Source organism: Erythrobacter sp. EC-HK427 (genome assembly GCF_902498745.1).
Classification (GTDB): domain Bacteria; phylum Pseudomonadota; class Alphaproteobacteria; order Sphingomonadales; family Sphingomonadaceae; genus Alteraurantiacibacter.
The window spans coordinates 1,789,798-1,845,413 of sequence record NZ_LR701479.1 but is presented as its reverse complement, the minus strand read 5'-3'; the positions used below and the strand labels follow the sequence as shown (position 1 = coordinate 1,845,413).

Here is a 55,616-nt window from a genome sequence, read left to right as displayed (position 1 = left end):
GCATTCGCGTGTCGTTGTTTATCGAAGCGAGCGAGCGGCAATTGGATGCGGCGCTGCGATTGGGCGTGCCTGTGGTGGAATTCCACACCGGCGAATATGCCCATGCCGCGCTGGATGCCGATGGCGAGAAAGTGGCGCGCGAGCTGAAGCGCATCGCCGATATGGCCGCGCTCGCCACGAAAAACGGGATCGAGCCCCACGCGGGCCACGGGCTCACCTATGACAATGTCCAGCCCATCGCCGCCATCCCGCAGCTCGCCGAGCTGAATATCGGGCACTACCTGATCGGCGAGGCGATTTTCGACGGGCTGGAGCCTGCGGTACTGAAAATGCGCGAACTGATGGATCTGGCGCGGTGACGGTTCGCCCAACCCCGTCATCCCGGCCCCCGAGCCGGGAACCCGCTTTCTTTTGCCCTAGCCAAGAAGGCAGCGGGACCCCGGATCAAGTCCGGGGCGACGATCTGGGGGGATCGTCGTGATCATCGGCCTCGGCTCCGACCTCTGCAATATCGAGCGCATCCAGAATTCGCTCGATCGCTGGGGCGAGCGATTTACCGCGCGCGTCTTTACCGATGTCGAGAACGCCAAGGCTGCCAAACGAACGCACACGCAGGCGGGCACCTATGCCAAGCGTTTCGCCGCCAAGGAAGCTTTCAGCAAGGCGGTGGGCACCGGGTTCAAGCGCGGCGTGTTCATGAAAGATATCGGCGTCGTGAATGCCCCTTCCGGCGCGCCCACGCTTGCGCTAACGGGCGGCGCGAAGGAACGGCTCGATGCGCTCACCCCGCCGGGGCACCGCGTCACCGTTCATCTGACTCTCACCGACGATCACCCATGGGCACAGGCCTTCGTCATTCTTGAAGCGCTGCCCGAATAGAAACGCCCCTCGCCCATGAGCGATGCCAAAAAACAGGATGAAGCCATCAACTGGTGGGCCGAATTGCGTGGCCTCGCCCTGATGCTGCTCGCCGTGCTGGTGTTCCACACCTTCATCGCCAAGCCGTTCTACATCCCCAGCGCCAGCATGGTGCCCAATCTGCTGGTGGGCGACCGGCTGATCGTGTCCAAATATCCCTATGGCTGGAGCTGGGTTTCGGCGACCTTCCGCGTCTTCCCGCGCGATGATTGGCGCATCGCCCCCGCCGCGCCCGAATATGGCGATGTGGTGATCCTCGTCCCGCCCGATAGCGAGCAGGACTATATCAAGCGCGTCGTCGCGCTGCCGGGCGATACCATCGCGCTGGTGGACGGGCGGATCATCCTCAATGGCGAAATGGTGCCGCGCGAAGTCGAAGTGCCCGTGCGGCTCAGCACCGGAAACGACAATCTGTGCGATGGCACGCCGTGCCTGTCCGCGTTCGAGCCCTATCGCGTCACGCTGGAAGACGGCAGCCAGGTCTACGAGCCGCCGACCTACCGCGAGACGCTGCCCAATGGCGCGAGCTATCTGGTGATCGACCATACCGAGCAGTATCTCGACAATATGGCGCCGGTGGCCGTGCCCGATGGCCATGTCTTCCTGATGGGCGACAACCGAGACCATTCGGCAGACAGCCGCGCGCCCGCAGGCTTCGGCCAATTGGGGCTTGGCGGGCCGGTGCCGCTGGCCGATGTCGGCGGGCGGGCGGAATTTATCACCTTCTCGCTCGACGGCTCCTCGACCTATAATCCGCTCACCTGGTGGGATGCCTTGCGCGGCGAGCGCGCTTGGCGCACTCTGCGTCCTGAATTGCGCGGACAGCCAGGCGAAGGAAGCACCGAGTGAGCGGCAAACCGTCCAAGGCCGACAAGGACACCGACGCCCCGATGGGGGCCAGCCCCGCGCGCATCAGCAATCCCGAACTCAGGATGGAGTTCGCCAAGGCGCTGATCTGGATGGGCGTGATCGGGCTGTCGCTGCTCGCGGTCTATATCTCGCAAAGCCTGCTGGTGATTTTCGGCGCGATGGTGTTCGCCGCGATGATCGATGGCGGCGCGCGCCTGCTCGGCCGCGTGCTGCCCGTGGGGCGCGGTGTGCGGATCGCCATTGTGCTGTTGTCGCTGGTCGGCTTCCTTGTGTGGCTGAGCCTTTTTGCGGGCACGCAAATATCGCGGCAAGCGGCGCAATTTCCCGCCATTGTCAGCGAACAGTTCGACCTGTTTCTCGGTTGGCTCAGCGAGCAGGGCTTTGCCGTCAATCAGGACAATGCGGAAACGATCATCAATCAGGTCATGTCCGGCGCGGGACTGATTACCAGTGCGATTGGCGGCGTGTTCGGCGCGCTCACCACACTGGTGATTGTCGCCATTATCGGCATCTATGTCGCCGCCGAACCGCGGCTTTACGAGCGCGGCGTTGCGTGGATTCTGCCCAAAACCCAGCGCGCCGATTTCCACGTCACGGTGGAGCGGATGGGCTACACCATGCGGCGGCTGATGTTCGGACGGCTGGTGGGCATGGTGTTCGAAGGCGTGTTCACTTACGCGATGCTGGTGGGCTACGGCCTTGTCACCGGCGACGAGATCCCGATGGCCGCGCTGCTCGCCATCCTGACCGGCCTGCTGGCCTTCGTTCCCAATATCGGCGCGCTGGTATCGGGTGCCCTGATGGTGCTGGTGGGCTTTAGCGGCGGGATGGAGATGGGACTCTACACGATTGTCGTCTATTTGCTGGTGCAGAATATCGACGGCTATTTCGTCATCCCGCTGATTGCCCGCAAAACGGTCGACCTCGCCCCTGCTCTGGTGCTCGGCTTCCAGCTTATCATGGGCATATTGTTCGGCATTCTCGGCCTGTTCCTGGCCGATCCGCTCCTCGCGATGATCAAGGTCGCGCTGGAACAAAGAGCCGCGGCAAACGATGCACAGGATGAAGCCCGGCGGCAAAGCCGGATACCCTATATGGAGAATAACCCTGCGTAAGTTTCTCTACACGATCGTGACCCTGACCGTGCTCGCCATCGCGGCGATGTTCGGCCTCAGGGTATTCGGAGACGAGTTGACCGAAGTGGCGCTGGTGCCCGATGCGGAATTTGTCGAGCAGGCCCCGCTCGAAGTGAACGCCTATCAGGATCCCGCCATGTGGTTCAGCCGCCCCGGCATGGGCGCAGGCAATGATCCGGCACGCTGGCAGCCCGCGTTCCGTGTGGAAGAGGATGCGGTCTCCGATGCACCCGCAGAAAGCGCATCGCCTCCGCGGGCAGAGCCGACTCCGGATATCGCTGCGCCGCGTTTCGCGGTCTTCTTCGTCCACCCCACCAGCTTCTTCGACGCGCGGCAGTGGAACGCCCCGCTCGATCACGAGGATTCGCAAAACCGCGCGCGGCTGATGGTGCGCGGGCTGGCGAGTGCGTTCAACCAGGCGAGCGAAATCTGGGTGCCGCGCTACCGGCAGGCGACCTTTGGCGCGTTCATCACCGATATGCCCGAATCGACGCAAGCGCTCGACGCCGCCTATCAGGACGTGTCAGACGCGTTTGATTTCTTCCTCGAATCGGTGCCCGCCGATATGCCGATCGTGCTCGCGGGGCACAGCCAGGGCGGCTATCACGTGACACGGCTGCTGGCCGAGCGGGTTGCGGGAACCGAGCTGCAGGGCCGCATCGCCATGGCCTATCCCATCGGCTGGCCGATCAGTGTCGAGCATGATTTGCCCGGCCTTGGCCTGCCCGCCTGCGCTACACCCGGACAGGCCGCCTGCGTGTTCGGCTATGCCAGCTTTGCTGAACCTGCCGAGCCCGGCCTGTTCCTGCGCCGCTATTCGCAAGTGCCCGGCATTGATGGCGAGCCGCGTGGCGAAAGCCCGATCCTTTGCGTCAACCCGCTCACCGGAACACTGAACGACAGCGCCGGGGTCGAGCGCAATATGGGCACACTGGTGCCCAATGACGATCTGTCTGCCGGAGAGCTTGTCGCCCGCGCCGTACCCGCAAGCTGCGCCGAAAACGGCCTGCTGCTGATCGGCGACCCGCCGGAACTTGGGCAATATGTGCTGCCGGGCAACAATTATCACGCTTACGATATCCCGCTGTTCTGGAAGAATTTGCAAAGCGACATCGTCAACCGGGTGGGCGCATGGCAGAGCCCGAACCGCTAACCCCGCTGCTGACCGAGAACGCCGCCGAATTCGCCGGGGCGCTGCCCGATGGCGGCGTGCTGCTGGGGCTTGATCTGGGCACCAAGACCATCGGCACGGCCTTGTGCGATGCAAGCTGGAGTTTTGCCACGGCGGGCAAGACATTGCCCAAAGGCAAGTTTGGCCGCGACAAGGCGGCGTTGGAAGAAATCGTGCGGGCACGCAGCGTAGCGGGTATCGTCATCGGCTTGCCGCTCAACATGGATGGCAGTTCCGGCCCGCGCGCGCAGGCGAGCCGCAGCTTTGCGCGCAACCTGCTGGTGCTGGGCCTGCCCGTGCTGCTGTGGGACGAACGCTGGTCAACCGCGAGTGCAGAGCGTGACCTGATCGCGCAGGATTTCAGCCGCGCCAAACGCGCCGAACGGATCGACAGCCACGCCGCCGCAATCATCCTGCAAGGCGCGATTGACCGGCTGGCGGGGGGGATTCTCTAAGCGGCCGCGAGCGCCCGCCGCCGCCGTGCGGCCTCGCCCGCCACCAGCCTGCTGCCCGATGCCTCGGCCCGCCGCCAAAGCGCATCGCGTTCCTCCGCATCCAGCACGCCGGCCTGCGCATCCAGCGCCACCAGCCGCATCCGGTCGCTGGGGTGCGACCCGGCGAAGTGGTGCGCCAGATCGCGCGCCTCTCCGCCCCCCAGCCCGACAGCCACGCGCAGAAACGTCTCGCTCCCGCCCGCGCTGATAACGCCCGCAATCGCGTCCCGCTCGACATCGAAGCGATACTGGTCGAGCCAGCCCTGCGCGCCGCCTGCGTGCATGATGTTGAGCGAGACCGAGAGGCTTTGCGGCGGCAATTGCGAATGCACATCGCGGTGCGCGCGATAATGCATCAGCTTGCCGGGCGTCAGCGTGGATCGCTCGACAAAACGCAAGCCCGCTTTCTCGCCGACAATCCCGGCGACGCTCTCGTAATCATACTCGTAATAATCGCTCGAATAGCCGGGGCCGAAATAGCCGACCGTCAGGAAGTCGAAATTGTGATCGTGCGGCAAGTGATAGCTGAAGGCCGAGTGCCCGCTGGCGCGGAACATATGTTCGTCCTCGCCCGGCCAGAAATTGGCGCGCATATAAAACTCGCTGCCGAGTGTGGAGAGCATCACCACTTGCGGGCCGTAATCGCTCGCATCCTCCGCCGCCTTGATCCCGCGTTTGAGCTCGTCAACCAACATATCGCCGAGGAAGTCGCGGTTATTTCCCAGCTTCCGCAGCCAGCCCGCCGCGCCCAGCAGGCTTTCCTCCTCCCACGGGTGGAAGCCTTGGGCATAAAGCGCGTCGATGCATTCACCCAGCTCGCAACTGGTGGTGTCGGGACAGTCGATTACGCGGGGCATTGGCGCGCCTCCCATTGGGCGAGTTGGGGATGGGTTTCGAGCAATTGCGCGCGCAAGGCACCGGCATGGGCGGCGAGCGGATCGTCGCTGCGTCTTGCGAGAGCGAGCAGCGCGGTGAAGCCCGCCTTCGTGTCGAGCGCAAGGCATTCGCGCAGTGCCTGCCAGCGCAGCGAAAGGTCTCCTTCGCCGAGTGCCGTTCGGGCGATGGCGGGAGCGGCATCCGTGCGCCCCATGCGGCCGAGCAGCGCGATGATCGCCTCTTGCCGGCTGGTGGCGATGGTGGCGGCGCTTTGCAGCAGCAGCTCGCCCGTAGCGGCTGCATACTCGCGGCTCGGCGCGGGGGCAGCATTGGCGCGCAACAGGCGCAGCATGACGATGCGGCGGGTGACGCTGTCCGTCACCAAAGCCTCGCTCGAACAATCGAAGGCGAAGCGTCCGCCGGCAGCGAGGGGCACAGCTTCTTCGGTGAAGTCCATCCTCTCGCCCTCACCAGCAGCGGGCCGAGCGCGCACGATCCGCGCTTCGCCCGCGCCTGCCAGCACCGCATCGAAGCGGGTGGCGTCGGTGTATTTGTAGCTCGCCTGCCGGAAGTCCCCCGGCTCGCGGCTCTGGAGCATGATCTGCGCGCGGCCCGAACGGGCGAGCAGGATCGTCCCCGCGCTGCCGTTGAAGCCGTGGCGGAACGGCGGGTGGCCGATGGGATTGGCGGCAAGCGCCGCGCAATAATGGCGGCTGAGCAGCGCCATCAGCCGCTCGGCCTCGCCCTGCCCGGTGAACACCGCTTCCAGCTGCGGGCAATCGGTGAGCGACGCGCCGTTCCCGTACCGCTCCAGCTCGGCCATCATCTGCGCCGCGCCGGGCTCTGCCCGCCACGCGGTGCGCGCGGCTTCCATCGCGCTCTGGGCCTGGCGCTGCGGAGCCCGGTCGCTCCGCAGCGCCGCGATGAACGGATGCACATCCATCGGGAGCCGCCCGCCTTCTAGAACAGGCCGCCGCTGGGCGGGGCGCTGTCATACACCAGCGTTGCCAGCACCACGATGGTATCGTCGGGGCCGGGCAGGCCGGGGCCGGGATCGGTCGGCGACGTGGGATCGGCGATGGAGCCGAACATTCCGGTCAGCGTTCCAAGGTCCGGCAGGCTGGACAGGTCAATCTTGGGAAATTTCATCCTGTATTCCTCTTCACACAAGCGGCCCGACAGGAGTGTCGAACCGCGCAAAGGAGTGCCGCAGCGGCGGCGAAGGATGAAATTAAACTCTTGTAATCGCTGGAATTATTGACCCACATCAAACCGGAGGATGACGGTAAGCCCTTGAGAATCAGCCCTTGCCTCATCCGGCAAAAGCCGCTGCGCATCGGCGCGGGCGCGTTGCAGGATGGCGGCGGGCATGCCCGCATCGGCAATCACCACATCCGCGCTACCGAGCAGCCGCGCTTGCCGCAGGGTCAGGTCGTCGGGGTCGGCGCTGGTGAGGGTGAAGGCGTGCACTTCGCCCGGCTGCACGTCCGCAGCTTGCTCCAGCCAGTCCGCAATCCGCTCCGCGCTCCCCGCGCGCAAGGGATCGAGCGCCCCGCCCTCGCCCAAGGCCGCGTCGAGCGCGCGGCGGCGCTCGGCCATCACGGGAAAGCGCGCCTTGATCGCCTCGCGCATTGCAAACAGCCGGTCGGCTAGCGTGCCGAGATCGGCGGGCAGCAGCTTTTCGAGCCGCAACCGCAATTGCTTGGCCAGCCCGGCAGAAGCACCGCCCGTCCCCACCGCCAGCAGAACCGGATCGCGGTCGAGAATGCTCGGCGTTGTAAAGTCGCACAGGTCGGGCCGGTCAACCACGTTGACCAGCATTCCCGCACAGCGCAGGCGGATCGCATCGGCCTCGCACATCGCGGCATCATCGTGCGCGACAAAGGCCAGCCGCGCGCCTTCGTCGATGGCCTGCTGCATATCGGAAACGATGCGCCCGCCCGCCCGAGCCACCAGCCGCGCCTTGGGCTCTGCCATCTCGCCTTCGCCCAGCACCAGCACCGGCTGTCCGGCAATCGAGTGGAAGAGCGGCAATTGCTGCATCAGGTGAGGAAGTCCGGCACGCGCTCGGCATCGGCGATGCTGCCGGGGAGGATGCGGTCTGCGACGACCGCATAATCGCTGCCATCCACCATCACCTCGGCCACAAAGCCGCGCGAGTTGTAGCTCGACGCCATGGTCGCGCCGTAAGCCCCGGCGGTGCGGAAAATCGCGAGGTCGCCGGAAACCAGCGCGTCGGTTTCGCGGTCGGTGGCAAAGGTATCGCCCGTCTCGCAGATCGGGCCGACGATATTGGCGGTCATCCGCTCACCCGTGGGCCGCACGGCGGTAAATCCGTGATAGGCGCCGTAGAGCGCAGGGCGCGCCAGATCGTTCATCGCTGCATCGACGATCACGAAGGGATTGTTGAGCCCGCGCTTCACGCGGATCACGCGGGTCAGCAGCACGCCTGCATTGCCCGCAATCACCCGCCCTGGCTCAAACATCAGCGTGACGCCCCAGCCCTTGGTGACGCGCGCGACCATCGCGCCATATTCCGCCGGAGACGGGGTGCGCTCGCCCGGCCTGTAGGGCACGCCGATGCCGCCGCCCAGATCCATATGGGTGATGCTGTGCCCCTCGCTCCGCAGCCGCACGAGCATTTCGCCCAATTTGCCAAAGGCGGTTTCGAGCGGGGTGAGGTCGGACAATTGGCTGCCGATATGCACTGCCAGCCCGCGCAGTTCGATGCCGGGAAGCGCCGAGAGTTCGGCGAACAGTTCGGGCGCATGGCCGATGGGCACGCCGAATTTGTTGTCCGCCTTGCCGGTGGAAATCTTGTCATGCGTGCCCGCATCGACATCGGGGTTCACCCGCAGCGCGCAGCGCGCCACTTGCCCGCGCGAGGCAGCAATAGCGGCAAGCTCGCGCCCTTCTTCGCCCGATTCGATGTTGAACTGGCCGATCCCGGCATCCAGCCCCTGCACCAGCTCGGCACCGGTTTTGCCGACGCCGGAAAAGACGATGTCCTCCGCAGGCATTCCGGCGAGCAGCGCGCGCGCCAGCTCTCCGCCCGAGACCACATCCGCGCCGTAGCCTTCATTGGCGAGCAGGCGCAGCACCGCGAGATTGGGATTGGCTTTCACCGCAAAAGCAAGGTGGGGCGGCTTCTCCAGCCCGTCCAGCCCTGCGCGAAAAACCCGCGCATGGCGTTCAAACGTGGCGCGCGAATAGACATAGACGGGCGTGCCCACGTCCTCCGCTATGCGCGACAGCGGCACGTCTTCGGCGTGAAGTTCGCCGTCTCTGATTGCGAAATGATCCATCGCGGCCCCTCATGGCGACGCAGCGGCGTGTAGTCGAGACAGTTATTCGGGCGGGGTGCGATAGCTGCGCTTTCCCGCGCCGCCGCCGAAAATCACTCAGGCGGCAGATCGAACGGATCGTCCTCGCGCTCCTCGCTTTCGCGGCGCAGTTCGACATTGCGATCGGGCGCGGCTTGCGGTTCGGTTTCGAGCAGCTCTTCCGCGGTCAGCGGCTCGTCTGCGCCATAGGGCGCGGGTGGCAAGCTCTCCCCCGCCAAGGGCTGCAACGCCGCGCGCTGGCCGCAGGCGGCGAGCGCCAGCGCAATCAGACAAGTGGCAAAAGCCCGTTTCATCACTCGATCTCCAACCGCGCCTTGGCCTCGGCAATGCGGGCGCGCACCTGATCGGGTGCAGTACCGCCGTAGGAATGGCGCGCTGCCACCGATGCCTCCACCGATAATGCCGCATACACCCGATCATCGATGCGCGCATCAATTGCCTGCAAGTCCTCCAGCGAAAGCGCATCGAGCGCGATGCCCTTGCTCTCGGCCAGCTTCACTGCCGCGCCGGTGATGTGGTGCGCCTCGCGGAAAGGGATGTCCGCGGCGCGCACCAGCCAGTCGGCTAGATCGGTGGCGGTGGCATAGCCCAGTTCTGCCGCCTGCCGCATCCGCTCCGTCCGGAAGTCCGCGCCTTCCACCATGCCCGTCATCGCCGCGATGCACAAAGCCAGCAAGTCGGCAGCTTCGAACACCGGCGGCTTGTCGTCCTGCATATCCTTTGAATAGGCGAGCGGCAGGCCCTTCATCGTCATCATCAGCGCCATCTGGCAGCCGACAATCCGCCCCGTATGCCCGCGCACCAGTTCGGCAGCGTCGGGGTTTTTCTTCTGCGGCATGATCGACGAGCCGGTGCTGAGCGTATCGGGCATCCGCACAAAGCCGAAGGGCTGGCTGGCCCAGATCACGAATTCCTCCGCCAAACGCGACAGATGCAGCGCGCACTGGCTGGCCGCGGCGAGGAAATCCAAGGCGAAATCGCGGTCGCTTACCGCATCAAGGCTGTTCGCGGTCGGCGCGGCAAAGCCCAGCGCCTGCGCGGTCATATCGCGGTCGATGGGAAACCCCGTTCCCGCCAAGGCCGCGCTGCCGAGCGGGCACTGGTTGAGCCGCGCCCGCGCTTCGGCAAAGCGCGCCACATCGCGACTTACCATCTCGTAATAAGCCATCAAATGATGGCCCAGCGTCACCGGCTGCGCGGTTTGCAGATGGGTGAAGCCCGGCATGATGCTGCCCGCGTGCTCCTCCGCCCGCGCCACCAGCGCGCGCTGCAATCCGGCGAGGCCTTGCAGCAGCGCATCCATCGTATCGCGCACCCACAGGCGGAAATCGGTCGCCACCTGGTCGTTGCGGCTGCGCGCCGTGTGCAGACGACCCGCTGCCGGGCCGATCAGTTCGGCGAGCCGCGCTTCGGTGGTCATGTGGATGTCTTCCAGATCCCAGTTTTCGGGAACCCCGTCACGCGCGTATTCGTCCGCAATCTTCTCCAGCCCGGCGATGATCGCCTGCGCATCGGCGTCGCTCACGATATCGCAGGCCGCCAGCATGGCGACATGGGCGCAGCTTGCCGCTATATCCTGTTTCCACAAGCGTTTATCGAAGGGGATCGATGCGTTAATCTCCCGCATGATAGCGGAGGGGCCGGCAGCAAACCTGCCGCCCCACATGGCATTGCCCGCCGGGGTTTTGGAGGAAGTATCCGTGGCCAAATCGCGCCTTTCCTGTCTAGCCTGTGCTGCGCTTTTCGCAGGACTGCTGAGCGCGTGCGATAGTGGCGCGAGACAAGCAGCGCAAGGCGATGACGCGGCGGCGGGCGCGGTGGTGCTCGACGGATTGCTCGACCGCAGCTTTACCGGCGAGCCTAGACCGGCTGTTACGGTCACCGATCTGGAGGGGCAGACGCTCGATCTGGCGAGCCTGCAAGAACCGGTGCTGGTCAATCTCTGGGCGACATGGTGCGCGCCGTGCATCGCCGAAATGCCGCTGCTCGATGATCTCGCTGCCGATCTGGACGGGCAGGTGCGCGTGCTTACGGTGAGCATGGATTTGCGCGGGGCGGAAGTCGTCGGGCCGTTCTTTGCTGAGCGGCAATTCACCCATTTGCCGGGCTGGATGGACCAGCCCAACGATCTCGCCATGGCCTATGGCGGTGGCGCGGTGCTGCCGCTGACTATCCTCTACGATGCCAACGGCAATGAAGTGTGGCGGGTGATCGGCGCCTATGACTGGAGCACGGCGGAAGCGCGCGAGGAGGTGCTGGAGGCGCTCAGCCCCGTCACCCCGTCGCCGCGCGTCGAGCCTTCGGGTGATGTCGGGCCGATAATCCGCGAGAATTCGGGCACTTTCACCCCGAGGGAAGCGAGCCCGGCACCCGCCAGCCCCGCCACCAGATAGGCCTTCAGCCGCGGCCCCGGCGCGATGCGCGAGGCAGGGGCCATAAAGTGGTCGCGGAAGATCGCCGGCCACACCGATGCCGACTGGAAGGGCGGCGTAAAGCCCCAGGTCAGCCATTGGTAGAGCATGACGTGCGTCTTGCGCAGCGCGAGATAGGCCTGCTGCGCTGCCTCCAGCGTGTCGGAGCGCTCGACAGCCCGCGCCAGCCCGACCGCATCGAGCAGCGCCATGTTCGCCCCCTGCCCCAGCTGCGGGCTCGCCGCGTGCCAGCTATCGCCGATATGCACGATGCCCGGCGCGGTGGCGCGTTTGGTGGTGCGGTGGGCGTAACGGGCGAAAGTCAGCTGTTCGGGGTCGGTGAGTTGCGCGGTCACGGGCGCCAGCTGCGGCCAGAGTGCGAGCACCTCAGCCCGAAACGCAGCCATACCGCGCGCTTGCCACGCGGCATATTCGTCCCCGCGCAAAGACCAGAAGAAAGCCGCCTTGCCCTCGCCCAGCGGCAGCAGACCGACCATCCGGTTGGCGCGTTCGTAGCGTTGTTCGAGGAGGCGTTGGTTGAACCCTGCATCCTCCGGCCAGTCGACCGATGCCCACAGCGCGCCGAAAGGCAGTTCGGCCTTGAGCGGCGGGACGAGGGTGGAGCGCACGCCGAGCGAATCGACGAGCAGATCGTGCGGCGGCGAGGGTTCGCCTTGCGCAAAAGTGAGGCGCGACTGCACTCCGCGCAATTGCAGGCCGGTGACTTCGCACCCCGTTTGCACCGTAATCCCGCTCGCCAGCACCGCCTCATACAACACCCCGAACAGGCTGGCGCGGTGAATGCCGAGGCCGACCATGCCCGGCACGCCCAAATCGGCATAGGCGGCTTCGAGCACCGGCTCACCTTCGGTGTTGAGGCCGAGCAGGCCATCGACCGGCGCACCGCGCCGCGCCACCTCTTCCGCCAATCCCAAGGCATCGAGCACCGCCATGCCGGTCGGCTGGATCATCAGCCCGCTGCCCAGCGGCTGTGGCGCTGCGAACCGTTCATACAGCGTGACGCTGTGCCCCTGCCGGTGCAGCAGCAGCGCCGCCGCCAGACCCGAGATGCCGCAACCGGCGATACCGATATCGATTGTTTGCACTTTCGCCCCTTCCCTGTCCGTCAACCTTCCGCTAAGGCGCGCCCGCTATAGACAATAGCACACCCGCTTTTGGGGGCGATTAGCTCAGTTGGTAGAGCATCTCGTTTACACCGAGAGGGTCGGCAGTTCGAGCCTGTCATCGCCCACCAGCGTTTCGACCGAAGATGTCCGGGGGACATCTTCGGTCGAAACGCTCCCGAGCAAAGCGAAGGGTGCGCTGCGCCTTCGGGAAGGACTAAACCAACCCTTATGCAAAGCTCCTCCCCCTCCATCCTCGTCCTCGCCACCGGCGGCACGATTGCGGGGCAGGCAGGCTCTGCTACCCGCGCCGATTACCGCCCGGGACAGATCGACATTGCCGACTTCCTCGCCGCTTTCCGCGATCTGGGGGTCGAGGCGCAACTTGTCGGACAGCAGGTGGCGGCAATCGATTCGGCGGACATAAGTTTCGCCATCTGGCGCGAATTGCATTCGGCCTGCATGGCGGCGATGGACGATCCGGACTGCGCGGGTGTTATCATCACCCACGGCACCGATACGGCGGAGGAAACCGCCTTCCTGCTCGATCTGACCTTGCCCACGGCCAAGCCCGTCGTGCTCGTGGGCGCGATGCGGCCTGCGGATGCGGTGGGGAGCGATGGGCTGAGGAACTTTGCCAATGCGGTTCAAGTCGCCGCGCATCCCGAAGCGGCGGGGCGCGGCGTGCTGCTTGTCATGGGCGACACGGTGCTGAGCGCGCGCGATGCCCGCAAGGCGCGCACTGGCGGGACGAATGCCTTTGCCGGATTTCCGCGCGGGCCGGTGGCGCTCGCGACGCCCTCCGCGCTCGACTGGCTCTCGCCGCCGTGGCGGGTGGAGGAAGCCGCGCGCTTCCCCTTCCCCGCCGCGTTGCCGCTGGTGCCGATCCTGCACGCCTTTGCCGGAATGGACGCTGGCAGCGTCGCATCGGCGCTGGCCAGCGGCGCGCAAGGCATCGTGCTGGCGGGCTTTGGCGCGGGAAATATGCCGCAAGTCGTGCGCGAGGCGCTGGCGGAAGCGGTGGCGAGCGGCATTCCCGTGGTGCGCGCCACCCGCGTCGATGAAGGCTTGGTTGATCCCGAACCCGGTGATGCAACACACGGTTTCATCGCCACCCGCGCGCTCGGACCCGCCAAGGCGCGGATTTTGCTGCAAGTGCTGATCGCCAGCGGCGTGACCGGTCAGGCGGAGGCGCAGGCCGCGTTTGACCGGCGTTAGGCGGCGAGCAGCGCGTTCTCTCCCACATCGGCGAAATAGCGCGCCATCGCGTCCACCGCGCGATCTGACAGGTCGATAAAGGCGCGGCGGCGGTCGGTCTCGTCTTCTACGCGGATGAACAGGCCCGCATCGACCATTTGCCCGATCCAGCGCAGCGCGGTTGTCGGCGGAACCGCCGAGGCAATGCAGAGCGAGGTCACGCTCACCCGCTTGCGCTCCACCCGCGCCGCCGTAAGGTCGAGCAGCATATCCCATGCCGGATCGGCAAACAGCTCGGCATCGAAGAATTTCGTCCGCGCCTGCCGCTTGGCAATCACTTGCCGCACCAGCCGCGCATCGGGCAAAGGCGGGCGCGGCTTGCGGATCAGTTCGCGCTCATTGTCTCTGGCTGGCGGGCGCCACGCATCGCCGGGGCTTTCGAAACGGAACGCGCCGCCGCCATCGCGCTTGCCCCAGCCTTGTGCGCTATCCAGCCGGTCGAGCCGTTCGGCAATCTGCCCTACCTGTTCGGTCAAGCGCAGCAGGGTTAGCCGGTCATCTTCGGAGAGTTCGCGCAATCGCATATTGGGGATACTGGCTAAAACCCTGCCAAGCGCAATTACGCGTTCACACCTAATAGGGTTAACGAGAATTTGCGGCGAAGACTGCGCGCAGCAGCCGAACACCGTGTCGAGCGCGTCCATACTCGTCGAAATCACCAGCCGCGCGCCCGAATGCGCCGCCCGGCTATCAAGCCGTGCCAGCGTCGCCATGTCGGCCGCATCGGGCTGCGGGCAATCGACGAGCACCACTTCGCCCAAGGCCTGCGCGTCTCCGGCGAACAATTGCGCCAGCGTGCCCGTTTCGCGCACCTTCAGTCCGGCCGTGGCAACGTCATCCTCCATCTGCCCGCGCAGCAGATCGCAATCGGCAAAGATCGAGACCGCCAGCGGCAAACCGGCAGCATCTGCCGCCATCGCGTAGGTGAAATCGGACTGCGACATCGCACGGCTCCTCGAATCGATACGAGGAACATGATGCGAACAAAAAGGGATCGTGTCAAGAATGTGGGCGACTATACGCCCTTCTGGCCGACCAGCGTCCCCTTCCCGCCCGAAAGCAGGTGGAAGGCAAAACCCGGCCAATCCCGCCGCCAGCGGCGGGCCACCAGCCGCTCTCCCGGACGCGCTGCATCATCCAGCAGCACGATCCCGCCGGGCGTAATCCGGTCAAACAGCACTTCGGCGCGGCCGCGCACCAGCGGGTTGATCGACCATGGCGGGCCGTCAATCAGCAGCAGGTCGATCTCTGGCGGCACCACCGGCAGGCTATACCATTGCGAAGCCCATGGGGTGGGATCGGGCACAATCGGAGCCGGGTGCAATTGCGCCTCCACCCCGTGATCCTTCAGCCAGCGCGCGGTGTGTTCGACAAATTCGGCGTTCTGGTCAAAACTGTAGAGCTTGCCGCCACCGTGCATTTGCAGGGCGCGGGCAATCACCAGCGAGGTGGCGCCGCAGCCGAGTTCCACCACGACTTGCGGGCGCGCGGTTTCGATCACATCGACAATCCGGTGCAGCAGATAGGTATCCGCCTTCCAGCTCCCCAGATTGGGCAGCGCGTCAGCCGCCAGATCGAGCCGCGCGAGCAGCTCGCGCTTGGAACGCTTGGTGCCGCCCCACAGGCTCTTGGCCAGCCACGGCCACTGGATCGCGCCGAACGCAATGGTGAACACCTGCTCACGAAGCGGGCGTTCAGGTGAGGTGTCGGCGAGCGAGAGCAGGCCGGTTTTTTCGCGCGTAGTCATGCGCGGCGGCGCTTACGCCAGTGTTAGCAAGCGCACGATAGGCGGGAGGCAGTGCGGGGGAATTATGCGCCAGTGCGAGGGTTTCTGACGAACCATCCGCCTATTTCCATCCACCCGTTGAACCTTTCCGCCGCTTGCAGCGACTATCCAACCGAAGCAATCATGCAGGGGATGGCAACGGTGGCGCAAACAGGGCGGGTTTATGACGAATTGCTCGTCACGCTCTATGTCGGTGGAGACCGGCGCGCGGGCGAGCGGCTGGCGCAGCGCTGGCACCCGCGCCTGCTGCGCACGGCACGCCGGATGCTCGGCAGCGATGATCTGGCGCAGGTCGCCGCGCAGCAATGCTGGGTGGCGGTGCTGGGCGGGATCGGCTCGCTGGCAGACCCGGCGCGCTTTGCGCCGTGGGCCTTCACGATCCTGCACCGCAAATGCGCCGACGCCATCCGCGCCGAGCAGCAGGGGCGACGCCGCGCGGGAGGCGATGTGCCGGAGGATTTGCCCGCGCCCGAAGAGCCTGCGGACGAGGCGCTCGCCATCCGCCAGGCCATCGCCGCTTTGCCCGCCAACCAGCGGCTCGCCGCGCATCTGCACTATATTGAGGGCTTCACCCTCGCCGAAATTGCCGAAGTCCAGGCGGTGCCCGTCGGCACTGCCAAAACACGCCTGTTCCACGCCCGCCGCCAGTTGAAAGCGGCTCTTACGGGAGATTGACGATGACCGAAATTGACGACCGCATCCGCGACGTATTGGATGCCGATGACCAGCAATTCCTCAGCGAGCTGGAAAGCGACCGCAGCCTCTGGCGGCAGATCGGCGACAGCATGGCCGGCCCGATGGGCAATTGGACGAAGCTGGTTTTCGCGCTCAGCCTGGTGTTCGGCGGCCTGATTGTCTTCTGCTTCTACAAGGTCTTCACCACGCAGCACCAATTCGAACACCTGATGTGGGCGATTGCCGCGCTGATGGTGCTGACGATGCAGGGCTTCGTGAAGCAATGGCTGTTCAGCCGCATGAATATGCTCAGCATATTGCGCGAAGTGAAGCGGTTGCAGGTGCAGGTGGCGCTGCTGAAGGAAAAGGGCGGAGAGTGAGGCATCCCTCCTCTTTAGGTGAGGGATAACGAGACTTGGCGGCTTGCCGCCTAGTCGCAGTAGGGTGGGGGCTTGCAGCCCCAGCGAGCCTGACGGCTCGCCCCCACCCCTTGATCCCCTCCCCTGAAGGGAAGGGGAAAACGGCATCAATCCGCGAACGGATCGCGCACCAGGATCGTGTCTTCACGCTCGGGGCTCGTGGAAACGCTCGCTACCGGGCAATCGATCAGTTCTTCAATCCGGCGGATATATTTGATCGCCTGTGCGGGCAAATCAGCCCAGCTGCGCGCGCCGACCGTGGTGCCTTCCCAGCCTTCGAATTCCTCGTAGATCGGTTCGATGGCCGCCTGATCGGCAGCATGGCTCGGCAAGTAGTCAAGCACCTGGTCGCCCAGCCTGTAGCCGGTGCAGATGCGGATCGTCTCGAACCCGTCGAGCACGTCGATCTTGGTGAGCGCAATGCCGGTGACGCCGCTAAGCGCGCAGGTCTGGCGTACCAGCACCGCGTCGAACCAGCCGCAGCGGCGCTTCCTTGCGGTGACTGTGCCGAATTCGTGCCCGCGCTCGCCCAGTTTCTGGCCCACTTCGTCTTCAAGCTCGGTCGGGAACGGGCCGCTGCCCACGCGGGTGGTGTAGGCCTTGACGATGCCGAGCACAAAGCCTGCACTGCCGGGGCCAAGCCCGCTGCCGCTCGCCACCGTGCCGCTCACCGTGTTGGAGCTGGTGACGAAGGGATAGGTGCCGTGATCGACATCCAGCAGCACGCCCTGCGCGCCTTCGAACAGGATCTTCGCGCCCGCCTTCTTCACTTCGTTGAGGCGCTTCCACACCGGCTGCGCAAACTGGTTCACGAAGGGCGCGATTTCGCGCAGTTCGGCGAGCAGCGCCTCGCGGTCCACCGGCGCCTGTCCGAAACCGGCGCGCAGCGCGTCGTGATGCGCGCACAGCCGGTCAAGCTGCGGGGTCAGATCATCGAGATGCGCCAGATCGCACACGCGGATAGCGCGGCGGCCCACCTTGTCTTCATAGGCCGGGCCAATGCCGCGCCCCGTCGTACCGATCTTGCCCGCGCCCGCCGCCGCTTCGCGCAAGCCGTCGAGGTCGCGGTGCAGGGGCAGGATCAGCGGGCAATTGTCGGCAATCCCGAAATTGGTGGGCGTAATGGCAACGCCCTGCGATTCCAGCTTGGCGATTTCGCTCTGCAAAGCCCACGGATCGAGCACCACGCCATTGCCGATCAGGCTCAGCGTGCCGGTAACGATGCCGCTGGGCAGCAGGCTGAGCTTGTAGGTCTGGTCACCCACCACCAGCGTGTGCCCGGCATTGTGCCCGCCCTGGAAGCGCACCACGACGTCGGCGCGGGCGGCGAGCCAGTCGACAATCTTGCCCTTGCCCTCATCGCCCCATTGGGCGCCGATTACGGTGACGTTTGCCATGCGGTGAATCCTGCCATTTTGTAGCCAGAGCGCGCCCTAGGCGCTCGCGCATGGCGGAGCAATGGGTTACGCCCTGTTAACCCTGTTCGGAAAGGCGGATTTCACCACCTTACAGGAGAACGGCCTGTCCGTGGCCGTCACGGCAGCACAAAGGGCAAGCTATGCTGGACGATACCGCCGAAACCCCTCCCGCCACCGGCGCCAGCGCCGAACCCGTTACAAGCACACCGGTGGCCAGCCATGCCGAGGCATTGGGCCGCGCCGCAGCTATCGTCGGGCTCGCTACCGCAACAGCGGCCTGCGGCGGCGGGGATTCGGGAAGTGGCGGCGGCGGCCCGATCAGCGGCGGCAGCAGCGGAGGCACCGCGCCGCCCACCGTGCTGCGGCCGCAAACCGATCAGGAAGCCGCGCGCTTCATCCTCCACGCCTCGCTTTCCGCCTCCACCAACGCCATCGCCGATATCCGCCAACAGGGTTACGAGCCGTGGCTGGATGCGCAGATGCGCCTCGCCAACGACCAGACAGCAGAGCAGTTTTTCATTGCCGAGGGCTATGACGCCATCGACAGCAACGGCTATTTCTTCAATTCCGGCATCGCCGACGATATGCTGTGGAAACAGCTGATGTTGGGCAATAGCGGCGTGCGCAAACGCGCCGCGCTGGCGCTGTCGGAATTCTTCGTCGTCTCGCTCAACTCGCTAGAAATCCTCTGGCGCAGCCAGGCCATGGGGCATTACTGGGACACGCTCAACCGCCTCGCCTTCGGCAATTTCCGCGAACTGCTGGAAGAAGTCACGCTGAACCCGGCGATGGGCGAATTCCTCAACACGCTGGGCAATCGCAAGGCAGACCCGGCAACGGGCCGCGTGCCGGACGAGAATTTCGGGCGCGAAGTGATGCAGCTGTTCTCGATCGGCTTGTACGAACTCAATCCCGACGGCACGCTGAAGGCCGGCCCCGACGGGGGGCCGATCGAAACCTATGACAATGATGACGTCTCCGGCATCGCCAAGGCCTTCACCGGTTATGATTATGACCACACCGGCGTCACCGAAACGCCCGAGCCGGGCGGTGGCGGCTGGACGATTTCGAGCCCTCTCAAAGTGCGCCAGCGGATGACCGCAGACCCTGCAAGATGGCGCTGGCCCCGCAAGGATAGCTATCACGAAACCGAAGCCAAGAGCTTCCTTGGCACCACCATCCCCGCGGGCACCAATGCGACCGAGACGCTGCGCATCACGCTCGATACCCTGTTCAACCATCCCAATGTCGGCCCGTTCTTCGGCAAGCAGATGATCCAGCGGCTGGTGACGAGCAATCCCAGCCCCGATTATGTCCGCCGCGTCGCCGCCGTGTTCGACAATAACGGATCGGGCAGGCGCGGCGATCTGGGGGCAGTGTTCAAAGCCATCCTGCTCGACGAAGAGGCGCTGTCGCCTACCACGCTCAGCAGCCAGCAGTTCGGCAAGCTGCGCGAACCGATGGTCAAGCTGGCGCAATGGGGACGCACTTTCGGTGCCCGCTCGGCAAGCGGCAAATGGGAAATCGGCGATCTGGCCGATCCCAATGGCCGCCTTGGCCAGGCCCCGCTGCGTTCGCCTTCGGTCTTCAACTTCTTCCGCCCCGGCTATGTCCCGCTCGGCTCGCAAACCGCCGCTGCCGGGCTGGTCGCGCCCGAAATGCAGCTCGTCAACGAAACCTCGGTCGCCAGCTATGTCAATTTCATGGAACGGATGATCGAAGGCGCCGGATATTGGGCGCGCGATGTCAAGGCGCGCTATTCGCTGGAACTGCCCATCGCGCATGACACGGCAGCCCTGCTCGACCGGATCGACCTGCTGCTGACCGCAGGCCAGCTTTCCAGCGACACCAAGGCAACCATCCGCAGCGCGCTGGACGCAACGCCGGTGCTGCAAACCGATACCGACGAGACGAAACTGCGCCGCATCCATGCCGCCGTTTTTATGGTGATGGTGTCCAACGATTACTCGGTTCAGCGGTAGGAGCAGCGGCCATGTTTATCGGCAAAGATATCGAGATTTCGCGCCGCGCCTTCTTGCGCCGTTCGGGACAGCTCGCCATCCTCGGTGGCGCATCATCCTACGCGCTGGGCCTTGCGGGAATGGCGGAAGCCGCAGCCTTCAGCTCGGCGGGCGGATACAAGGCGCTGGTGTGCGTGTTCCTGTATGGCGGGAACGACCATGCGAACACGCTGATCCCGTTCGATGACACTAATTACGGCCGCTATCTCAACATTCGCGGGCGCGCGGCGGATGGCGGGATCGCGCTGGCGCAATCGAGCCTGGCCAATACCCTGCTCCCCACCCCGCAGGGCCAGACGCTGACCGACGACATGACGCTGGCGCTCGCGCCCACCATGCCGCGCCTTGCCCAGCGGTATCGCGAAGGCACGATGGCGCCGCTGCTCAATGTCGGGCCGCTGGTGGTGCCGCTGACCAAGGCGCAATATGAAAGTGACAACAATTCGCGCTATCCGCGCCCGGCCAAGCTGTTCAGCCATAATGACCAGCAATCGACCTGGCAAAGTTCGCAGCCCGAAGGCTCGATCACCGGCTGGGGCGGGCGCATGGGCGATCTCGCCCTGTCGGGCAACACCAACGCCATGTTCACCGCGATCAACGCATCGGGCAATGCGGTTTTCCTCGCGGGCGAAGATGCCGTGCCGTACCAGATTTCCAATGGCGGCGCGGTGACCATTCGCGGGCTGAACCAGCGGGTCTACAATTCCGCCGCTGTGCGCGATGCGCTGAACAGCCTGCTGACCGTCCACCACGGCCATATGTTGCAGGCCGATCACGCGCAAACGCTGGCGCGATCGATCACCTATGGCGATTTCGTCAACAGCGCGCTGGCAGGCGCAACGATCAGCACCGATTTCGGCTCGGGCAACGGGCTCGCTGGCCAGCTGCGCACGGTGGCGCAGATGATCAGCGCGCGCAGTGCCCTGCAAGTGAACCGGCAGGTCTTCTTCGTGAGCATCGGCGGCTTTGACCACCATGACGGGCTGATCGGATCGCACGAGGCGCTGCTGGGCCAGGTCGATTTCGCGATGGACGCTTTCTACCGCGAAATGGTGGCGCAAGGTGTCAGTGACCAGGTGACGACCTTCACCGCTTCCGATTTCGGGCGCACGCTGGCATCGAATGGAGATGGCTCGGATCATGGCTGGGGCAGCCACCATTTCATCCTTGGCGGCGCGGTGAATGGCGGGCGCTTCTATGGCCGGGCACCGGTGATCGCGGTGGACGGGCCGGACGATGTCGGCCAAGGCCGCTTGCTGCCGACCACCTCGGTCGATGAATATTCGGCGACTTTGGCGAAGTGGTTCGGTGTCTCCTCCAGCGAGTTGCCGAGCATCTCGCCCAATATCGGCCAGTTCGCCGCGCCCGATCTGGGGTTCATGCAGGCGGCGGTGTAGCCGCGACACTTTCCGACATTTTGCGACTGGCCTTTGCCCCTGCCCGACGCGAAAATGGGCGGTGAAAGGAACTGTGCCATGCTGACCTACGCGCTCCTCTTCGCGCTCGCCCATCCGCTTGCTGCTCTGCCACAAGCGGAGATCGAGACCCGCCTCGCCCTGCCCGACGCGCAGACGATCGCCTATGGCGATGAACGCTTGCAGCAAATGATGTTCTGGCCGGGCGCATCGCGCAATGCGCCGGTGATCGTGTTCGTCCATGGCGGCGGCTGGTCGCGCGGCGATATGCGGATGATGGTGGATTCGGACAAGCTGCGGCACTGGCAGGCGCAGGGCTATGCCGTGGCTTCGGTCAATTACCGGCTGGTGCCCGATGCAACGGTGGAGCAGCAGGCCAGCGATGTGGCGAGCGCGGTGGCGCATTTACGTTCAAACGCGGCAGAGCTCGGGCTGGATGCCGGACGGATTGTGCTGACCGGCCATTCGGCTGGCGCGCATCTCGTCGCGCTGGTGGGAACCGATCCGCAATATCTGCGCGGTGTGGGCATGAGCGATAGCGACCTGCGCGGCGTGTTGCCGCTGGACGGCGCGGCCTATGATGTCCCCCGCCAGATCGAAGACGGCAACCGTATCATGCAAGACACCTATGCCGCAGCCTTCGGGAGCGATCCTGCCCGCCAGCGCGCGCTTTCGCCGACATTCCATGCCGAAGGCCCGAATGCGCCGAACTTCCTTATCCTTCACGTGCAACGGCGCGATGGCGCGCAGCAGAGCGAGGCGCTTGCCGCGGCGCTGCAAGCCGCTGGCACACCCGCACGCGTGCAAGGTTTTGCCGGGCGCGGCCTGCGTGGCCATCGGGAGATCAATGTGCGATTGGGTGATCCGGACTATCCAGCGACCGCCGTGGTCGATGCCTGGCTCGCCGAAATCCTGCGCTAAACCGCTTTCGCTTTGCCGCCATCAAGCACGTGCGTGCAGCCGAGCAGCGCGGCGTCATCGCCATCCGCCAGCGCAGCGACCGTGCGCCAGCCTTCGGCGCGCAGCCGGGCCGCCGCGTCGCGGTCATGGCCCAACGGCAGGAACAGCTTGCGGCCGAGATCCTCGGCAGCCTTGACAGCTTCCACCAGCGCATCGGGGAAGAGCGAAAAGCCCGTCGCCACTTCCTCGCTGCCGCCGATGCGATAGGTGCCGCCGCGCCCCAGCGCGCCGCGCACCCCTTCGGCATAGAGCGTGAAGCCGAACCAGCTTTGGTATTCAAAACCGTGTCGCTCGCTCGGATCGAGCGTCACACGGGCGCGGCCTTGCACCCGCTCGGCAATCGCGCGCAGTCCTTCGATGCGCGAGGCGAGCGCATCGGTCGCATCGAGCGCGGCGAGCTTCTCCGCCGCTGCGGGAAATGGCCCCGTCGCGTGGATCAGCGGCAGATAGGCAGCGCCCCCCGCCTCCACGAGTGCACCTGCATCCTTCGCATCGAGCTCGCGTCGCACCGTCACGCGCTGCTGCGGGGTCAGCGGGAGCGGCCCGTCGGCCAGCGTATCGACCAGGTCGGGCAGCGTGAAATCGACCGAAATGCCGTGCGCCCCCGCCGCTTCCAGCGCTAGGATCGCCAACTCCACCACTTCGCTTGCCGCCGCCACGCTATCGCTGCCGATCAGCTCGGCCCCGACCTGCTGGTATTCGCGGCGCGGGTCGAGCATATCGCCCTGGATGCGCGCCACTTGTCCCGCATAAGCGAGCCGCAACGGGCGCGGTGCATTGGCGAGACCAGTGGCGGCGATACGCCCGACCTGCACCGTCATGTCGCTGCGCAAAGCGAGCGAGCGCAGGCTTTTGGGATCGACAAAGCGGAACAGCCGGCGCGTTTGCACCCCGTCCATCCGCTTGGCCATGCTCTGTTCGAATTCGATCAGCGGCGGGCGGACGCGGTCATAGCCATGGCTGCGCATCACATCGAGCATCGCCCGCTGGATACGCGCCGCCGCCGCCGCGCTTTGCGGCAAGCGGTCTTCGAGGCCTTCGGGCAGGAGGTCTTGCGTGGGGATGGTCATGGGGTTCCTCTAGCGACCACCTTCCGGCTTGTCGAAACCTTGTTCCCCGCCCGCTTGCGGGAGGGGTTAGGGGAGGGAATGTCACTGGCGCGGGGCGGGTTACAGGCCCTCCCCCGGCCCCTCCCGCAAGCGGGAGGGGAGATTAGAAACTCAGCGCCTTCACCTTCTTCACGCCATCAAGCGCGCACACGGCATCCTGCACCTCCTTGCCCGGTTGCTGGTCAACCGAGAGCAGCAGCACAGCGTCCCCGCCGCGATGCTTGTCGGGCAGGCGGCGGCCCAAGTGGAAGTTGCCGATATTGACGTCCGCCTCGCCCAGCACCGAACCCAAGCGGCCGATAAAGCCGGGGCGGTCTTCGTTGACGATATACATCATATGGCCTTCCAGATCGGTTTCGATCCGGGTTCCGGCGATTTCCACCAGCCGCATTTCGGATTCGCCGAACAGGCTGCCTGCAACCTCGCGGCGGCGGTCGGGCGTGATGGCGACAATGCGTAGCAGCGTGTGGTAATCGCCTTCGTCATTGTGCCGCACTTCGGCGACATCGAGCCCGCGTTCCTTCGCCAGGATCGGCGCGTTGACCATGTTGATCGTGTCCGACCAGGCGCGCATCATGCCCGCGAGCACCGCCGCGGTGATCGGCTTCAGGTTCAGTTCCGCCGCCGCGCCGGAGACTTCGACGCTTATCGCGGTCACATCCGGCCCTTCCAACTGCCCGACCAGCGAGCCGAGTTTTTCCGCCAGCGCGATATAGGGCTTCAGGCGCGGTGCTTCCTCGGCGCTGAGGCTCGGCACGTTCAATGCGTTGGTCACGCCGCCATTGACGAGATAATCCGCCATCTGTTCGGCCACCTGCAAGGCGACATTGACCTGCGCTTCGGTGGTCGAGGCACCCAGATGCGGGGTGCAGATGAAATTGGGCGTGCCGAACAGCGGGTGATCCTTCGCGGGCGGCTCGACCGCGAACACATCGAGCGCGGCCCCGGCGATATGCCCGCTGTCGAGCATATCCTTCAGCGCCGCTTCGTCCACCAGACCGCCGCGCGCGCAGTTGACAATCCGCACGCCTTTCTTGGTCTGCTCCAGCCGTTCGCGGCTGAGGATATTGCGAGTCTCGTCGGTCAGCGGGCTGTGCAGGCTGATGAAATCGGCCCGCGCCACCAGCGCGCCCAGATCGACCTTTTCGATACCCAGTTCCACCGCGCGCTCGGCGGTCAGGAACGGATCATAGGCGATCACTTTCATCCGCAAGCCTTGCGCGCGGCTCGCGACGATGGAGCCGATATTGCCCGCGCCGATCAGGCCGAGCGTCTTGCCGGTGACTTCGACGCCCATGAACGCGCTCTTGGGCCATTCGCCCGCCTGCGTCTGCGCATTGGCCGCCGGGATTTGCCGGGCGAGCGCCATGATCAGCGCGATGGCGTGTTCCGCCGTGGTGATCGAATTGCCGAACGGCGTGTTCATCACCACCACACCCTTGGACGAGGCGTAGGGAATATCGACATTGTCGACCCCGATCCCGGCACGGCCGATGACCTTCAGATTGGTCGCCGCATCGAGGATTTCGCGCGTCACCTTTGTCGACGAACGGATGGCGAGGCCGTCATAGTCGCCGATCCGGGCGATCAGCTGTTCGGGCGTTTCGCCGGTGATGACATCGACATCGCAGCCACGATCTTCAAAAATGCGCGCGGCGTTGGGGTCCATCTTGTCGGAAATGAGAACTTTGGGTTTGGTCATGTGACTATACCTTAAAACAACCGCTCACCCTGAGCTTGTCGAAGGGTTGCCCTTCACTTCAGGCGCGGCGGAAAAAGAAAAAGCGATCCTTCGACAAGCTCAGGATGAGCGGGGAAGGAAGCGTGGCGATTGGCCTACAGCCGTCCGGCTTTCAGCTCTTCGTAAGCCCATTCGATCCACGGCAGCAGGCGGCGCACGTCCTCGGCTTCCACCGAGCCGCCGCACCAGATGCGCAGGCCCGGAGGGGCATCGCGGTAGCCGTTGAAATCGTAACCGACATCGAGCGCTTCCAGCTTGGCGGCGATTTTCGTGGGCACACCCGCCTTGTCCTCTTCGGACAGGCTGTCATACCATTCGCCCTGGAACACCATGCACACGCCGGTATTGGTCTGCTGCGCGGGATCGCTCGCCATATTGCGCAGCCACGGGGTCGCTTCGATCCAGTCCTTGACGATCTGCGCGTTGGAGTTCGCCCGCTCGATCAGCGCGGCACGCCCACCGATCGACTTCGCCCATTCAAGGCACCAGATATAATCTTCCACCGCCAGCATGGAGGGGGTGTTAATCGTCGCGCCTTCGAAGATCGCGCGGTCCACTTTGCCCGCCTTCTTTACGCGGAACAGCTTGGGCAGCGGCCAGTCGGGATCGTAGCTTTCGATCCGCTCCACCGCCTTGGGGCTGAGGACCAGCATCCCGTGCGCGGCTTCCGAACCCATCACCTTCTGCCAGCTGAAGGTTGTCGCATCGAGCTTCGCCCAGTCCATTTCCATGGCGAAAATGGCGCTGGTCGCATCGTTGATGGTCACGCCCTTGCGGCCCGGCTCCAGCCAGTCGGTATTGGCGATTTTCGCTCCGCTCGTGGTGCCGTTCCAGGTGAAGACCACATCGTGATCCTGTGGAATGCTCGCGAGGTCGGGGATTTCGCCATAATCGGCGGTGAGCGTGGTGAGGTCTTTCAGCTTCAGCTGCTTGACCGCGTCCTGGATCCACACATTGCCGAAGCTTTCCCACGCGGCGACCGTGGCCGGGCCTGCGCCCAGCATCGTCCACATCGCACATTCGAGCGCGCCGGTATCCGAGCCCGGCATAATGCCGACAAGGTAATCATCGGGCACGCCCAAAAGCTCGCGCGTCAGGTCAATCGCGTATTTGAGACGCGCCTTGCCCAGCTTGGAACGGTGCGAGCGTCCAAGGCTGTCGGTCGAAAGGTTGGCTGCATTCCATCCGGGCGGCTTGGCCGTGGGGCCGGACGAAAAGAAAGGGCGCTCTGGCTTGAGCGTCGGCATATCAGTCATGTATTCTCTCCTTACAGAGAGCTCGCGCGGCGTTGGGACCGCGTGGCCCGTCGGCGGCACTAGGGATATGGCCGGCGGAGTCAATTGCTATTGCGGTTACCTGTGAAACGTTTTGCGGTTTCACGCATGGTTAAGACGGCGGTTACCATGGCTACGTAGCGGGGGTTAACCAGTGTCTGACTAGGTAAATCGCCATGACACGCAAAAACGCTCATGCGCTCGTTAGCCTTGGTTTGGCTGCCCTGATGGTTTCCGGCTGCTCGGTTGTGCCGCAGTCCAGCTATGGCGGCGGCAACGCCTATTATGCCAACCAGACCAGCGCGCCGGTTACAACCTCCGCCCCCGTCGCAGCGGCTCCGCGCATGGCGGCGGCCGCCGTGCCGGTAGTGCGCAGCGGGGCAGAGGCGCAGTGCCTGTCCGATCTGGGTGCCAGCGGCGTTCGTTTCGATCCGCTGCCCGACCAGTATCGCGGCGAAGGGTGCAGCACGCTGAACACCGTGCAGATGCACGCCTTGCGCAGCGATAGCGGGCAATTGGATGTGAGCAATCTCGGCCCCGTCACCTGCCCCGTCAGCAATGCTTTTGCCGCCTGGGCGCGATTCGGCGTTGACCGTGCGGCGCAGGAGGTGTTCGGCACGCGGCTCGCCAGCATCCAGACGATGGGCAGCTATGCCTGCCGCAATGTCGCGGGCTCCTCGCGCCGCTCGGCCCATGCCACCGCCGATGCCATCGATATCAGCGGCTTCGTGCTGGCAGACGGGCGGGTTATCACACTGAGTGACGGGTGGGACGGCAGCGCGCAAGAACGCGAATTCCTGCGCATCGTGCAGCGCAGCGCCTGCCGCCGCTTCGGAACCGTGCTCGGCCCCGATTACAACGCCGCGCATGAAGACCATTTCCACGTCGAAGGCGTGATCGAAGGCAGTTCCTTCTGCCGTTGAGGCACTGTTTCCGGACAGCAAAAAAGGCGCGGACCGTCCCCAAGAGGCCAGACGATCCGCGCCTTTTCTGTGCAACCGCGAGGGGGGCTTATCGCGGTGGCGGGGGTATCATCATTTCGGGCAGCATCATCGTTTGGGCGGCGCGATCAGCCGGCCTTGCGTTTCCCAATTCTGCCGCAGCGCGCTTTTTCTCCGCAAGGCCCGCCTCCAGCCGCATCCGCACCGCTTCGGCGGCGTGGCTCGCGCCGAGTTTCTCCATCATATTGGCGCGGTGGATTTCGACCGTGCGCGGGCTGATGTCGAGCTCTCGCGCGATAGCCTTGTTGCTGCACCCTTCGGACAGCCAATCAAGCACTTCGCGTTCGCGCTTGGATAGCACGCCTATGCGGCGGCGGGCATCGATCAGGCGGCGGCGCGCTTCGGCATGGCGGCCCGCATCCGAATGGTAATGCGCGACCATGCGGCGCAATTCGCCTTCGGTGAGTGGCAGCGCGACGAAGTCGAGCGCACCCGCCTGGATTGCCTGCACCACTTCATCGACGCCGGGATCTTCGCTCGCGGCGACCAGCGGGATCCAGATGCCGTGATCGGCCAGCTCCTCCAGCAGCGCCGCAATCCCGTCCTCGACCACATCGTCGGAGGCGATGACGAGGCCATCCTGCGGCGGCCTGTCGAGCAGTTCGACCAAGTCGGAATAGACCTCCGCATGGTGCCCCATTGAAAGGACAAGGCGCGACTGGGCGGCGCGGGAGCGGCTGTCGCCGCCGACGATATGTATGGTGATACGCTTTTCCATGCCGCTGATAGTGCAGGGAAAATGCGGATTTTACATTCCGTAGTTATACGGTATCGCACCTATTGCCTGTGCACAAATTGCCCAATCGCTTGGAACTTGGGGGAAAATTTTACTCGGGTTCCGATGCATTCGGAAATTTTGCGGCCCGAACTGCGCAGCAAAATGTCGCCAGGATACAATTTCCGCCCGAAATCCGGGTAGTTCTACCTACCCGCCCAGCGTGTAATCGGGCAGTGAATGGAAGGCGGCGCGCAGGGCTTCACCCCATTTGTCCGAAATCGCGGAGAAATAGGGGTCGTTATGCTCGATCCGCCGCTCGTGCAGCGGGACAAAGGCATCGCGTTCGATCACCATCAGGTCGAGCGGCATTCCGACCGAAAGGTTGGCCTTCAGGGTCGAGTCAAAACTCACCATCAGCAATTTCACCGCGTCCTCGAAACTCATGCTCCGCTCATATCCGCGAATCAGGATCGGGCGGCCATATTTGGTCTCCCCGATCTGGAAGAACGGCGTGTCGAAGCTCGCTTCGATGAAATTGCCTTCGGGGTAGATCATGAACAGGCGCGGCTCCATGCCCCTGATCTGGCCTGCCAAAATGATCGAAGCGGTAAAACGGCCCTGCCCACGTTCGCCATTGTCGGACTGCGTTTCGGTGACAATCTCGCGCAGCAGCCTGCCGATTTCCACCGCCACCTGAAACATGGTGGGCAGTTCGAGCAGGCTGTTCTGCCGCTCCTCGGGCGCTTTGGAGCGTTCTTCCAACCGGCTGATGACCGCTTGCGTGGTCGCCAGATTGCCCGCCGTCATCACCGAGATGATCCGTTCGCCCGGCACCTGCCAGGTGAACATCTTGCGGAACACGCTGATATTGTCGACGCCCGAATTGGTGCGCGTGTCGCTCATCAGGACTAGGCCCGCATCGAGCACCATGCCAACACAATAGGTCATCTGTTCTCCGGCGTGCGAGGGAAAGCCGCTCTACTGCTCAATGCTCTGCTGTTCAATGGCGAGTTCGACCGAGAGCGCCCCGGCCGACTGGCCGAAGCTGAGGCTGACAAGCGGCGCGGCGTCGCGGTAATCACGGCCTGTCGCCACGCGGACATAGCGGGCATCGGGGCTGATGCGGTTGGAAATGTCGAAGCCGATCCAGCCGATCCCCTGCACGTGCGCCTCCGCCCAGGCGTGGGTGGCTTCCTGCTCCACGCGGTCATCCATCATCAGATAGCCGCTCACATAGCGCGCCGGAATTTCGAGGCTGCGCGCCGCCGCGATGAAGATATGCGCGTGATCCTGGCACACCCCCGCCCCGCTCGCCGCCGCTTCTTCCGCGCTGGTGGTGACCTGCGTTGCCCCCGTGCGGTATTCCACCGCATCGCGGATCGTGCGCGAGAGATTGTGCAGCATCGCCACCTGGTCGCCACCCGCCTTGTCGGTCTGCGCCACCAGCCTGCGGACGGCCGCGCCGGTTTTGGTCAGCGGCGTCTGGCCGAGAAAGGCCCAGAGCGGCAAATGCCCCGAATGCCGCCCGATCACGCCCGCCTTGTCCTCGGTATCCACCGTGCCGCGACAGGTGACCACCACTTCGGACGCGCCTTCCTCCACCGATAGCAAGGTGACGTGGTTGAAGTTCTGGTCATCGTAAGACAGCTCTTCGCGCGCGCCGGAATACTCCATCGTCCAGTCGATAATCTGCTGGCCCTGCGTTGCCTTGGGCGTCAGCTGGATCCGCTGCATCCCATGCGCGACCGGCGCATCGTAGTGATAGCGGGTGGTGTGGCGGATCGAGAGGCGCATGGTCTTTTCGTCCCTCCCTTACGCGGTGAACCGGTATTCGGCAGCAATGGCATCGGCGATGGCGCGGTTGCCGGCGATAAAATCGATGATGAATTCGTGCAGTCCGCGGTCGAACACGTCCTGCACGCTTTTGCCCGAAAGCTGGATATCGGCAGCGCGCATCATTTCGTGCGCCTGCGTCTCGCTACCATGCGCCAGCGCCAGCTGCGCCAGATTCTCGCGCATCACGCCATAGCAAAACACCAGAGAGCGCGGAAACCGCTCGTCCAGAATCAGGAAATCGGCGATCGAGCGCGCATCCATCCGGCCCGAATTGAGCCAGCGATAGGCGCGGTTGCCCGCCAGCGATCGCAGCACATTCTCCCACTGCCCGGTATCGAGCGGGGTGCCGACATAGCTGACCGAGGGCAGCAGCAGGTAATATTTCACATCGAGAATGCGCGCGGTATTGTCCGCCCGTTCCAGAAACGTGCCGAGCCGCGCAAAGCTGTAGGCCTCGTTCCGCAACATCGAGCCATGCGTCGCCCCGCGCGCCAGCGTGCTTTCGCGGCGGACTGCGGCGAGCACGGTGTTCAGCGTGCTTTCCTTCACCGGCTTGGCCAGCATGGCGGACAGCGTCATCCAGCCTTCGTTGACCGCTTCCCACACCTCTGCGGTGATGGTGGAGCGGCACAGCCGCGCACTGGTGCGCGCCGCTTCCAGCATGGCGAGCACGCTTTGCGGATTGCTTTTGGACCGCAGGATAAAGTCGCACACATGGGCGCTGGCAAAATCATCGTGCCGCATTTCATAGGCTTGCCGCAGGCCGAGCGTGGTGAGCACCGACGTCCATTCGCGCGTTGCCGAATCCACCCCGCGCGTGAGCGCCATGCGCTGCCCCGCTTCCAAGAGCCGCGCGGTATTCTCCGCCCGTTCGAGATAGCGGTACATCCAGAAGATGCCATTGGCGACACGGCCTAGCATTCCCCCCTCCCGCTTGCGGGAGGGGCCGGGGGAGGGCTTGTCAGAGGAACGGCCGTTACAGGCCCTCCCCTAACCCCTCCCGCAAGCGGGAGGGGGATGCCAAGGCGCTGCAAATCAATCATCGAGCACCCAGCTGTCTTTCGTCCCGCCGCCTTGCGAGGAATTGACCACCAGCGATCCTTTCTTCAGCGCCACCCGCGTCAGCCCGCCGGGCGTAATGTCCACCCCGCCGGGCGAGCACAGCACGAAGGGCCGCAGATCGACATGGCGCGGGGCGAGCCCGTGCTTGGTGAAAATTGGACAGGTCGATAGCGCCAGCGTCGGCTGCGCGATGTAATTGGCGGGATTGGCTTCCAGCTTGGCGCGAAAGGCGGCGATTTCCTTTTTGCTGGAGGTCGGCCCGATCAGCATCCCGTAGCCGCCCGAGCCGTGGACTTCCTTCACCACCAGCTCTGCCAGATGGTCGAGCACATATTTCAGGCTGTCCGCATCGGCGCAGCGCCAGGTATCGACATTGGGCAGCAGCGCCTTTTCGCCGGTGTAAAATTCGACGATTTCGGGCATGAAGGAATAGATCGCCTTGTCGTCCGCCACGCCGGTTCCGGGCGCGTTGGCGATGGTGATATTGCCCGCGCGATACACATCCATAATCCCCGGCACGCCGAGCATACTGGCGGGATTAAACGTCAGCGGATCAAGAAATTCGTCATCCACCCGGCGATACAGCACATGGACGGGTTTGAACCCGACCGTGGTGCGCATCTGCACCTGCCCGTCGATCACCCGCAAATCGCTGCCTTCGACCAGTTCGGCGCCCATCTGGTCGGCCAGAAAGGCGTGTTCGAAATAGGCGGAATTGTAGATCCCCGGGGTCAGCACCGCGACCGTGGGATTGGCGGGCGCACCCTCCGGCGCGCAAGCGGCGAGGCTTTTGGCAAGGCGGTTGGGATAGTCGGAAACCGACTGCACTTTCACCTTGCTGAACAATTCCGGAAACATCGCCATCATCGTTTCGCGGTTTTCCAGCATATAGGACACACCGCTGGGCGTGCGGGCGTTGTCCTCCAGCACCAGAAACTCGTCCGGCCCGGTGCGCACCAGATCGATGCCGGTGATATGCGTGTAGACCCCGCCCGGCGGCGTGAAGCCGACCATCTGCGGCAACCAAGCGGCGTTGTTGCGGAACAGCCGTTCGGGCAAGCGGCCGCTGCGGATGATTTCCTGCCGGTGATACAGATCGTGCATGAAGGCGTTGAGCGCGCGCACCCGCTGCTCGATCCCCTTGGACAGCCGCCGCCATTCGCTGCTGGAAATAATGCGCGGCACCATGTCGAACGGGATCAGCCGTTCTTCGGCATCATTGTCGCCATAGACGTTGAACGTAATGCCGGTGCGGCGGAAGAAGTCCTCCGCCTCCAGATGCTTGCGGCGCATCCAGCCGTCTTCCTGTTCGCACAGCCATTGCTGGTAGCCGCGATAGGCGGGGCGCACGCTGCCGTCGGGCGCGTGCATTTCGTCAAAACCGGGCGTTCCGCTCGCGCTCATGCGTCCCCTTTTGCGGCCCAATTGCAGCCCAAATGCAGTATTGTGCACTGCATCATGGGTAACATGACACGGCGCAGACACAAGTGCAAACTTGGGTGCGGATCAGGGTTTTACAGGGTCGAGCTCTTGCAGCAGCGCGGCGATACATTCTGGCGCGTCGGGAAAGGCGAGGTGCGAACAGCGCAGGGCCACCGCGCGGTCACGCTCGCCCGGCAGACCGCAGGCGGCGCGGCGCGAGATCACGCCGTCGCGGGGACTCCAGAACGCCACGGTTTCCACCGGCGGCTTGATATGCGTATCGGCGGGAATGGGCGGCGCTTCGACCGGATGCCCGGCGACGAACTGGTACGGCCGCCACATATTGTTCGAATAGGGCGAATGGCTGAAGGGCGAACCCATGGTGATGACCTTGGCGACGCTATCGGGCACTTGCTTGGCGACTTCGCGGGCGAACACACCGCCCAGGCTCCAGCCGATCAGCACGACTTGCTGGCCATAGCGCGCCTCGCATTCGCGCACGCGCTCGGCGAGACGGTCGATCGTGTCGGCGCTGGGCCCAAGATTGTGCCCCAGCCCCCAGCGTTTGGTCTTGTGCCCCGCGAGTTCGAGATGCTGCGCCATATGCCGCATGCGCCCCGGCCCGGTGCCGAAACCGGGCAGCAGGATGACCACGCGCCGCGTGCTCGCTTTGGGCACGTCCATCGCCGGACGCAGCCTGCGCCAGAGCGGGTGCAAAAGGCCCGGAATTTCGGCGAGGAAATAGCGCAGCGGCGGGGAGTGCGCCTCTGCCGGACGCTCCCCCTGCAACAGGGTCAGCCGTGCCCGCACAGCCTGCGCAAGCTCCTCCAACGCGACGCTGCGCGGCTTGGGGAGGGAAATCAGGTGGGTTTCGACCGGCGGCATATTGTTACAGATATATGAAACACCCCTAACCGCAAGTGAATGGCGGGGCGTGTCATATTCCGCAGAAGGTCGGCGCGGGATGGCTACCCTGCTGCTTGCGCCGCCTACTGGTCGAGGGCGCCGGGTGGCAGATCGGAACATTCGCCGATGCGTTCGACCAGCAGGCGCATTTCCATTTCGAGCCGGCCCAGCACGTTGTTTTTCATGCGCATCGCCAGTTGCGCGTCCATACTCTGATCGGTGGCGGTGCCGGTGAGGCGCATCTGCATTTGTGCACCGTCGGGCTCTCGGCACATGACGGCGGTGGAGAAATTCCCGCCATCGAGCCGGACGGGGGCAGCTGTGCACTCGCCGCCGCTGTCACTGCGCATTTCCTCCAGCATGTTGAACCGTTCGAAGGTCTCATCGACGCAAAAATAGAACGTTTCCACGGGCAGTTGCTCACCGATTGTCCTGCCCAAATCGTCCTTGCCTGCATCCATGCCGAGGCCGGGGAAGGTAAAGTTCTCGACCGAATAGGTCAGCCTATAACCACCCGGCAGCGGGTCGGTCTCAAGGAAATCAGGCCAGGGGAACGGCTCTTCCCCCGTGCCGTTCGTGGGGACATTTTGTATTTCGACCGATTGCTGTGCCAGCAGCGCGGCGGGCAGGCCGACAAGCGCGCCCATGCCGAGGAACATAGCCGCGCGCTTCATGCCGCGGCCCTCACAATCACTCGACCTGGCCGCAGCCCTCGCCGGTCGCTTCGGCCAGCACGCGGAAGCGCACCGTGCCCTCGCCCGCAGATGTCGGCACGGTGGCCGTCATACGCAGATCGGAGCTGTCCGCGTCCGACGTGCCCGCCACTTCGACCCGGCCGTTTAGGCCTTCGGGTGCAGTGCAGCTCATCACGCCTTCCAGCGCATCGCCATTCGCGGAGAAACGGGAGAGGGTGCATTCGGACTCCACCATCTGGCTGAACCACGCCTCGCGCGTGATGCCTTCGGTGACACAATACAGATACGGCGCGCCCGCGCCAGATTCGAATTCCGCGCGCGCTTCGGCGATGCTCGCTTCGGAGAGGCCCGGCGCGTCAAATTCAATGAGCTCGGTGCGCACCGAATATTCGCCTGCGCCCGGCTGCAAGCCATTGTCCTCGATCACCACGGCCACTTCATCGGCGGACAGCGCTTCATCGCTGACAGCTTCATCGGCCTCGCCACCGCAGGCGGAAAGCGCGAAAGCGGCAAGCACGGGAAGAGCGAAAGTCGAACGCATGATGTGATCCTCACAAATGTGCGGCGGGGTGAAACGCCGGATATTGCAAGGAGACTTACAGGCAGCAAAAGGCCGCGACAATCGCCGCGGCCCTGCATTTACTACGTTTGTGCGCCCGCGTCCCGATATGGAGCAGGCGGGGGCAAAGCGTTAACCCGCTGCCGCTTCGCCTTCAGCTTCGCAATCGCCGGTGCGCTGGGACTGGGTGCGGATCACCATACGCATGGTGCGGCCTTCCTCGGGGCTTTCCATGTTCATCGTCATGGTCACATCGGAAGAGGTTTCGGTCATCGTGCCCGCCACTTCGACATTGCCCGACTCGCCCGCGCCGCCGGAGCAGACCATGGTCGCTTCAAAATTGCCGCCATCGACGGTGAAGTTCCGCATCTCGCATTCTTCGGGCAGGTCGTTCAACGTCTCGATGAATTCCTGCGCTCCGCCCGAGGTTTCTTCCGCCGTGCGGCAAACCTGCGTTTCCTGCACCGAACCGGGCTGGAAAATCGCGTTCATCATTTCCTGCTCTTCGGGCGTTCCGCCGGTCATTTCGACTTCGACCAGCTCGGCGGTGTCGGTGTACATTCCCGGCTGCGGGGTCGGCAGATCATCGGCGGCGGCGGCGACCTGTTCGGGATCGCTCGGATCCTCCACCGTGGTTTCGCCGCTGCACGCAGCCAAGGCCAGCGCCGAAGTTGCGGCAAGAACAAGTGAAAAACGCATCAAAATTCCCTCCAATAGTGTTCGGGCCATGCTGACGGTTTGTCCGCGCTTGAGCAAGCCTGTTTGTGCGGCCATATGCAGACAATGGCAGAATTGGTAATCAGGCGCGGGCTCGAAGAGCCGGACACGAGCGGAGCGTTCACGCCGCATAGGCCCGCACGGCCCGAGAAACCGGACGACCAGAAGCCGTTCAAACTCGTCTCCGACTATGACCCCGCAGGCGATCAGCCCACCGCGATTGCCGAACTGGTGGAAAGCGCGCTGGCGGGGGAGAAGACGCAGGTGTTGCTGGGCGTAACCGGCAGCGGCAAGACTTTCACCATGGCCAAGGTGATCGAAACCTTGCAGCGCCCTGCCCTGATCCTTGCCCCCAACAAGATCCTCGCCGCGCAGCTTTACGGCGAGTTCAAGAGCTTCTTCCCCGAAAACGCGGTCGAATATTTCGTCTCCTACTACGACTATTACCAGCCCGAAGCCTACGTCCCGCGCTCCGACACCTATATCGAGAAGGAATCTAGCGTAAACGAGGCGATCGACCGGATGCGCCACTCGGCCACCCGCGCACTGCTCGAACGGGACGATGTGCTGATCGTCGCCTCGGTCTCCTGCCTCTACGGCATCGGCTCGGTCGAAACCTATTCGGCGATGGTGTTCGACATCAAGACGGGCACCAGCGTCGACCAGCGCGAGCTGATCCGCAAGCTCGTCGCGCTGCAATACAAGCGCAACGACACCGCCTTTGCGCGCGGCTGCTTCCGTGTGCGCGGGGACAATCTGGAACTGTTCCCCAGCCACCTTGAAGACACCGCCTGGCGCATCAGCTTCTTCGGTGACGAGATCGAGGAAATCGCCGAATTCGACCCGCTCACCGGCAAAAAGGGCGAGGCGCTGGAGAAGGTGCGCGTCTATGCCAACTCGCACTACGTCACGCCCGGCCCGACGATGAAGCAGGCCGCCGAGGCGATCAAATTCGAGCTGACCGAACGGCTGAAGGAGTTGCACGAGGAAGGGCGCCTGCTGGAAGCCCAGCGGCTGGAACAGCGCACCAATTTCGATCTTGAGATGATCGCCGCGACCGGCAGCTGCAACGGGATCGAGAATTATTCGCGCTTCCTCACCGGCCGCCTGCCGGGCGAACCGCCGCCCACGCTCTTCGAATATCTGCCCGAAAACGCGCTGCTCTTCGTGGACGAATCGCACCAGACGGTGCCGCAAATCGGCGCAATGGCGCGCGGAGACCATCGCCGCAAGCTGACGCTGGCCGAATACGGCTTCCGCCTGCCCTCCTGCATCGACAACCGCCCTTTGCGCTTCAACGAATGGGACGCGATGCGCCCGCAAACCTTCGCCGTCTCCGCGACGCCCGGCAAATGGGAAATGGAACAGACCGGCGGCGTGTTTGCCGAGCAGGTGATCCGCCCCACCGGGCTGATCGACCCGCCGGTCGAGGTCAAGCCGGTGGAAGATCAGGTGCAGGACTGCATCGCCGAAGCCAAGGCGACCGCCGCCAAGGGATACCGCACGCTCGTCACCACGCTGACCAAGCGGATGGCGGAAGACCTGACCGAGTTCATGCATGAACAGGGCGTGCGCGTTCGCTATATGCACTCGGACGTGGAAACACTCGAACGCATCGAGCTGATCCGCGACCTGCGGCTGGGCGTGTATGACGTGCTGATCGGCATCAACCTGCTGCGCGAGGGATTGGACATTCCCGAATGCGGGCTGGTCGCCATTCTGGACGCGGACAAGGAAGGCTTCCTGCGTTCCGAGACCTCGCTGATCCAGACCATTGGCCGCGCCGCGCGCAATGTGGATGGCCGCGTGATCCTCTATGCCGACCGCATCACCGGTTCGATGGAGCGCGCCATGGCTGAAACCGACCGTCGCCGCGAAAAGCAGCGCGAGTTCAACACCGAACACGGCATCACCCCCACCACCATCAAACGCGCCATCGCCGATATCGTCGCCCACACCGCCTCACAGGATGGCGTGCTGGTGGATACGGGCGACGACGAGCGCAACAATCTGGTCGGCCACAATCTGCGCAGCTACATCGAGGACCTGGAAAAACGGATGCGCAACGCCGCCGCCGATCTGGAGTTCGAAGAGGCTGGCAGGTTGCGCGACGAAATCCGCCGCCTAGAGGCCGACGAGCTGGGCATTCCCGACGGCGAGAAGAAAGCGCCACTGGTGGGCCGGAGCAATGAGGGCAAACCGGGGACGCGGAAACTGAGGTATGGGCGGACGGCGCGGAAGATGGGTAAATAATTGCTAATAAACGATTTTATTTTTTTGTGTGGGGAAAACTATTTAGCCTAGCTTGCATAAGACGTCTTCATGCACTCACTGATCCGCTGCATTCGAAAAGAGGCAGCGATGATCCTAACCTTCAGCAGCGCAGAAACAGAGCGTATCTGGAACGGCAAGCGCAGCCGGAAGCTGCCTGCCGATATCCAGCAACGTGCGCTCGCGAAGCTCAACATGATCGATGCTGCCGAAACTCTCGATGATCTCAAGCTGCCGCCGAGTAACCGTCTGCACGAGCTTGCTGGCGACCGCACAGGCCAGCATTCGGTTTCAATTAATATGAAATGGCGTATATGTTTCGTCTGGAAAGACGGAAATGCTTACGATGTCGAAATCGTCGACTACCACTAACCCCGACTGGCTCCACATTCCCCATGCGGGAGAAATGCTGGTGTCGGAATTCATGGAGCCGTTGCAGCTCGATACCCCCGCTTTGGCCAAAGCTATCGCGGTCGAACCTGCGCGTTTGCAAGCCATGATAGATGGCAGCGCGCGTATCGACGGCGAACTTGACCTGCGTCTCGCGCGCTATTTCGGAATGTCGGAAGGGTTCTTCCTCCGCCTCCAGACCAGTGCAGAACTTCGCACCGCGAAGCGCGCGCTTAATGGCGATCTGGAAAAAATCGTCCCCCGCGCCGCCTGACCCTCTCCTTGCGTCCCCTCACACCCGCCCTCGCCCTGCTGCTCGCCGCGTGCGGCTCTGCCGCTGACGCGCCGCAGGGTGAGGCGACGCGGATCGTGTTCGACGAGGCGGGGCCGCCGCCGGCGCGTGCGTTTCCTTCGCCCGATACGTCAGACGCTTTCTGGCGGGTGGCGGCGAGCGGGCAGGCGGTCGATTTCGGCAATGATGGCGAGCCACCGCTGCTGTCGCTCGCCTGCGATCTCACCGATGCCGCCGCGCCGCAATTCGTCATCATCCGCCATGCCGAAGCGTTGCCGGGGCAGGAGGCGCTGTTCCCCTTTGTCGGCAACGGAATGAGCCGCCGCTTTCTTGCGGACACGGTGCTGGTCGATGGCGAATGGCGCTGGGAGGCACGGCTGCCCGCCGCCAGCACGCAGCTCGAAATTTTCGAAGGCCCGCGCGAAATGATCGCCACGCTGCCCGGGCGCGGAACCCTGGAAATGCGCGGGAGCCGGATTCCGGGCGAATTTCTCGCCTGGTGCCGCGCGGGTGGAGAATTGCCGGAGGTGGAGGGTGACGAGACCGGGGGGAGCGAAGAGGCGCGCTAGCCTTCCTCCGCCAGCTCCACCAAAGCATCGGGCGTTAGCACTTGCGGCAATTGCTCGCCCTCGCCGCCCGCCGGATACCAGATATACAGCGGCACCCCGGCCGCGCCCCATTCTTCCAGATAGCGGGTGATCGCCGGATCGGCGCGCGTCCAGTCGCCGCGCATCGCCACCACGCCCGCCGCCTCGAACGCCGCGCGGGTCGCCTCGCGCTCGATCGCCACGCTTTCATTGACCTTGCAGGTCACGCACCAGTCGGCGGTCAGCCACACGAACACCGGCGCGCCGCTCGCCCGCGCATCGGCGAGGGCCTCGGCGCTATAGGGCACGGGGTCGAGCACGCTCTCGACTGCCAACACCGATGTGTCATCAACGCGGAACGGCAGCGCGATGAGGAAATAGGCAGGGATCGCCAGCAGCAGCGCCTTCATCACAGGACGCGCTCTGCCGAAAGTCGCGAAGAGCACGGCCAGCGTCACGCCCGCGCCCAGCGCGCTGAAGGCAAAATGCACACCAGCCAGCCGCCATGCGAGCCAGAGGAGCGCCAATGCGGTGAGCGCCATCGGCACCGCCATCACCTTGCGGAAGGTCGCCATCCACGGCCCGGGCTTGGGCAAGCGATTGCGCAAGGCTGGCACAAAGCCAAGCAGAAGGAAGGGCAAGGCAAGGCCAAGACCCAGCGCGCCGAACAGCAGCATGGCTTGGGGTGCGGGGAGCAGTAGCGCAGCGCCCAAGGCCGCCGCCATAAACGGCCCGGTGCACGGTGTCGCGACGACCGCTGCGAGCAGGCCCGTGGCAAAGGCGCCTCCACCGCCGCGTGACCGGATCGGGAGGTTGGGGATTGCAAACAGACCGGCAAAGTTCGCGGTAATCAGCACCGCCAGCACCAGCAACGCGGCGACTACCAGCGGTTGTTGCAACTGAAACGCCCAGCCCACCTGCTCGCCCGCCGCGCGCAAGGCCAGCATCAGCGCGCCCAGCGCCAGACACGCGAGCACCACGCCCGCCGTGTAAGCCAGCCCCTCGCGCTTCGCCTGCGCCTCGCTGCCGCCTGCGCGCGCGAGCGCCAGCGCCTTGAGACTGAGGATCGGGAATACGCAGGGCATCAGATTGAGCAGCAACCCGCCGAGCAGCGCGCCGCCCAGCAGCAGCCAGAACGGGCTGTCCACCATCGCCCCGCCGATCGCCTCTCCGCCCACGGGAACGTCACCCGGTGCGGCCACAAAACGGATGCCCTCCCCCGGCGCGCCAAAGGCGAGAATGCCCGAAATCGTCTCCGGCTCGGCGCGCAAAGCGTTGCGGGAGATTTCGACCACCACATCATCGCCATTGCGGTAAAACCGCTGCACCGCCGCGTAATCCACCGTATCGATCTCGGCGATGAAGGCGTGCGGATTGGCAAGGTCGAGAGCGAGCGGCAAAGGGATGGCAATGCGCACAGTGCCCCCGGTAAAGGCAAAGCGCGCGGGGCTGTCGATCTGCGGCGGGATGGCAGCGCGGGCCGCGTCAAATTCGGCGCGCAGAGCCTCGCCTGTTTGGGGGAAGCGCAGCGTGAGAACCGCCGTCTCCGGCACGCACAATTCGTCCGAACAGGCGAGCCAGCGGGCGTTGACGGTGATCGGTGCCAGCCCCGCCACATCCGCACCCTCGGGCACTTCCAGCGGCACCAGCACGGTGTAAGGCGCTTTGAAAGCGTGGTTCACAATGCCGAACAATTGCAGCACTTCGGGCACCGGATAATCGGGCTCCGCCGCTTCCCAGCCTGCGGGCAATTGCCAGTCGAGCTGCATCCCCAGCCCCGCCTCGCCCGGATTGCTCCAATATCCGTGCCAGCCTTCCTGCGGGCGGAAACGCAAGGCGACGGTCAGCGTCTCGCCGGGTACTGGCGCGCTTTCGGCCACCAGATCGGCGGCAATGTAATTCTCCTGGCCCTGCGCCCACGCGCCCGCAGGAGCCGCCAGCAGCAGCACCGCAGCGAGCATACGCAGCGCCATTAGGCCAAAGGATACTATTGCCTGCATCGGGCCAGACACCTAGGTGCACAAGTGATGAGCGACAAGCGAGAACTCCTGATCCTTGGCGGCGGACTGGTCGGCATGACCCTTGCCCTCGCCGCTGCCCGCAAAGGCATTTCCAGCCATGTGGTCGACCGCGCCGATCCGGCAGAGCTGCTGGCAGAGGGTTTCGACGGGCGCGCCTCCGCGGTTTCCACGGCAAGCTGGAATCTGTTCACCAATATCGGCATCGCCGAGGCGCTGGAGCCCTTTGGCTGCAAGATCGAAAGCATTGCGGTGACCGACGCGATGCGGCCCGGGCGGATCGATTTCACGCCGGATGAGCACGAAGGCACGCTGGGCCGGATGTTCGCTAACCGCCAACTGCGGCTTGCCCTGTTCGAAGCGGCGAAGAGTGAGCCGCTGATCAATTGGCACGCGAAGGCCGATGTGGTGGAACGCCAGCGCGGCGAACACGGCGTCTCGGCGACGCTGGGTGATGGCACAGTGCTCGAAGCCAGCCTGCTGGTCGCTGCCGAAGGGCGCGGCTCGCCGACGCGCGAGGAAGCGGGCTTCACCATGGCGCATTGGGACTACAGCCACCGCGCGATCATCGCCGGGCTGATCCACAGCGCACCGCATGGCGGAGTAGCGTGGGAAATCTTCTATCCTGACGGCCCCTTCGCCCTGCTCCCGCTGCTCGATGACGACCAAGGCCGCCACCGCTCGGCGCTGGTGTGGACGGTTGACGAAAAGGATGCGGCGGGCGTGCTGGCACTCGGCCCGCGCGCGTTCCGGCACGAAGTCGCCAAGCGGATGCATGGCGTTCTGGGCGAAATCACCGTGGAAGGCGCGCGCTCGTCCTATCCGCTGGGCTTCCAGCATACCGCCAAGATTATCGAGCACCGACTGGCGCTGGTGGGCGATGCCGCACACGGAATGCACCCGATTGCCGGACAGGGTCTCAACCTTGGCCTGCGCGATGTTGGCACGCTAGTGGAGGTGCTGGCGGAAGGGATGCGGATCGGCCTCGATCCGGGCGATGCGCAATTGCTCGCCCGCTACGAGAAATGGCGCGCGCTCGATTCGCTGATGGTGATGGGCGCAACCGACACGCTGACCCGCCTTTTCGGTGTCCCCGGCAGGCTGGCGAGCGCGGTGCGCCGCTTTGGCATGGCGGGCGTGCAGCGCACACCCGCGCTCAAACGCTGGTTTATGGACGAAGCGCGCGGGGTGAGCGGGCAAGTGCCGGAATTGCTCAAAGGGTAGAACCCTACCGCCGCTGGTTCCCCGCCGGGCTGCGTTGCTCCACCGCCTCACCCTCACCGTCGCGCAGTTCGCGCGGATCGAGCACTGCCACTGTCTCCAGCGTTTCGAGCGCGCGCTGCGCGGCAGCGTAGCGTTCGGCATCTTCGATCCAGTCGGCAGCAATCGCGGCATTGGGCATATTGCGGATTTCCGACACCGCCGCCTCGATCCGCCCGCTTTCGAGGAACAGCCGCGCGCGCTCCAGCCGCCGTTCGGCCACTGGCGAGGGCGTATCGTCACGGCGGATAATAAACAGCTCGGAAAGCTCACGGCCCAGCCGGGTGAACACGCCCTCATCTGCCGGCGCCGAATCCAGTTCGGGCGCAAGGCCGGACAATTGCGCGATCAGCTGGTCGAGCGTGACCGGATCCTGTGCCGCATTGATGATCGTCTGCACCGCATTGGGGCGATCCTCGCCAAAGCGCAGCCGCAACTGGTCGGCCAGATAGCCCAAAGGGGCACCGCGTTCGATCGCGCGGCGACTGGCGAAAGCGATCAGCAGCGCCTCTGCCCGCGCGGCATTGCCAGCGGCGGCTTGCGACTGGAGATCGAGCCGCGTCAGCCGCTGTTCGAGCGCCGCGATCCGGCTGTCGAGCCCGCCTTGGGTTTCCACCACCTGTTCGACCTGCTCGGCAGCCGCGCGCGCTTCCTGCGCAATTTCCTGGGGCGAGGTGGCTATTGGAGAGGGAGTTGCTTCGGGCTCGGTCGCGTCCGGCTCATCGGCAGGAGCGGCGGGCGCTTCCGCCTCGCTCCGCACCGAGAACAACTCGCCCAACCCGTCACTGTTGGAAATGGCCCACATCCCGCCCGCACCCAGCGCCAGCGCCGCGCCTGCGGTGATCGCCAAGGGCTTCAGCAAAGACGGCTTGCTCTGTGTATCCGGCGTGGGAAAATCGAAATTCTGCTCCATCGCGTCCTTCTGCATAGCGACCGGTGAGCATCCCCTTAATGGCTCACCTGGGGTCTGACAGCGTTTTACATCATTGCCACATCTGTTGGGCCATGGCCAACAATGCCGCATCATCGGGCTGTGGAGCAGCGCGAACGGTGCGCCATCCGGTTCCTGCCGCCTCTGCCACGCGCGGGCCGATGCAAGCGAGCGCAATGCGCGCCTTGTCCAGACCGCGCCGGTCGCACTCTTCGGCAAAATGGCGCGCGGCGGCGGCGGAATGGAGCAAGACCAAGGGCTTGGCGGCGCGCAGGCTAACCTCGTCGCTGCCGGTCAAGGCAAGCGCGCGCACCTCGTAAACGACGCATTCGGTGATGGTGATGCCTGCAGGCGGTGTCAGCGCGATATTCTCCGCCCCGGCAAGGCGCAGCAGGCGGAGCGGTGCGCGAAGACTGTCGAGCACGCCTTGCAGGCCGCCCGATCCAGTCTCGGCGACGGTGAAACCCGCTTCTCTCGCCGCGTCGGCCGTCGCTTCACCGACGGCGTATACCGGCAGGTGTTTGAAGCCTTCCAGCCCCTCCCCGCCATGGCGGAAAGCATTGGCGCTGCCGATTAGCAGCCCGTCAAAACCGGCGGCGTCGGGCGCTGTCCAGCGCAGCGGCACCACGTCGAATAGCGGTCTGCCGATCACCGCCAGTCCCAATTCGCGTGCAGCGGCGAGCGTCGATTGCAATCCGGGTTCGGGCCGGATGACAAAGATCATGCGTCGCCGTCAAAAACGGCGCGGATTGCCGGATTGGCGCGCGCCAACAGGTCGCGGCCCAAGGCCTTTGCTGCGTCGATATCGCCTGCGGCAAAGCGCGCTTCGCCCTCGACCCTTTCTGCTCCGTCCGCGCTGTAGATCGCGGCGCGCATCGCCAGTTCGCCCGCTTCATGCGTGCACAGGACGGCAATCGGCGAATGGCAATTGCCCCCCAGCGCCAGCAGCAGCGCGCGTTCGGCCAGCACCTCGGCGCGGCTGGGCGCATGGTCGAGCGGGGCGAGCCATTCGCGCACTTTCGTGTCATCGGCGCGGCATTCGATGGCGATGGCACCCTGCGATGGCGCGGGCAGCCAGTCGTTCTCGTCGAGCGGCGTGCCGACACTATCCTGCCCCAACCGCTCCAATCCCGCCGCCGCAAGGAAAGTCGCATCCGCTTCCCCCGCCTTGAGCTTGCCGAGCCGCGTGGCGACATTGCCGCGGAACATCACGACGTGGCAATCGGGCCGGGCATGGAGCAATTGCGCCGCCCGCCGCGGCGCGCTCGTTCCGACAATTGCGCCTTCAGCCAAATCCGCGATGCTGTCCGCACCAATAAGCCGGTCACGCTTGTCTGCACGCGGCAAAATGGCGGAGAGCGTGAAGATATCCGGGCGGATCGTCTCGACATCTTTCAGCGAATGCACCGAGGCGTCGATCAGCCCTTCCGCCAGCCAGCCATCCAGCTCTTTCGTCCACAGCGCCTTGCCGCCGATATCGGCCAGCGGGCGATCAAGCACCTTGTCGCCGCTTGCCAGCACATCAACCAATTCCACCGCGCTTTCGTCCCAACCATGCGCGGCGCAGAGCCGTGCGCGGGTCTCATGCGCTTGTGCCATGGCGAGCGGGGAATTGCGGGTGCCGAGTTTCAGGAGCGGTGTCTGGGTCATGCGTCTGCTTGCCCTAGCGGCCCCATCGGCTAAGGGGAAGCGCGATGACACTGGTGCTTGGCATAGAAAGCTCGTGCGACGAAACCGCCGCCGCTTTGGTGACGGGAGACCGGCGCATTCTGGCGCAGGCCATCGCCAGCCAGGAGGCCGAGCACGCGCCCTATGGCGGGGTCGTGCCCGAAATCGCTGCGCGCGCCCATGCCGAACGGCTGGCTCCGCTGGTGGAAAAAGTGCTGCGCGAGGCGGATGTGACGCTCGCCGATTGCGACGCGATAGCCGCGACCGCCGGGCCGGGTCTGATCGGCGGCGTGATGGTCGGGCTGGTCACCGCCAAGGCCCTGGCCATGGCCAGCGACACGCCGCTGCTGGCGATCAACCATCTGGAAGGACACGCTTTAAGCCCGCGTCTGGCCGACAGCACGCTCGCATTTCCCTATGCCCTGCTGCTGGTGAGCGGCGGACACTGCCAGATTTTGCGCGTCGCCGGAGTCGGGCAATACCAGCGCCTTGCGACCACGATTGACGATGCTTTGGGCGAAGCGTTTGACAAGACCGCGAAGATATTGGGCCTCGGCTATCCCGGCGGCCCGGCGGTGGAGCGGCTGGCGATGCAGGGCGATGCTGCAGCGGTAGACCTCCCGCGCCCGATGAAAGGGAGCAAGGAGCCGCATTTCTCCTTCGCAGGTCTGAAAAGCGCGGTTTTGCGGGCAAAGGAGGCTCAGGGCAGTCGGGGTTTCAGCTATTCTGACGCCGATATCGCCGCATCCTTCCAACAGGCGGCGCTCGATTGCATCCTTGATCGCACGCGCAAGGCGCTGAAAGCCATGCAGCCCGTCACCGCGCTCGTTGTCGCTGGCGGGGTGGCGGCCAACCAGACGATCCGCAGCGGGCTGGAGCAGCTGGCGCGCGAGCATGGCCTCGCTTTCACCGCGCCGCCGCTGGCTTTATGCACCGATAACGCGGCGATGATCGCCTGGGCGGGGATCGAGCGTTTGCGCGAGGGTTTCTCTGCCGATCCGCTCGATCTGCAAGCACGCCCCCGCTGGCCGCTTGATCCCGATGCGGAAGCGGTGCGCGGGGCAGGAGTAAAGGCATGACAATCGGCGTAATCGGAGCGGGCGCTTGGGGCACGGCACTGGCGCAGGCGCTGGCGAGCGACGGGCGCAGCGTCAAGCTGTGGGCGCTCGAAGTCGGGCTGGCTGACCGGATCAATGCGACCCGCCGCAATGATCTTTACCTGCCCTCTGCCGACCTCGCCGCGAGTATTCAAGCGACGGGCGATCTGGCCGATATGGCCGATTGCGACGCGCTGCTGATCGTCACCCCGGCGCAGCATATGGGCGCAACGCTGGCGAAGCTCCCCGCATTCCCCCAAGACCTTGTGCTCTGCGCCAAAGGCATCGAGGCGAGCAGCGGGCGGATGATGCACGACGTTGCGCACGCCATCGCTCCTGCCAGCGATATCGCCGTCCTTTCCGGCCCGACCTTCGCGCATGAAGTCGCCGCCGGCCTGCCTTGCGCGGTGACGCTGGCGTGCAGCGGCGGCGCGGCGCAGTGGGAGCGGCTGAGCCCCGCCATCGCCCGCCCCAACTTCCGCCCCTATTATTCGGACGATGTCGTGGGCGCGGAAGTGGGCGGAGCGGTGAAGAACGTGCTGGCGATTGCCTGCGGCGTTGTCGACGGGCTCGGGCTGGGGCAGAACGCCCGCAACGCGCTGATCACCCGCGGCTTTGCCGAAATGCTGCGGTTCGGCGTGGCGCTGGGCGGCAAGGCGGAGACGCTGAACGGGCTATGTGGTCTGGGTGATCTGGTGCTCACCTGCTCCTCCACCTCCAGCCGCAATTTCTCGCTCGGCAAGGCGCTGGGCGAAGGCATGAGCGCGGAAGAGGCGCTGGCGGACAAACGCACCGTGGCCGAAGGCGCGCACACCGCGCCGATCCTCGCCACTATTGCGCAGCAACATGGCGTGCAAATGCCGATTGTCGAAGCGGTCAATCATCTGCTCGCCGGGCGCCCCGCGAAGGACGTGGTGGCCGAACTCCTCGCGCGCCCGCTCAAGGCAGAGGGCCTGACGGCTTGAGCGAACCCGCGCATCCCAAAGGCAGCCCTGCCGAGCATCACGAGGATATGACCGCGCTGGTCAAAGGCGGGCGCACGAATACGCTGGGTTTCCTCCTCCGGTTGCTGGGCGGCATCCCTTTCCTATTCATCGGCTACCGCCTGTATGGCGTGGAGGAAATGGGCCGTTTCGCCTCTGCCGTGGTGGTGGTGGAGCTGTTCGCGCTGATCTGCGCTTTGGGCGAAAAGCGCGGCCTTGCGCAGCGGCTCACCCACGGCGTCGAGGACGATGGCGAGCGGCCCGCCAATCTGGTGTTTGACGGCATTCTCGCCTCGTTGACGGTATCAACGCTGGTCGTCACCCTGCTGCTGATCTTCCCCTACCCGATCTTCCCCAACGGGATGAGTGGGCCGTATGACATTCTTATCATCGCGGCGATCCCGGCTTTCGCGCTGACCGAAATCCTGCTTGCCGCGCAGGCGTACAAATTCGACATTGCCACCACAGTGCGCGCCCGCGCGATTGTCGAGCCGTGGACACGCTCGATCGCGGTGGCGGCGTTTTTCTTTATCCCTGCATTGAATGATGGCGGGGTGGCGCTCGCTTATCTGGCGGCGGTCTATGCCGCATTGCTGACCGCCGCTTGGCCCTTCCTCAAAAGCTATGGCCTGCCCAAAGGCTGGCGGCCGCGCCCCAGATATCTGGGCGGGTTGATGAGCCGTGCCTTCCCGCTCGCCGGAGCCGATGTGATCGAGCGCGGGACGCGGCTGATCGACGTGTTCCTGCTCGGCCTGTTCACGTCCGAAACGGCGGTGGGCATTTATTACTTCGCGAAGGAAATCGCCAGCCTGCCGCAAAAGCTGAAAACCAGTTTCGAACCGGTGCTATCGCCCGTCATCACCAAGAATTTGAAAACCGGCAATATGGCCGCGATTGCCCAACAGGTCCGGCAAGTCGGCTTCTGGATCATCGCCCTGCAACTGGGCATCGCGCTCGCGCTGGCGATACCGGGGCAAGCGATCATGGGACTGGGCGGCCCGGCGATTGTCGGCGGCACGGGCGCGCTCGCGCTGCTGCTGATTGCCGAGGCGGTGGCGAGCATGGCGGTCGTGTCCGAAGGCGTGCTCGTCTACATCGCCAAGAAGCGCAATCTGGCAATTTCCACCGGGGTGATCGTGGTGCAGGCGCTGCTGACCGTGGGCCTTATCCTGCTGGTGGAGCACTTCGCTTTGGATGAAGGCTACATGGCGGCGGGTGCGGCGATGGCTTTGCTGCTGGCGCTGGGCCTGTCGAGCGTGATCAAGGCGCATATGCTCAAGACCCTGCTCAAAGCACCGGTGGGCAATCTGCGCCTTGCGCTAGTGTGGGCAACAGGCGCGGCAGTGCTGGTGGGGCAAGTGGTGATCCTATTGCCCGAATGGGTGGAGCTGGCTTTCGGCATTCCCGCGATCCTCGCCACCTATGGCTATGTGATCTGGAAACGCGGCTTTGGGCCGGAAGACAAGGTGTTGTTCAAGAAGAGCACCGCGCTGGACATTCCCGCCAATCCGCCGCCAGCTGGCTGAGCCACATTCACAAGCGGTTCACCGCCTGACTGTGATTTTGCACCACAAATGCAACGCAGGAGGGACTGATGCGGAGAATTGCAGGAAGCGCGATGGCTGTGGTGCTGGTGGCGACGCTGGCGGGATGCCAGACGGCTGATGGTGACAGCGGCGATCCGGTTAGCTCGGTTCCGCCTCCAGCGCCCGCTCCGCCTCCTCCTCCCGCTCCGCCGCCGCCCCCGCCGCCCACGGTCAGCGGAAACGACGAGAGTATCGTGGTCACCGGAACGCGGATGCGCCAGCAAAACATGGATTCCGCTGCGCCGCTTGCGGTTGTATCCAGCGCCGATTTCGCCAGCGGTCAGGTGACTACGGAGAACGTCGCCATTCCCCCTGCGGCCACCGATCCCGAGACCGATCCCGTGACCGAACCTGGGCGCTATCACGTCGTCCCCGGCGTGCGCGTCCCCACCCAGCCGAGCCGCGAGCAATATGCTGGCGAGGAAGTCGCGCCCGTGCGGCTCTCGCTTTACGAGCCTGTCAGCACCTTCTCGGTCGATGTCGATACCGGTGCTTACGCCAATGCGCGCCGCTTCCTCAATAGCGGACAATTGCCGCCTGCCGCGGCAGTGCGCACCGAGGAATTGATCAATTATTTCCGCTATGATTACCCGCTGCCCGAAGACCCGTTGCAGCCCTTCTCGGTCACCACCGACATGGCGGTAACGCCGTGGAACCCGGACACCCGCCTGCTGCGCATTGGCCTGCGCGGATACGATCTGCCGCGCGATGAGCGCCCGCCCGCCAATCTCGTCTTCCTGCTCGATGTCTCGGGCAGCATGGGCAGCGCGGACAAACTGCCGCTGGTGCAGGCCGCGATGCGCCAGCTGGCGGGCGAATTGCAGGAGCAAGACCGCGTCTCCATCGTCGTTTACGCAGGGGCCGCCGGAGTGGTGCTGGAGCCGACCAATGACGCGGCTGCCATCCGCCGCGCGATCAACAATCTGCGTGCGGGCGGCTCAACCGCCGGGGGAGCCGGCATCCAGCTCGCCTACGATGTCGCGCGTTCCAGCTTTATCGAGGATGGGATCAACCGCGTGATCCTTGCCACTGATGGCGATTTCAATGTCGGCACCACCAGCCGCGATGCGCTGGTCGAACTGGTCGAGCAGCAGCGCGATTCGGGCATCACGCTGACCACGCTCGGCTTCGGCACGGACAATTACAACGAGGCGTTGATGGAGCAGATCGCCAATCACGGGAACGGCAACTACGCCTATATCGATTCGGCGATGGAAGCGCAGAAGGTGCTGTCCGAAGAGATGGAATCGACACTGTTCACCATCGCCCATGATGTGAAGATACAGGTTGAATTCAATCCGGCGCTCGTTTCGCAATATCGCCTGATTGGTTACGAAAACCGCGCGCTGCGCGAAGAGGATTTCGACAATGACGCGGTCGATGCAGGCGAAATCGGGGCGAGCCATCAGGTAACCGCGATTTACGAGGTGGTGCCTGCGGGCGCGGACGGCTGGATCCGCCCGCGCCGCTACGCCGACCAGCCCGAAGTGCCGCAGAATATGCTCGACGAAATGGCCTTTGTGCAATTGCGCTACAAATTGCCGGGCGAGGACAGCTCGCGGCTGATCGAGCAGCCGCTGCCCGCGACCATGCTGACCCGTGCGGGCCGCCCGCGCGGCGATATGGCCTTTGCCAGCGCGGTGGCGGCCTATGGCCAGCTTCTGCGTGGCGACGCGCTGATGGGTGATTTCACTTTTGCCGATGTCGCGCGTCTGGCGGGCAATCAGGACGGTTTCTGGCGCGAGGAATTCCTCCAGCTGGTAGCCCTTGCGGAAACGCTCGACGAACGCTGACTCGACGAAAGTGGATAGGCGCGGCTAAGGACAAGACTATGTCCTTCCTCCGCCGCCCCTTGGTCGCCATCGCGCTTGGCGTCTTCGCCATATTTTTGCTCGCCCGCTTTGTCGGCGGAGCCAGCGCGGTGGGCCTCGCCGCCGGGATGCAGGCGCAGGCGGCGGCGGCGATTGCAGATGCGGGGGGCACGGAGAATGTGCGCGCACTCTATGTTTCGCCCGGCGGCAGTCCCAGCCGCCATCCGATTCTGGTGGGGGCGGAAGGTTTGAGCGAACAAACCCGCGCCGAAATTGCGCGCGCGGTCGCCGCCGTCCCCGGCACGGCGGGCATACGCTGGGCCGATGGCAATATGCTGGCCGAAAGCGGCGCTGCGCAATACCAGCCGCTGCATTGCCAGGAGGACGTGCAGGCACTGCTGCGCGCGCGCAGCATCCGCTTTGAAGAAGGTTCGAGCCGACTCGATCGCGCCAGCGCGGCGCTGATCGCCGAAGTGGCGGGCGCGCTGCGCCCCTGCCTTGGCGCGATTATCCAGATCACCGGCCACACCGACAATTCCGGCGCCGAACCGGGCAATCTCGCCCTGTCGACCGAGCGTGCGGTAGCGGTGCGCGCGGCATTGATCCAGCGAGGCATTCCGGCAGACGGCTTGCGGGCGCGCGGGGTTGGCTCGCGTGTTCCGGTGGAAGGCCTGCCGCCGGGCGATCCGGCCAACCGGCGGATCGAATTCTCGGTGCTCGCCACCCAGCCGATCGTGCCCACCCCCGTCGATACGCCGGCGCCCCGCTGACCGCGCGCCGACACGGTTGCGCAGCCGCCCGCCCTTCCTGTAAAGGACAAATCATGCCGATCTGGATGGAAGTGCTGGTGCTGATGCTGGTCGCCTATGCGATCGGGCTGGGCCTTGGCTGGATCATCTGGGCGCGCGGCTGATATTCACTCTAACGGAACTCGCCCATGCCTGAATTGCTTGCAGAATACTGGTATCTGGTGCTCGCCGCCTTTGTGCTGGGCCTTGTCATTGCCTGGTGGATTTTCAGCGCCAACCGCAAAACCCGCGTGGAGATCGAGGACAAGCCCGACGCAACCGGCGGTGCCAAGCGCAACCAGGCGCTGATCGACGCGCCCGCTGCGGTAGCAAAGGACGCGCCCTCATCCTCGCCCGGACCGCTTTCGGCAACGGCCAATTCCGACGCGGTCGCCGCCGCACCTGCCGCTGCCGATGCCGAGGCAGGCGCAGCGGTTCCGGCGCGCGAAGCGATCAGGGAAATGGCTGCCGCGCCGACAGCGCAAGCGGGCAGCGAGGGCGACGACTTGCGCCGTATCAAAGGGGTCGGGCCGAAGCTTGTCACCCTGCTCGCCGAACAGGGCGTCACCAGCTTCGCGCAAATCGCCGCCTGGAGCGATGCCGATATCGACCGGATCGATGCAACACTCGGCCGCTTCGAAGGCCGCATCCGCCGCGACGATTGGGTGGCGCAAGCGCAGCTTCTCGCCGCTGACGATCTCGCCGGATACGAAGCACGCTTCGGCAAACTTTGAGCGCGCATCCGTTGCGCGCCCACGGCCGATATCCCGCCTTGCTCCGCCCGCGCTGAAAACCTACAGGCGGTTTCAAAGGAGACTAGTTTTATGGCCGGTATGGTTCCCTTCGATTGGGCCGACCCCTTCAATCTCGACGACCAGCTGACCGAAGAGGAACGCATGGTGCGCGATGCGGCGCACGGCTTTGCGCAAAGCGAGCTGCAGCCGCGCGTGATCGAGGCCTATGCCGAAGAGGCGGACACGCCCGAACTGTTCCCGCTGATGGGGCAGGCAGGCCTGCTCGGCGTGACGATCCCCGAGGAATTCGGCGGATCGGGCGCGAGCTATGTCGCCTATGGTCTTGTCGCGCGCGAGATCGAACGGGTGGACAGCGGTTACCGCTCGATGGCGAGCGTGCAGTCGAGCCTCGTGATGTATCCGATCCACGCCTATGGTTCGGATGAACAGCGCCGCAAATATCTTCCCGGCCTCGCCAGCGGAGAACTGATCGGTTGCTTCGGCCTGACCGAACCCGATGCCGGTTCCGACCCCGCGGGAATGCGCACCTATGCCAAAAAGGATGGCGACGGCTATTCGATTTCCGGCGCGAAGACATGGATTTCCAACGCGCCCTTCGCCGATGTCTTCGTCGTCTGGGCGAAGTCAGAGGCGCATGGCGGCAAGGTGCGCGGCTTCGTGCTCGAAAAGGGCATGGCGGGGCTGGACGCGCCGAAGATTCGCGGCAAGCTCTCTTTGCGCGCAAGCACCACCGGCATGATCCAGATGGACGAGGTGAAACTGCCCGCCGGTGCGCTGCTGCCCGATGTGGAAGGCATGAAAGGCCCGTTCGGCTGCCTCAACCGCGCGCGCTACGGCATTTCGTGGGGCAGCATGGGGGCCGCCGAGTTCTGCTATCATGCGGCGCGGCAATATGGCCTTGATCGCCACCAGTTCGGCGTCCCGCTTGCGTCCAAGCAGCTTTACCAGCTCAAACTGGCCGATATGGCGAGCGAGATTGCCCTTGGCCTGCAAGGCTCCCTGCGCGTCGGGCGGTTGATGGATGAAGGCAAATTCGCGCCGGAGATGATCAGCGTGGTGAAACGCAACAATGTCGGCAAAGCGCTTGCCATGGCACGCACCGCGCGCGATATGCATGGCGGGAACGGGATTTCCGGCGAATATCAAGTGATGCGCCACATGGCGAATCTCGAAACCGTGAACACCTATGAAGGCACGCATGACGTGCACGCGCTGATTCTGGGGCGGGCGATTACCGGTATTTCCGCCTTTTGAGCGTTCTCCAGTGCGTAAACTGTGACAAATTCGCAACGTCGCAAAAAGTGAACAAAAATTTTACTTCGCAGTTGCGGAACGTTAGGGCATTAAGGCAATTGCGATGGTATAGCGCGGTCAAAGATTGGCCGTGTGAAATGTGAAGGAAACACAATGAGGAAACTACTGCTCTCGGCGTCCGTAGTGGCGCTTGCCGTACCGGGTGCTGCCCATGCAGACCCGTATATTGCCATCAGCGGCGGCGTTGCCACTGCTGAAAACGTCACCAACAATGGTGTCACCACGGCAGATATCGATGCAACCACGATCGGTGCTTATCCCGCGATCCCCAGCGGCACCGGCTATTCGTTCGAAACGAATGCCGATCTCGGCTGGAACGTTGGCGGCCAGATCGGTTACGCGTTTGACGGCGGTCTGCGTATCGAACTCGAAGGCAGCTATGTTGCCTACGATCTCGAATATCACCGCGATCTGCGCATCGGCGGCGTGCTGATCGAAGATCCGGATGCCAACATCCTGACCCGCGGCGCTTTCACCGGCACCTCGGTTGGCGAACTGCTGGCTGATGCAACCGGCGATGTGGAAAGCATCGGCGCGTTCCTCAACATCCTGTATGATTTCGACCTTGGTTCGGTTTCGCCCTATATCGGCGCTGGCGCCGGTATCTACGCGATCGACGTGGACTATGCGCCCGGCGGCGTGTCCGTGGTCAACGATGCAGACACGACCTTCGCCTATCAGGGCATTGTCGGCCTGTCGGGCAATCTGGGCGAGAACACCGAACTGTTCGCGGAATACAAGTATCGCCGCCTGTTCGACGAAGCCGCGCTGGACAACATTCTGCTTCCCGCAACGCTGGAAACCGATCCCGTGCAGCACCTCGGCTCGATCGGTATCCGCTTCTTCCTTGGTGGTGACGCGCCCGTTGTCCCGCCGGTGGTAGTCGAGCCTCCGCGTCAGGTTACTCCGCCTGTGGTGGCACCGCGCCCGGTTCAGCCGACGCAGCCGACGGTTCAGCCGTGCGAAACCGGCCCGTACATCGTGTTCTTCGATTGGGACGAATCGACCATCACGCCGGAAGCTGCCAACGTGCTCAACAGCGCCGTCAGCGCCTACAGCAACTGCGGCACCGCTCGCGTCATGCTCGCCGGTCACGCAGACCGTTCGGGTTCGACGCAGTACAACGTGGGCCTCTCGCAGCGTCGTAACGCCGCTGTGCAGCAGTACCTCACCGGTCGCGGCATCCCGGCTGCTCGCATCATGAGCGAAGCCTTCGGCGAATCGCAGAACCGCGTTCCCACCGCTGACGGTGTCCGCGAGCTGCAGAACCGCCGCGTGGAAGTGACCTACGGCCCGGGTTCGGGCATGTAATCACTGCCAGCCAATGGCATAAGAAAAGGGCCGGAGGAGCAATCCTCTGGCCCTTTTTCTATGCGCTCTTTGGGTGCTGGCAGCGGCGGCGCCGACCGTATCAGCTGTCCTTCATTGCCAAAGCGGGCGAAGCCTTGCCCACCGCCAATTCCGCGTCAGAGAAGCGGATCGGCGTGCGCAGGCCGCGAATGCCCTCGTCCAGCTCCGCCACCATGCCCCGCGCTGTAATCTGCGGATCGGATAGCGCCTGTGCCACCGTATTGATCGGCCCGGCAGGCACGCCCACCGCTTCGAGCCGGGCCAGCAGATCGTCGCGCGCCCATCCGGCGATGCGGCGCGTAATGGCAGCCGACAGCGCCGAGCGGTGCGCCACCCGTCCGGCATTGCTGCGCCATTCCTCTTGGGCGGGCAGATCGATCACTGCGCAAAGGCGTTCGAACTGGCGGTCGTTCCCCACCGCCACGATCAGCCAGCCGTCCTGTGCGCGGAATGCTTCATACGGCGCGATATTGGGATGGGCATTGCCCAGTCGCTTGGGCTCCTGCCCGCTCGCCAGATAGTTCATCGCCTGATTGGCGAGCGTGCCGACCATCACGTCGAACAGCGCCATATCGACCAGTTGCCCGCGCCCCGTCACATCGCGCTGGCGCAAGGCCGCCTGGATGCCGATCACGGCGTAAAGCCCGGTCATAATATCGGCATAGGCGACGCCGATCTTCTGCGGCGCGCCATCGGGTTCGCCGGTCAAATCCATGATCCCGCTCATGCCTTGAATGATAAAATCATATCCCGCGCGCGGCGCATAGGGCCCGTCCTGCCCGAAGCCGGTGATCGAACAATAGACGAGGCGCGGGTGCGCCTCTGCAAGGCTGGCATAGTCGAGGCCGAATTTGGCGAGGCCGCCCAGTTTGAAATTCTCGATCACGACGTCGGCGTCGGCGATCATGGCCTTGACGCGGGCCAGGTCGGCCGGATCAGCGAAATCGGCGATGATCGAGGACTTGCCCCTGTTCGCGGCATGGAAATAGGCAGCGTCCTGGCTGCCATCCGCGCGCTCGATAAAGGGTGGCCCCCATTTGCGGGTATCGTCGCCTTCAGGACTTTCGACCTTGACGACCTCCGCCCCCAGATCGGCGAGCACCTGCCCTGCCCACGGCCCCGCAAGAATACGCGCGAGCTCGACGACTTTCATGCCTGCGAGGGGTGCTTGTGTCATAGA

Annotated in this window: 54 protein-coding genes, 1 tRNA gene and 1 pseudogene (1 of these 56 running past the window's edge); 28 read left to right on the top strand and 28 right to left on the bottom strand. The window is 64.6% G+C overall.

Translation table 11 applies throughout. The annotated features are described in order from the left end of the window. The 6 genes from GC121_RS09045 to ruvX form a co-directional block, all read left to right on the top strand. Positions 1-359, top strand: partial view of a pyridoxine 5'-phosphate synthase gene (locus GC121_RS09045; protein ID WP_151973968.1) — the final stretch only. Its footprint begins 382 nt before the window's first position; 359 of the gene's 741 nt are visible here — the last part of the coding sequence; its start codon lies off the left edge, out of view; the stop codon is at positions 357-359. A gap of 118 nt (positions 360-477) precedes the next feature. Continuing rightward, complete coding sequence (gene acpS, locus GC121_RS09040; protein ID WP_151973967.1) at positions 478-879, top strand: holo-ACP synthase; 402 nt, start codon at positions 478-480, stop codon at positions 877-879. Between the two features lie 15 nt (positions 880-894). After that, on the top strand, positions 895-1,767 hold the full coding sequence (gene lepB / locus GC121_RS09035; protein WP_151973966.1) for a signal peptidase I: 873 nt from the start codon (positions 895-897) through the stop codon (positions 1,765-1,767). Then, positions 1,764-2,903: an AI-2E family transporter gene (locus GC121_RS09030; RefSeq protein WP_234421174.1), complete on the top strand. Its 1,140-nt coding sequence runs from the start codon at positions 1,764-1,766 to the stop codon at positions 2,901-2,903. Before lepB ends, GC121_RS09030 begins: the two co-directional genes overlap by 4 nt. A gap of 16 nt (positions 2,904-2,919) precedes the next feature. Then, positions 2,920-4,077 (top strand): DUF3089 domain-containing protein, encoded by a 1,158-nt coding sequence (locus GC121_RS09025; protein ID WP_234421173.1) that lies wholly within the window; start codon positions 2,920-2,922, stop codon positions 4,075-4,077. Next, positions 4,056-4,550 carry a Holliday junction resolvase RuvX gene (ruvX, locus tag GC121_RS09020; RefSeq protein WP_151973965.1) on the top strand — a complete coding sequence of 165 codons (495 nt, stop codon included), beginning with the start codon at positions 4,056-4,058 and terminating at the stop codon, positions 4,548-4,550. The genes GC121_RS09025 and ruvX overlap by 22 nt, the downstream gene beginning before the upstream one ends. Here ruvX and GC121_RS09015 read toward each other — a convergent pair. From GC121_RS09015 to argH, 7 genes are all read right to left on the bottom strand, one after another. After that, positions 4,547-5,446 carry a transposase gene (locus GC121_RS09015; RefSeq protein WP_151973964.1) on the bottom strand — a complete coding sequence of 300 codons (900 nt, stop codon included), beginning with the start codon at positions 5,444-5,446 and terminating at the stop codon, positions 4,547-4,549. The two genes, ruvX and GC121_RS09015, sit on opposite strands and share 4 nt — an antisense overlap. Continuing rightward, a complete protein-coding gene (locus GC121_RS09010; RefSeq protein ID WP_151973963.1) occupies positions 5,434-6,408 on the bottom strand; it encodes a hypothetical protein in 975 nt (324 codons plus the stop codon). The genes GC121_RS09015 and GC121_RS09010 overlap by 13 nt, the downstream gene beginning before the upstream one ends. A gap of 17 nt (positions 6,409-6,425) precedes the next feature. Further along, the gene (locus tag GC121_RS09005) at positions 6,426-6,614 is read right to left on the bottom strand and encodes a hypothetical protein (protein ID WP_151973962.1); all 189 of its coding nucleotides are present in this window, start codon (positions 6,612-6,614) and stop codon (positions 6,426-6,428) included. Positions 6,615-6,719: 105 nt separating this feature from the next. Beyond that, positions 6,720-7,508, bottom strand: a complete 789-nt coding sequence (locus GC121_RS09000) for a bifunctional precorrin-2 dehydrogenase/sirohydrochlorin ferrochelatase (RefSeq protein WP_151973961.1) — start codon at positions 7,506-7,508, stop codon at positions 6,720-6,722. Beyond that, the gene (gene lysA, locus GC121_RS08995; protein WP_151973960.1) at positions 7,508-8,770 is read right to left on the bottom strand and encodes a diaminopimelate decarboxylase; all 1,263 of its coding nucleotides are present in this window, start codon (positions 8,768-8,770) and stop codon (positions 7,508-7,510) included. Before lysA ends, GC121_RS09000 begins: the two co-directional genes overlap by 1 nt. 92 nt (positions 8,771-8,862) lie before the next feature. Beyond that, the gene (locus tag GC121_RS08990; protein WP_151973959.1) at positions 8,863-9,102 is read right to left on the bottom strand and encodes a hypothetical protein; all 240 of its coding nucleotides are present in this window, start codon (positions 9,100-9,102) and stop codon (positions 8,863-8,865) included. Next, positions 9,102-10,475: an argininosuccinate lyase gene (gene argH, locus GC121_RS08985; RefSeq protein ID WP_151975675.1), complete on the bottom strand. Its 1,374-nt coding sequence runs from the start codon at positions 10,473-10,475 to the stop codon at positions 9,102-9,104. Before argH ends, GC121_RS08990 begins: the two co-directional genes overlap by 1 nt. On the opposite strand from argH, the pseudogene GC121_RS15710 reads away from it, so the two are divergent. After that, a pseudogene (locus GC121_RS15710) lies at positions 10,435-11,013 on the top strand (TlpA family protein disulfide reductase); the annotation flags it as partial. The gene argH and the pseudogene GC121_RS15710 sit on opposite strands and share 41 nt — an antisense overlap. Before the next feature lie 14 nt (positions 11,014-11,027). Here GC121_RS15710 and GC121_RS08975 read toward each other — a convergent pair. Then, on the bottom strand, positions 11,028-12,326 hold the full coding sequence (locus GC121_RS08975) for an NAD(P)/FAD-dependent oxidoreductase (protein ID WP_151973957.1): 1,299 nt from the start codon (positions 12,324-12,326) through the stop codon (positions 11,028-11,030). Positions 12,327-12,399: 73 nt separating this feature from the next. Between GC121_RS08975 and GC121_RS08970 the strand changes: the two genes are divergently transcribed. Together GC121_RS08970 and GC121_RS08965 are read left to right on the top strand one after the other, a co-directional pair. After that, a tRNA-Val gene (locus GC121_RS08970) sits at positions 12,400-12,475 on the top strand. A gap of 100 nt (positions 12,476-12,575) precedes the next feature. Next, positions 12,576-13,562, top strand: coding sequence for an asparaginase (locus GC121_RS08965; RefSeq protein ID WP_151973956.1), 987 nt, complete (start codon positions 12,576-12,578; stop codon positions 13,560-13,562). Here GC121_RS08965 and GC121_RS08960 read toward each other — a convergent pair. Continuing rightward, the gene (locus GC121_RS08960; RefSeq protein ID WP_151973955.1) at positions 13,559-14,545 is read right to left on the bottom strand and encodes a MarR family transcriptional regulator; all 987 of its coding nucleotides are present in this window, start codon (positions 14,543-14,545) and stop codon (positions 13,559-13,561) included. The two genes, GC121_RS08965 and GC121_RS08960, sit on opposite strands and share 4 nt — an antisense overlap. A gap of 71 nt (positions 14,546-14,616) precedes the next feature. Next, the gene (locus GC121_RS08955) at positions 14,617-15,348 is read right to left on the bottom strand and encodes a class I SAM-dependent methyltransferase (protein ID WP_151973954.1); all 732 of its coding nucleotides are present in this window, start codon (positions 15,346-15,348) and stop codon (positions 14,617-14,619) included. Positions 15,349-15,510: 162 nt separating this feature from the next. Here GC121_RS08955 and GC121_RS08950 point away from each other — a divergent pair, with 162 nt between their 5' ends. Then, positions 15,511-16,062 (top strand): RNA polymerase sigma factor, encoded by a 552-nt coding sequence (locus GC121_RS08950; protein ID WP_151973953.1) that lies wholly within the window; start codon positions 15,511-15,513, stop codon positions 16,060-16,062. Positions 16,063-16,064: 2 nt separating this feature from the next. Then, positions 16,065-16,442, top strand: coding sequence for a DUF6768 family protein (locus tag GC121_RS08945; protein ID WP_151973952.1), 378 nt, complete (start codon positions 16,065-16,067; stop codon positions 16,440-16,442). Between the two features lie 146 nt (positions 16,443-16,588). Here GC121_RS08945 and GC121_RS08940 read toward each other — a convergent pair whose 3' ends face one another. Next, positions 16,589-17,878, bottom strand: coding sequence for an adenylosuccinate synthase (locus tag GC121_RS08940; RefSeq protein ID WP_151973951.1), 1,290 nt, complete (start codon positions 17,876-17,878; stop codon positions 16,589-16,591). Between the two features lie 161 nt (positions 17,879-18,039). Between GC121_RS08940 and GC121_RS08935 the strand changes: the two genes are divergently transcribed. The 3 genes from GC121_RS08935 to GC121_RS08925 all read left to right on the top strand — a co-directional run bounded on the left by GC121_RS08935 (position 18,040) and on the right by GC121_RS08925 (position 22,256). Beyond that, a complete protein-coding gene (locus GC121_RS08935) occupies positions 18,040-19,881 on the top strand; it encodes a DUF1800 family protein (RefSeq protein ID WP_151973950.1) in 1,842 nt (613 codons plus the stop codon). An 11-nt stretch (positions 19,882-19,892) separates the two neighbouring features. Beyond that, complete coding sequence (locus GC121_RS08930; RefSeq protein WP_151973949.1) at positions 19,893-21,317, top strand: DUF1501 domain-containing protein; 1,425 nt, start codon at positions 19,893-19,895, stop codon at positions 21,315-21,317. Between the two features lie 78 nt (positions 21,318-21,395). After that, positions 21,396-22,256 carry an alpha/beta hydrolase gene (locus GC121_RS08925; protein WP_151973948.1) on the top strand — a complete coding sequence of 287 codons (861 nt, stop codon included), beginning with the start codon at positions 21,396-21,398 and terminating at the stop codon, positions 22,254-22,256. Here the strand turns inward: GC121_RS08925 and GC121_RS08920 are convergent. The 3 genes from GC121_RS08920 to GC121_RS08910 all read right to left on the bottom strand — a co-directional run bounded on the left by GC121_RS08920 (position 22,253) and on the right by GC121_RS08910 (position 26,401). Beyond that, positions 22,253-23,365, bottom strand: a complete 1,113-nt coding sequence (locus GC121_RS08920; RefSeq protein ID WP_151973947.1) for an ATP phosphoribosyltransferase regulatory subunit — start codon at positions 23,363-23,365, stop codon at positions 22,253-22,255. The two genes, GC121_RS08925 and GC121_RS08920, sit on opposite strands and share 4 nt — an antisense overlap. 142 nt (positions 23,366-23,507) lie before the next feature. Further along, positions 23,508-25,106, bottom strand: coding sequence for a phosphoglycerate dehydrogenase (gene serA / locus GC121_RS08915; protein ID WP_151973946.1), 1,599 nt, complete (start codon positions 25,104-25,106; stop codon positions 23,508-23,510). Positions 25,107-25,240: 134 nt separating this feature from the next. Beyond that, positions 25,241-26,401: a phosphoserine transaminase gene (locus GC121_RS08910; RefSeq protein WP_151973945.1), complete on the bottom strand. Its 1,161-nt coding sequence runs from the start codon at positions 26,399-26,401 to the stop codon at positions 25,241-25,243. Positions 26,402-26,595: 194 nt separating this feature from the next. Here GC121_RS08910 and GC121_RS08905 point away from each other — a divergent pair, with 194 nt between their 5' ends. Further along, positions 26,596-27,342: an extensin family protein gene (locus GC121_RS08905; RefSeq protein ID WP_151973944.1), complete on the top strand. Its 747-nt coding sequence runs from the start codon at positions 26,596-26,598 to the stop codon at positions 27,340-27,342. Positions 27,343-27,430: 88 nt separating this feature from the next. On the opposite strand, the gene GC121_RS08900 is transcribed toward GC121_RS08905, so the two are convergent. The 9 genes from GC121_RS08900 to GC121_RS08860 all read right to left on the bottom strand — a co-directional run bounded on the left by GC121_RS08900 (position 27,431) and on the right by GC121_RS08860 (position 35,317). Next, positions 27,431-28,138: a response regulator transcription factor gene (locus tag GC121_RS08900; protein WP_151973943.1), complete on the bottom strand. Its 708-nt coding sequence runs from the start codon at positions 28,136-28,138 to the stop codon at positions 27,431-27,433. A 207-nt stretch (positions 28,139-28,345) separates the two neighbouring features. Further along, positions 28,346-29,086, bottom strand: coding sequence for a proteasome-type protease (locus tag GC121_RS08895; protein ID WP_151973942.1), 741 nt, complete (start codon positions 29,084-29,086; stop codon positions 28,346-28,348). 30 nt (positions 29,087-29,116) lie between these two features. After that, positions 29,117-29,932, bottom strand: coding sequence for a transglutaminase family protein (locus GC121_RS08890; RefSeq protein WP_151973941.1), 816 nt, complete (start codon positions 29,930-29,932; stop codon positions 29,117-29,119). 18 nt (positions 29,933-29,950) lie between these two features. Further along, positions 29,951-30,895, bottom strand: a complete 945-nt coding sequence (locus GC121_RS08885) for an alpha-E domain-containing protein (protein ID WP_151973940.1) — start codon at positions 30,893-30,895, stop codon at positions 29,951-29,953. A 114-nt stretch (positions 30,896-31,009) separates the two neighbouring features. Next, the gene (locus tag GC121_RS08880) at positions 31,010-32,440 is read right to left on the bottom strand and encodes a circularly permuted type 2 ATP-grasp protein (RefSeq protein WP_151973939.1); all 1,431 of its coding nucleotides are present in this window, start codon (positions 32,438-32,440) and stop codon (positions 31,010-31,012) included. A gap of 102 nt (positions 32,441-32,542) precedes the next feature. Next, positions 32,543-33,343 (bottom strand): triacylglycerol lipase, encoded by an 801-nt coding sequence (locus GC121_RS08875; RefSeq protein WP_151973938.1) that lies wholly within the window; start codon positions 33,341-33,343, stop codon positions 32,543-32,545. A 104-nt stretch (positions 33,344-33,447) separates the two neighbouring features. Then, positions 33,448-34,038, bottom strand: a complete 591-nt coding sequence (locus tag GC121_RS08870) for a DUF3617 family protein (RefSeq protein WP_151973937.1) — start codon at positions 34,036-34,038, stop codon at positions 33,448-33,450. Positions 34,039-34,054: 16 nt separating this feature from the next. After that, positions 34,055-34,600: a DUF3617 family protein gene (locus GC121_RS08865; protein WP_151973936.1), complete on the bottom strand. Its 546-nt coding sequence runs from the start codon at positions 34,598-34,600 to the stop codon at positions 34,055-34,057. 150 nt (positions 34,601-34,750) lie between these two features. Next, positions 34,751-35,317 carry a DUF3617 family protein gene (locus GC121_RS08860; RefSeq protein WP_199857813.1) on the bottom strand — a complete coding sequence of 189 codons (567 nt, stop codon included), beginning with the start codon at positions 35,315-35,317 and terminating at the stop codon, positions 34,751-34,753. 84 nt (positions 35,318-35,401) lie between these two features. Here GC121_RS08860 and uvrB point away from each other — a divergent pair, with 84 nt between their 5' ends. The 4 genes from uvrB to GC121_RS08840 all read left to right on the top strand — a co-directional run bounded on the left by uvrB (position 35,402) and on the right by GC121_RS08840 (position 38,857). Then, positions 35,402-37,588, top strand: a complete 2,187-nt coding sequence (gene uvrB, locus GC121_RS08855; RefSeq protein WP_151973934.1) for an excinuclease ABC subunit UvrB — start codon at positions 35,402-35,404, stop codon at positions 37,586-37,588. A gap of 108 nt (positions 37,589-37,696) precedes the next feature. Continuing rightward, positions 37,697-37,978 carry a type II toxin-antitoxin system RelE/ParE family toxin gene (locus GC121_RS08850; RefSeq protein ID WP_151975674.1) on the top strand — a complete coding sequence of 94 codons (282 nt, stop codon included), beginning with the start codon at positions 37,697-37,699 and terminating at the stop codon, positions 37,976-37,978. Continuing rightward, positions 37,953-38,270, top strand: coding sequence for a HigA family addiction module antitoxin (locus tag GC121_RS08845; protein WP_151973933.1), 318 nt, complete (start codon positions 37,953-37,955; stop codon positions 38,268-38,270). The genes GC121_RS08850 and GC121_RS08845 overlap by 26 nt, the downstream gene beginning before the upstream one ends. Before the next feature lie 8 nt (positions 38,271-38,278). Then, the gene (locus GC121_RS08840; protein ID WP_151973932.1) at positions 38,279-38,857 is read left to right on the top strand and encodes a hypothetical protein; all 579 of its coding nucleotides are present in this window, start codon (positions 38,279-38,281) and stop codon (positions 38,855-38,857) included. Here GC121_RS08840 and GC121_RS08835 read toward each other — a convergent pair. Beyond that, on the bottom strand, positions 38,854-40,848 hold the full coding sequence (locus tag GC121_RS08835; protein WP_234421172.1) for a protein-disulfide reductase DsbD: 1,995 nt from the start codon (positions 40,846-40,848) through the stop codon (positions 38,854-38,856). The two genes, GC121_RS08840 and GC121_RS08835, sit on opposite strands and share 4 nt — an antisense overlap. A 54-nt stretch (positions 40,849-40,902) precedes the next feature. Between GC121_RS08835 and GC121_RS08830 the strand changes: the two genes are divergently transcribed. After that, on the top strand, positions 40,903-42,117 hold the full coding sequence (locus GC121_RS08830) for an FAD-dependent monooxygenase (protein ID WP_151973930.1): 1,215 nt from the start codon (positions 40,903-40,905) through the stop codon (positions 42,115-42,117). A 4-nt stretch (positions 42,118-42,121) separates the two neighbouring features. On the opposite strand, the gene GC121_RS08825 is transcribed toward GC121_RS08830, so the two are convergent. From GC121_RS08825 to hemC, 3 genes are read right to left on the bottom strand one after another with little or no spacing between them, the layout of a single operon-like run. Further along, on the bottom strand, positions 42,122-43,081 hold the full coding sequence (locus tag GC121_RS08825) for a hypothetical protein (protein ID WP_151973929.1): 960 nt from the start codon (positions 43,079-43,081) through the stop codon (positions 42,122-42,124). Between the two features lie 55 nt (positions 43,082-43,136). Then, positions 43,137-43,808 (bottom strand): uroporphyrinogen-III synthase, encoded by a 672-nt coding sequence (locus tag GC121_RS08820; protein ID WP_151973928.1) that lies wholly within the window; start codon positions 43,806-43,808, stop codon positions 43,137-43,139. After that, the gene (gene hemC, locus GC121_RS08815; protein WP_151973927.1) at positions 43,805-44,734 is read right to left on the bottom strand and encodes a hydroxymethylbilane synthase; all 930 of its coding nucleotides are present in this window, start codon (positions 44,732-44,734) and stop codon (positions 43,805-43,807) included. The genes GC121_RS08820 and hemC overlap by 4 nt, the downstream gene beginning before the upstream one ends. 44 nt (positions 44,735-44,778) lie before the next feature. Between hemC and tsaD the strand changes: the two genes are divergently transcribed. From tsaD to GC121_RS08775, 8 genes are all read left to right on the top strand, one after another. After that, entirely contained in the window at positions 44,779-45,831 is a 1,053-nt protein-coding gene (gene tsaD, locus GC121_RS08810; RefSeq protein WP_151973926.1) for a tRNA (adenosine(37)-N6)-threonylcarbamoyltransferase complex transferase subunit TsaD, read from the top strand. Then, positions 45,828-46,814 carry an NAD(P)H-dependent glycerol-3-phosphate dehydrogenase gene (locus GC121_RS08805; protein WP_151973925.1) on the top strand — a complete coding sequence of 329 codons (987 nt, stop codon included), beginning with the start codon at positions 45,828-45,830 and terminating at the stop codon, positions 46,812-46,814. The genes tsaD and GC121_RS08805 overlap by 4 nt, the downstream gene beginning before the upstream one ends. Positions 46,815-46,861: 47 nt before the next feature. Then, positions 46,862-48,358, top strand: coding sequence for a lipopolysaccharide biosynthesis protein (locus GC121_RS08800; RefSeq protein WP_151975673.1), 1,497 nt, complete (start codon positions 46,862-46,864; stop codon positions 48,356-48,358). 68 nt (positions 48,359-48,426) lie between these two features. Continuing rightward, on the top strand, positions 48,427-50,211 hold the full coding sequence (locus GC121_RS08795) for a VWA domain-containing protein (RefSeq protein ID WP_151973924.1): 1,785 nt from the start codon (positions 48,427-48,429) through the stop codon (positions 50,209-50,211). A 38-nt stretch (positions 50,212-50,249) separates the two neighbouring features. Further along, complete coding sequence (locus GC121_RS08790; protein WP_151973923.1) at positions 50,250-50,999, top strand: OmpA family protein; 750 nt, start codon at positions 50,250-50,252, stop codon at positions 50,997-50,999. A gap of 167 nt (positions 51,000-51,166) precedes the next feature. Next, positions 51,167-51,751: a helix-hairpin-helix domain-containing protein gene (locus tag GC121_RS08785; RefSeq protein ID WP_151973922.1), complete on the top strand. Its 585-nt coding sequence runs from the start codon at positions 51,167-51,169 to the stop codon at positions 51,749-51,751. A 90-nt stretch (positions 51,752-51,841) separates the two neighbouring features. Continuing rightward, positions 51,842-53,026 carry an acyl-CoA dehydrogenase gene (locus tag GC121_RS08780; RefSeq protein WP_234421171.1) on the top strand — a complete coding sequence of 395 codons (1,185 nt, stop codon included), beginning with the start codon at positions 51,842-51,844 and terminating at the stop codon, positions 53,024-53,026. A gap of 153 nt (positions 53,027-53,179) precedes the next feature. After that, positions 53,180-54,397 carry an OmpA family protein gene (locus GC121_RS08775; RefSeq protein ID WP_151973921.1) on the top strand — a complete coding sequence of 406 codons (1,218 nt, stop codon included), beginning with the start codon at positions 53,180-53,182 and terminating at the stop codon, positions 54,395-54,397. 100 nt (positions 54,398-54,497) lie between these two features. On the opposite strand, the gene GC121_RS08770 is transcribed toward GC121_RS08775, so the two are convergent. After that, positions 54,498-55,613 carry a CaiB/BaiF CoA-transferase family protein gene (locus GC121_RS08770; protein ID WP_151973920.1) on the bottom strand — a complete coding sequence of 372 codons (1,116 nt, stop codon included), beginning with the start codon at positions 55,611-55,613 and terminating at the stop codon, positions 54,498-54,500. Between the last annotated feature and the right edge of the window lie 3 nt (positions 55,614-55,616).

Bases quoted from the DNA above. Each gene is read 5' to 3' on its own strand.
- GC121_RS09000 (WP_151973961.1), bottom strand. From the start codon at position 7,508: ATGCAGCAATTGCCGCTCTTCCACTCGATTGCCGGACAGCCGGTGCTG.
- GC121_RS08925 (WP_151973948.1), top strand. From the start codon at position 21,396: ATGCTGACCTACGCGCTCCTCTTCGCGCTCGCCCATCCGCTTGCTGCT.
- tsaD (WP_151973926.1), top strand. From the start codon at position 44,779: ATGACACTGGTGCTTGGCATAGAAAGCTCGTGCGACGAAACCGCCGCC.
- GC121_RS08930 (WP_151973949.1), top strand. From the start codon at position 19,893: ATGTTTATCGGCAAAGATATCGAGATTTCGCGCCGCGCCTTCTTGCGC.
- GC121_RS08795 (WP_151973924.1), top strand. From the start codon at position 48,427: ATGCGGAGAATTGCAGGAAGCGCGATGGCTGTGGTGCTGGTGGCGACG.
- GC121_RS08785 (WP_151973922.1), top strand. From the start codon at position 51,167: ATGCCTGAATTGCTTGCAGAATACTGGTATCTGGTGCTCGCCGCCTTT.
- GC121_RS08820 (WP_151973928.1), bottom strand. From the start codon at position 43,808: ATGATCTTTGTCATCCGGCCCGAACCCGGATTGCAATCGACGCTCGCC.
- GC121_RS08955 (WP_151973954.1), bottom strand. From the start codon at position 15,348: ATGACTACGCGCGAAAAAACCGGCCTGCTCTCGCTCGCCGACACCTCA.
- GC121_RS08900 (WP_151973943.1), bottom strand. From the start codon at position 28,138: ATGGAAAAGCGTATCACCATACATATCGTCGGCGGCGACAGCCGCTCC.
- GC121_RS08890 (WP_151973941.1), bottom strand. From the start codon at position 29,932: ATGCGCCTCTCGATCCGCCACACCACCCGCTATCACTACGATGCGCCG.
- GC121_RS08775 (WP_151973921.1), top strand. From the start codon at position 53,180: ATGAGGAAACTACTGCTCTCGGCGTCCGTAGTGGCGCTTGCCGTACCG.
- GC121_RS08860 (WP_199857813.1), bottom strand. From the start codon at position 35,317: ATGCGTTTTTCACTTGTTCTTGCCGCAACTTCGGCGCTGGCCTTGGCT.
- serA (WP_151973946.1), bottom strand. From the start codon at position 25,106: ATGACCAAACCCAAAGTTCTCATTTCCGACAAGATGGACCCCAACGCC.
- GC121_RS08845 (WP_151973933.1), top strand. From the start codon at position 37,953: ATGTCGAAATCGTCGACTACCACTAACCCCGACTGGCTCCACATTCCC.
- GC121_RS08905 (WP_151973944.1), top strand. From the start codon at position 26,596: ATGACACGCAAAAACGCTCATGCGCTCGTTAGCCTTGGTTTGGCTGCC.
- GC121_RS08920 (WP_151973947.1), bottom strand. From the start codon at position 23,365: ATGACCATCCCCACGCAAGACCTCCTGCCCGAAGGCCTCGAAGACCGC.
- GC121_RS08910 (WP_151973945.1), bottom strand. From the start codon at position 26,401: ATGACTGATATGCCGACGCTCAAGCCAGAGCGCCCTTTCTTTTCGTCC.
- GC121_RS08960 (WP_151973955.1), bottom strand. From the start codon at position 14,545: ATGTCGCAGTCCGATTTCACCTACGCGATGGCGGCAGATGCTGCCGGT.
- GC121_RS08770 (WP_151973920.1), bottom strand. From the start codon at position 55,613: ATGACACAAGCACCCCTCGCAGGCATGAAAGTCGTCGAGCTCGCGCGT.
- GC121_RS08830 (WP_151973930.1), top strand. From the start codon at position 40,903: ATGAGCGACAAGCGAGAACTCCTGATCCTTGGCGGCGGACTGGTCGGC.
- GC121_RS08945 (WP_151973952.1), top strand. From the start codon at position 16,065: ATGACCGAAATTGACGACCGCATCCGCGACGTATTGGATGCCGATGAC.
- GC121_RS08850 (WP_151975674.1), top strand. From the start codon at position 37,697: ATGATCCTAACCTTCAGCAGCGCAGAAACAGAGCGTATCTGGAACGGC.
- GC121_RS08950 (WP_151973953.1), top strand. From the start codon at position 15,511: ATGCAGGGGATGGCAACGGTGGCGCAAACAGGGCGGGTTTATGACGAA.
- GC121_RS08965 (WP_151973956.1), top strand. From the start codon at position 12,576: ATGCAAAGCTCCTCCCCCTCCATCCTCGTCCTCGCCACCGGCGGCACG.
- lysA (WP_151973960.1), bottom strand. From the start codon at position 8,770: ATGGATCATTTCGCAATCAGAGACGGCGAACTTCACGCCGAAGACGTG.
- GC121_RS08790 (WP_151973923.1), top strand. From the start codon at position 50,250: ATGTCCTTCCTCCGCCGCCCCTTGGTCGCCATCGCGCTTGGCGTCTTC.
- lepB (WP_151973966.1), top strand. From the start codon at position 895: ATGAGCGATGCCAAAAAACAGGATGAAGCCATCAACTGGTGGGCCGAA.
- ruvX (WP_151973965.1), top strand. From the start codon at position 4,056: ATGGCAGAGCCCGAACCGCTAACCCCGCTGCTGACCGAGAACGCCGCC.
- GC121_RS08885 (WP_151973940.1), bottom strand. From the start codon at position 30,895: ATGCTAGGCCGTGTCGCCAATGGCATCTTCTGGATGTACCGCTATCTC.
- GC121_RS08990 (WP_151973959.1), bottom strand. From the start codon at position 9,102: ATGAAACGGGCTTTTGCCACTTGTCTGATTGCGCTGGCGCTCGCCGCC.
- GC121_RS08825 (WP_151973929.1), bottom strand. From the start codon at position 43,081: ATGCAGAAGGACGCGATGGAGCAGAATTTCGATTTTCCCACGCCGGAT.
- GC121_RS08895 (WP_151973942.1), bottom strand. From the start codon at position 29,086: ATGACCTATTGTGTTGGCATGGTGCTCGATGCGGGCCTAGTCCTGATG.
- GC121_RS08805 (WP_151973925.1), top strand. From the start codon at position 45,828: ATGACAATCGGCGTAATCGGAGCGGGCGCTTGGGGCACGGCACTGGCG.
- argH (WP_151975675.1), bottom strand. From the start codon at position 10,475: ATGTGGGGCGGCAGGTTTGCTGCCGGCCCCTCCGCTATCATGCGGGAG.
- GC121_RS08870 (WP_151973937.1), bottom strand. From the start codon at position 34,038: ATGAAGCGCGCGGCTATGTTCCTCGGCATGGGCGCGCTTGTCGGCCTG.
- hemC (WP_151973927.1), bottom strand. From the start codon at position 44,734: ATGACCCAGACACCGCTCCTGAAACTCGGCACCCGCAATTCCCCGCTC.
- GC121_RS09010 (WP_151973963.1), bottom strand. From the start codon at position 6,408: ATGGATGTGCATCCGTTCATCGCGGCGCTGCGGAGCGACCGGGCTCCG.
- uvrB (WP_151973934.1), top strand. From the start codon at position 35,402: ATGGCAGAATTGGTAATCAGGCGCGGGCTCGAAGAGCCGGACACGAGC.
- GC121_RS08935 (WP_151973950.1), top strand. From the start codon at position 18,040: ATGCTGGACGATACCGCCGAAACCCCTCCCGCCACCGGCGCCAGCGCC.
- GC121_RS08940 (WP_151973951.1), bottom strand. From the start codon at position 17,878: ATGGCAAACGTCACCGTAATCGGCGCCCAATGGGGCGATGAGGGCAAG.
- GC121_RS08875 (WP_151973938.1), bottom strand. From the start codon at position 33,343: ATGCCGCCGGTCGAAACCCACCTGATTTCCCTCCCCAAGCCGCGCAGC.
- GC121_RS08865 (WP_151973936.1), bottom strand. From the start codon at position 34,600: ATGCGTTCGACTTTCGCTCTTCCCGTGCTTGCCGCTTTCGCGCTTTCC.
- GC121_RS09015 (WP_151973964.1), bottom strand. From the start codon at position 5,446: ATGCCCCGCGTAATCGACTGTCCCGACACCACCAGTTGCGAGCTGGGT.
- GC121_RS08780 (WP_234421171.1), top strand. From the start codon at position 51,842: ATGGCCGGTATGGTTCCCTTCGATTGGGCCGACCCCTTCAATCTCGAC.
- GC121_RS08880 (WP_151973939.1), bottom strand. From the start codon at position 32,440: ATGAGCGCGAGCGGAACGCCCGGTTTTGACGAAATGCACGCGCCCGAC.
- GC121_RS08800 (WP_151975673.1), top strand. From the start codon at position 46,862: ATGACCGCGCTGGTCAAAGGCGGGCGCACGAATACGCTGGGTTTCCTC.
- GC121_RS08835 (WP_234421172.1), bottom strand. From the start codon at position 40,848: ATGGCGCTGCGTATGCTCGCTGCGGTGCTGCTGCTGGCGGCTCCTGCG.
- GC121_RS09005 (WP_151973962.1), bottom strand. From the start codon at position 6,614: ATGAAATTTCCCAAGATTGACCTGTCCAGCCTGCCGGACCTTGGAACG.